The sequence below is a fragment of the Gordonia oleivorans genome (assembly GCF_040044975.1).
In the GTDB taxonomy this organism is placed as follows: Bacteria; Actinomycetota; Actinomycetes; order Mycobacteriales; family Mycobacteriaceae; genus Gordonia; species Gordonia oleivorans.
The window spans coordinates 1-57671 of the sequence record NZ_JBDZDI010000002.1; the positions used below are offsets into that span (position 1 = coordinate 1).

The window sequence follows — 57671 nt, forward strand, 5'->3', positions numbered from 1 at the left end:
GGTGGGGAAACGCCCGGTCCCATTCCGAACCCGGAAGCTAAGCCCACCAGCGCCAATGGTACTGCACTCTGATCGGTGTGGGAGAGTAGGACACCGCCGAACTATCATTCCGGGATGCCCCGCGAAACCTTCGGGTTTCGCGGGGCATCACCGCATTCCCGGCCCTTTTTCGCGCATCCACCGGTCGTGTTCACGCGGGCGCTGCTCGGTCCCGCGGCGTCCCCACGTTCACGCTCTCAGTGCACCGAGCGCGTGAGCATGCAGGCACCGCGTCGACGAACAGCACCCGCGCCACGCCGGCCTTCGCGCGGGTCCTCCACGTTCGCGCGGCGAGCCCGTCTACGCGCGCTCATTGCACTGACCGCGTGAGCATGCAGACACCGCGTCGACGAACAGCACCCGCGCCACGCCGGCCTTCACGCGGTGCCTCCACGTTCGCGCGGCGTCCCCACGTTCGCGCGCTCAGTGCACTGACCGCGCGAGCACACACGCACCGCGTCGACGAGAACCGAGCGCGTCAGGCGTCTTTCGGCACGACGACCATCGGGACGGTTTCGAGCGTGCGGAGCATCTTCGCGGCGGTCGCGCCGAGGAAGAGCTGAAGCGGTTGGGCGAGGCGACTGGATCCGACGAAGACGATGTCGCCGCCGTGCCAGCCGACCTTGCCGGCGGCGTCCTCGACGTCATCGCCGGTGACGACCGCCGAAGTGATGTCGTAGTCGGCACCCAACGCCTGTTTCGCGGTCTCGACCAGTTCGGCGAGATGCTCGGCGGCAGCCTTCTCCGCGGTCTCGAGGTCTCCGGCCTGGCCGCCGATACCGTCGGGCGTCAGCAACGAGATGAGGCGCAGCGGAAATCCGGTGCGTTCGCAACCGTCGATCACCGCGCGCAGCAGTGGGGTGGCGCCGCTACGACGACCGACGGCGGCCGTGATGCGGGTGATGGGCGAGGCGGATTCGCGTGCGCCGAGTGGTGCGACGACGACCGGGGTGGTGGAGACGTGCATCAGATCGTTGACGACCGATCCCAGGGAGTTGCGGCCCCGAATGCCGCCGCCCGAGCCGCCGACGATGATGGCCGCGGACCCGGTGCGATGGGATTCGACGACGAGGCCTTCGGCGGCGTGGTCGTGGAAGGCGATGTGAGCCTCGGCGACCACATCGTCGGGGACGCGGGCGGCCGCGTCGGACAACCATTCCGCTGCCTGCGAATCGAGGCGCGCCGCCGTCTCGACGTCGGCACCATCGGGTGTGGGCGGCAACACCATGCAGACGTCGAGGTCTGCGTGAAAGGACCGCGCCAACTGCACGCCGAGCCCGAGGGCGTCTTCACCACCCGGTGTCGGTAGATAGGCGGCAAGCAGCGTACGTGGCGTGGGCATGTCGGCTCCCTCGGCGATATGTCGGCGATCTGTCGATGTGTGTCCCCAACGATGTTCTCACTGACGAGGCCTGTCCATCCGGACATCGGCACGCTCGCCGACGGTGAGTCACGACACCGAAGAGGGCGCCGTCGACGTGGGCGTGGACCGCGGAAGCGTCTCCCCACGGAAGAAGGCCGGGTGCCGTGCCCGGAGGTAGAGCATCACGAACACCCCGACGATCAACAGGCCGAACCCGATGTAGAAGACCAGCCCGATCCCGAATATGGAAGCGCCGCTGCCGTTGTCGGGGTTCATGCTTTCGCCCACGGAGATCAGGAAGACGATGATCAACGCGAGGCCGCCGAGGAACGGGCACAGGAAGCGGTAGATCACGTTGTGTGCCGAGGTGAACAGTTCATGCCGGAAATACCACACGCACGCGAAGGCGGTGATGCCGTAGTACCAGCAGATCATGATGCCCAGGGCGGCGATCGTGTCGATCAGGGTGCGTTCGGACAGGATCGTCACCACGGTGTAGAAGATGGCCGTCACGATGCCGGCGACGAGTGCCGCGAACGACGGTGACAGGAACCGGGGATGGATCTCGGCGACCTTCTTCGGGAACGCGCCGTAGGAGCCCATCGCGAGCATCGTCCGCGCCACCGGCAGGAACGTCGTCTGCAAACTGGCCAGCGACGACACCAGGATGGCCGCGAACAACATCAGGCCGCCCCACCGCCCGAGGACAGGTGTGGCCAGCGCGCCGAAGACGTTCTCGGCGTTGGCCTCGTTGCCCAGTCCGAGCCCCTCGGCACCCACTCCGGCGTACATCATCACAGCGACGGCGACCAGGAGATAGGTCAACAGGATCGACAGCACGCACAGCACTCCCGCACGGCCCGGCGTGCGTTTGGGGTCCTTGCATTCCTCGCCGAGTGTCAGACACGTATCCCAGCCCCAGAACGCGAAGATCGATCCCGTGAGTCCGACCGCGAAGGCGGAGATCGTCAGTCCGGTGAACGGGTTGAACCAGTCGATGTCGAAGGACAGGCCCGCGGGTGCGTCGCCGGCCGCGACCTTCACCAGGGCGATGATCGCGAAGGCGAACAGGACGATGAGCTGGAAGCCGACGAGGACGTACTGGATGCGTTCACTGGTCGAGATGCCCCGCATCGAAATCCACGTGGCCGCCGCGAGCAGCACGAGTGTGGTCACGATGTTGACCAGCTTGTTGGTGCCGAGGTCGGCGATCGACGGGCGGTCGGCGATCTGGGCGATGATCAGGTAGAAGAACTGCACACCGATCGCGGCGAGGTTCGACAGCACGATGATGGTCGCGACCACCATGCCCCAACCGCACATCCACCCGACGTACGGCCCGAAGGCCTTCGTCGACCAGGTGAACGATCCCCCGCAGTCGGGAGTGTCGGAATTGAGTTCGCGGTAGGCGTAGGCGGTGAGGAACATCGGGATGAACCCGGCGATGAAGATCGCGGGCATCTTGAGCCCGACGGCCGCCACGATCAGTCCGATGCTCGCGGTCAGGGTGTAACCCGGTGCGACGGTGGATATCCCGAGGATTGCGCCGGAGAGCACGCCGACCTTGCCGGCGGCGAGGCCCTTGTCGACGGGGATCTCACCGATGGGCGTCGGCACCCCGGTGGGTGCGTTCGGCGGTGTGGGTTGTGACGTCATGTGTGCGCTCCGGGTCGAGGGCGGGGGAGTCGAGGGCGGGTGGTCCGGTCGGCCGGGGAGATGCCGTCGGCGCTCAAGTGCTCGTGGGCACGACGATCATCGGGACCGACAGCGCACGAAGCATCTTGGCCGCGGTGGTTCCGAGGAACAGACGCAGCGGCTGGGCGAGTCGGCTGGAGCCGACGAGCACGATGTCGCCGTCGTCCCAGTCGAGGGAGATGACGGCGGTCTCCGTCGTCTTCGCGGCGACCACCGCGGAGGCGATCTGATGGTCGGCGCCGAGGCGGGTGTGTGCGTCGTCGACGAGGCCGTCGAGGAGTTCGCCGGCGGCGGCCCGGACGGCGGGGTCGGTGTCGTCACGACGCCACGGCAGCGCATCGTCGTCTCCGGTCACCAGCGACACCAGGCGCAGCGGAAGTCCGGTGCGTTCGCACAGGTCGAGGCCGGCGGTGAACAGGGCGGTGCTTCCCGGTCGGCGACCGATCGCGCAGGTGATGCGGCGCAGGGTGTGCGGGGCGTTCGAGGCGGCGCCGCGCGGCGTGAGGACGACAGGTACCGGAGACGAGTGCAGCAGATCGTTGACCACCGAGCCCAGGGAGTGGCGACCGGCGATCCCGCCGCCGGAGCCGCCGACCACGATGGCCGCGCATCCGGTCTGCTGTGCCTCGGTGACCAGGCCCTCGGCAACGTTGTCGTACAGTGCGATTCGGGCTTCGGCGACGATGTCGTCGGGGATGGTGGCGGTGGCCTCGGCCAACCACGTCGCCGCCCGGTCATCGACGAACCGGGTGTAATCGGCGTTGCCGGGCGCGGCCACCTGCTCGATGGGGCCCATCGGTGGGAGGACCATGGCGATGTCGAGTTCGCCGTGCAGCGCGCGTGCGAGATCGATGCCGAGCGACAGGGCGTCGGCGCCGCCGGGGGTGGCGAGGTAGGCGACCAGCAGTCGGGTGCGGGTGGGCACGGGCGGCTCCCATCGTCGGATCGCACCCGCCGGATTCAGACGAGGTAGGACTCGCGTGATCGGGTGACTGGCATCACTGTGCGCTCCGGGTGCGAACCGTGCCCATGGCCGAAGTGTCGAGGAGGTCGTGTCCCGATGGACAACATGGCCAGCCACCGAGTGGGTGCGAATGCACCCCGACGCCGGCGGCGCCGGGATCGATACACGATCCCGGCGCCGCCGCCTCGGCCCGGCACTCAGCTGAGGTGATGGACCTCCTGCAGGCCGTACACGGGTGTGTCGATGCCCTCGAACCGCGCCTTGAGCTGCAGGGCGAGGTAGAGCGAATAGTGCCGCGACTGGTGCAGGTTGCCGCCGTGGAACCAGAGGCCGGGCTGCTGGGTCGGCTTCCACATGTTGCGCTGCTCGCCCTCCCACGGCCCGGGGTCCTTGGTGGTGTCCGATCCCAGACCCCACACCTTGCCGACGCGGTCGGCGATCTCCTGGCCCATCAGATCCGCCGCCCAGCCGTTCATCGATCCGTATCCGGTGGCGTAGACGACGACGTCGGCGGGCAACTCGGTGCCGTCGGCGAGGACGACGCTGTTCTCGGTGAGGTGATCGATGTCGCCGTGGGCGAGCTTGATGGTGCCGTCGGCGACGAGGTCGCAGGCGCCGACGTCGATGTAGTAGCCCGAGCCGCGTCGCAGGTACTTCATGAACAACCCGGAGTCGTCGTCGCCGAAGTCCAGGTCGAATCCGGCGGCCTCGAGGCGGGCGTAGAACTCCTTGTCGCGTTCGCGGATCTGGTCGTAGAGCGGGATCTGGAACTCGTGCATGATGCGGTACGGCAGTGACGCGAAGGTCAGATCGGCCTTCTTCGTCGTCATCCCGCCGGCGACGGCCTGCTCGCTGTAGAGCGCGCCGAGGCCGATCTCCATCAGCGAATCCGACTTGACGATGTGGGTCGACGAACGCTGCACCATGGTCGTGTCGATTCCGTTGTCCACCAATGCTTTACAGATGTCGTGGGCGGAGTTGTTGGCGCCGATCACCACGACCTTCTTGCCGATGAACCCGTCGGGTCCCGGATGTCGGCTGGAGTGATGCTGCTCTCCGGCGAAGACGTCCTGGCCGGCGAAGGTGGGCACGTTGGCCTTGCCGGACATCCCGGTGGCCAGCACCAACTGATCGGGATGCAGGGTCAGATGCTCACCGTCGCGATCGATCTCGACGGTCCACTTCCCGCTCTTCTCGTCGTAGGTCGCCGACTCGCAGGTCGTCCTGCTCCAGTAGGGCACCTCCATGACGCGCGTGTAGAACTCCAGCCAGTCACCGATCTTGTCCTTGGGTGCGAACACCGGCCAGTTCTCCGGGAAGGGGAGATACGGCAGATGGTCGTACCACACCGGGTCGTGCAGGCACAGCGACTTGTAGCGTCCCCGCCACTGATCGCCGGGCCGATCGTGGCGGTCGATGACGATCGACGGAACGCCCAGTTGACGCAGCCGCGCACCGAGCGCGATGCCGCCCTGTCCACCGCCGACGACGAGGACGTACGGCTGGGTGCTGCGTCCGAGCGAGGCGTCCTCGTCGGCCTTGCGCTCGGCCCACGACCGTGTGTCGGGGTCCGAACCGTGCACCGCTCCCATGACGCGGGTGGCGCCGGAGCGCTCTTCGTATCCCTTGAGTTCCTGCAGCGTGGTGAGCAGGGTCCAGGCCTGGTCCTCGCCGCTGTGTTCGTCGCGACGCAGTCGCAGATGTCCGACGCCACGACCGGTGGCCGTCTCGAACTCGATGAAGGCCGACACGACGCCGTCGTCGTCGGTGGCCGGTTCGCTGGTGCGCAAGCCGCTCGGGTCGGTGTCGTCGAGGCGTTCGGTGAGCATCTCGGCGATCTGCTCACGGCCCTCGACGGTCTTGAGGTTCCAGGTGAACGACACGAGGTCACGCCAGAAGCTGTCGGTGGCGAACAGCGACGTCACCGCGGCGATGTCGCGCGCGGCGAGCGCGGTCTCGAATCGTGCGAGCCAGGCCTGCGCCCGGTCCTGTGGTGCCTCGTCGGTGGTGTGCGCCAGATCGGGTTCGAGTGTCTGGGTCATGGGTGATGCCCCTTTCGTGTGAGTGGGAGGAAATCTCGGTGCTCATGTGATCCACAGCACACGCCCCGGCGGTGGGTGCGGGCAAGGGTTGCAGCCCGTTGCGGGCCGGGTGGCAGGTGGCTGCAACCCCCTGCAACGCCGGTGGCCCTTTGCCAGCGGGATGTGACCGGGAGCACAATCGTGGTCGTGGCCACCTCAACACCAGCCGGACTCGAACCCGCGGTCGCCGCCGGCGACGATCCGCGGCAGTTCGCCGCCGTCCTGCACGCCGTCTACGACGCGGCGATGGCCGGCGACAAGCCGCCGGCCCGGCCGCGCCAGGTGATCAGCGACTCCTGGGATCGGGTGCTCGACGCCGGCGTCGACCCCGACCACGGCTCACTGCGCAATCGCATCGGCACCGCCGAGGTCGCGTCCCGTCGCAGCGAGTCGGGCCTGCACGCGGTCCTCGACGAACTCACCCGCGGACTCGACGCGGTGATCGCCGACGGCGACAACATCCTGGTGGTCGCCGACGCACACGGCCACGTGCTGTGGCGCAGCGGCGCCAACCGCGTCCTGCATCGCGCCGACCGGCTCGGATTCGTCGAGGGGGCGTGCTGGGCCGAGGACGCCGTCGGCACCAACGCCATCGGCACCGCCTTGCAGTCCGGCCGGGCGGTGCAGGTGTTCTCCGCCGAACACTTCGTGCGCACGCATCACACCTGGACCTGCGCGGGTGCCCCGATCCGCAATCCGCGGACCGGGTCGGTCCTGGGTGTCGTCGACGTCAGCGGCCCGGCCGCGACGATCCACCCGACGACGCTGGCGCTGGTCGACACGGTGGCGCGGCTGGCCGAATCGCAGCTGCGTGATCACCACCGCCGGGTCCTCGATCAACTGCGTTCGGTGGCCGCACCCATCCTGGCGCGGACGGCGGGACCGGCCATCGCCGTCGACACCGACGGCTGGGTGGCGGCCGTCGAGTCGGTGGCGCCGCGCTCGCGGCTGACCATCCCGCGGCAGTTGCACCCTGGCCGGACCCACCTCACCGACCTCGGTGAGTGCGACGTCGAGCCCCTTCCCGGCGGATGGCTGATCCGCGTCGCCGACGCCGACCGGCCGTCGCGGCGGACCCGGGTGTCCATCGACTCCGACGACGCGGGCACCCTCATCCGCGTCTCCGGGGCCGCGGGCAGCTGGACCCATCGGCCGTCACCGCGTCACGATGAGATCCTGCGCGTCCTGGCCGCACACCCCGGCGGGCTGAGCGCCGCGGCGTTGTCGACGAGTCTGTTCGGGGTCGACGACCGAACCATCACGGTGCGCGCCGAGATCTCGCGCCTGCGAAGGCGATTCGGTGGGCTGCTGGCCGCCAACCCCTACCGGTTCAGCGACGGCGTCGACGTTCACCTCGGGTGAGGTGGTGGCATCGAGACGGTGATGCCATAGATTTCTTGACGTGCCGATCTCACACGTCGATGGCTATCTGCGCCACATCATGGCCGACTGCGCACCCGATCGTTCCGGTGCGGTCGCCGACTACATCCCCGAACTCGCCGCCGTCGACCCGGACGGCTACGCGTTGTCGATGTGTATGCACGACGGCAACACGTACTCCCTCGGTGATGTCGGCGTGGAATTCACCATCCAGTCGGTCTCCAAACCGCTGACCTATGCGATGGCGTTGTCGCGACTCGACATGGCGGCCGTCGACGCGAAGATCGGTGTGGAGCCGTCGGGGGAGGCGTTCAACGAGATCAGTGTGGATGCGCGGCGGCGGCCGCGGAACCCGATGATCAATGCCGGTGCGATCCTGGCCGCGTCGTTGCTGCTGCCGCCGGTGCGGGAACTGCCGGAGAACGCGGTCGACACGGTCTTCGGCGAGATCCTCGAGTTCTACTCGGCGTGTGCCGGGCGGCGGCTGGCCATGGACGAGCAGGTCTATGCCTCGGAATCGGCGACCGGCTCGCGCAATCGCGCGATCGTCTACATGCTCGACAGCTTCGGGATGGTCGACACCGATCCCGACGCCGCACTCGACCTGTATTTCCGGCAGTGCTCGATCCGGGTGACCGCCGACGATCTGGCGGTCATCGGGGCCACCATCGCCGGTGGCGGGGACAATCCGCGCACCGGACGCCGCGTCATCAGCAACGAGGTCGCCCAACGCCTACTGAGCGTGATGACCACCTGTGGGATGTATGACGGCGCCGGTGACTGGGTCACCTCGGTGGGGTTGCCGGCGAAGAGTGGCGTCGGCGGCGGCATCCTGGCCGTGCTGCCCGGGCAACTCGGCATCGGGGTGTACTCGCCGCGACTCGACGAGCACGGCAACAGCGTGCGTGGCGTGGACACCTGCCGTCACCTGTCCCGTGACCTGGGCCTGCACATGTTCAACGTGACGCGCGAGAGCCGGGTGTCGATCCGCTCGGTGTCCACGGCCGCCGAGTTCGAGGTCGGAACGGAGTGGCCCGAGATCGATCGCAGTTTCCTGCGCACCTGCCGGGATCGGGTGCGGATCTATGAGTTGCAGGGCGACCTGACGTTCGCCGGTGCCGAGCGGGCGCTGCGCCGGATCGAGAACGACATCGACGATTTCGACGTCGTCATCATCGAGATCTCCCGGGTGGGGGTGATCGACCCGGTGGCGCGCACCATGCTGCTCAGCATTCGCCACACCACCCAGACCCGCGGGCAACGAGCGATGCTCGTCGATCCCGACGGCGTGGTCCGGGCCAGCGTCGCCGCCCACCGCGACGACTCCATCGTTCCCGATCTCAATGCGCCGGAACAACTTCGGGGCCTCGATCCGACCCTGCCGCATGTGCATTCGACGATGGTCGCCGCCGTACGCGACGCCGAGGAGTTCCAGATCGAGCGCTACCGCGGCGACGAGGTCTGACGTCGCCCGACAACCGCACGTCGCTGACCGACGTGCCGACCGGCATGCCTTAAGCTGCCGGGTGTGCGTCTGGTGATCGCGGAATGCCAAGTGGATTATGTCGGCCGGCTGACGGCCCACCTGCCGATGGCCCGGCGGTTGTTGCTGATCAAGTCCGACGGATCGGTGAGCGTGCATGCCGACGATCGCGCCTACAAGCCGCTGAACTGGATGAGTCCACCGTGCTGGCTCACCGAGACGCAGGTTCCCGACGAGGTCGCCGACGCCCACGATCACGTCGAGGCGTACTGGGTTGTCGCCAACAAGGCGGGTGAGGAACTGCGGATCACCCTCGCGTCGATCGACCACGATTCCTCGCATGAACTCGGCGTCGACCCGGGCCTGGTGAAGGACGGGGTGGAGGCGCATCTGCAGGAGTTGCTCGCCGAGCATGTCGACACCCTCGGTCCTGGCTACACGTTGATCCGGCGCGAGTACATGACCGCGATCGGTCCGGTCGACATCCTGTGCCGCGACGCCGACGGGTCGACGGTCGCGGTGGAGATCAAACGACGCGGCGAGATCGACGGCGTCGAGCAGCTGACCCGCTACCTCGAACTGCTCAATCGGGATGCAACCCTGGCCCCGGTGAGTGGGGTGTTTGCCGCGCAACAGATCAAGCCACAGGCCAGGACCCTCGCTCAGGATCGCGGAATCCGTTGCGTCGTATTGGATTACGACGAGCTGCGCGGTGCCGAGAGCACCGAGTTCCGGTTGTTCTGAGGCGGGGGACCGCCGAATTCAGGACGCGTGTTTGCCGATGTGCACCTGCGCGGCGTCCGAGAGCCGACGGTTGAGCAACTCGACGTCGCTGTCGGCCGACGCGGTGGTCAGCTCGGCGTCGACCTCGGTGGTCAGCTGCCCGGGCAATTCGGCCAGCCTCTCGGCGATCCGGGCGAGTTCGCCGAGGATCTCGTCGCGTGCCGCGGTGGTCCGGGTGCCCAGGTCGCGTGAGCGAGCCACGCGTTCGGCGGCGATGTCGCGGGCGGTGGTCTCGATGTCGGTGGCCAGTTGGTCGGCCCGCGCTCGTTGGTCGGCGAGGTCTGCGTCGTGGCTTTCCCGCTCGCGCTGCAGTGTCTGGCGGGTGCACAGGGTGAGTTCTTCGGACTCGGCCTGTGCCTTGGCGACGATGCGTTGAGCCTCGTCGCGTGCGGCCGACATGGTGGATTCGTGTTCGGATTCCATCGCCGCGGCCCTCTCGGCCCGGTCCCGCGCGGCCTGTTCGGCGTCGGCCGTCGCGGTCGCGAGGACCTTGTCGGCCTCGTTGCGGGTGTCGGCGGAGTACGTGTCGGCGTCGCCGACGATCTTGGCCGCCTTGGCCCGCGCGTCGGCGAGGATGCGGTCGGCCTCGGTGGCCGCGTTCTGCTGGGTTTCGGCGGCCTCCTGCCGGGCCACCGACACCGTCTCGGCGGCCTCGGCACCGGCGTCGGCGCGCATCTCGGAGGCCTCGTCGGAGGCCAACTGCAGCATCCGCGACAGTCGCTCGCTCATTCCCTGGACCGTCGTCGGGGGCACGGAGAGTTTGTCGACCTCGCGTCGGAGCATCTCGATCTCGTCGCGCGCGTCGGCCAGGTGGGCGGCCAGTTCCCGCGCGTTGGCAGTGGCCGCATCTCGGTCGGCGGCCAGGACCCGCATGTCGGCGTCGATGCGCCGCAATCGATCCGCGACCTGCTCACGGTCATAGCCGCGCATCACGACCGCAAAGGGTAATTGCTGCCTGGGGGCGGGAGCTGCCATGCGGCTCAGTCTAACGGAGGACGCCGACCGGACCGATCCGGCGAAGGTCCCGCACGGCCGGCGGAAGGCAACGGTCGGATCGGCGCCCGCTCACGTGCCGGTGAGCCGTCAGTGCGACGACGAAGCGGCAGGCTCGACCAGTTCGAGGAGCACCCCGCCGGCATCCTTGGGATGGACGAAGTTGATCCGGGAGTCGGCGGTGCCGCGGCGGGCCGCGGGATACAGGACGCGCACGCCGGCGTCGGTGAGCCGGGTCATCACGGCGTCGACGTCGGTGACCCGTACGGCGAGCTGCTGCAGGCCGGGGCCGTTGCGGTCGAGGAACTTCGCGATCGTCGATTCCGGTGTCAGCGGGGCCAGCAGCTGGATCACCGCGCCCTCGGTTCCGGCGGGTCCGATCATCGCCTCCCGCACGCCCTGCTCGTCGTTGGTCTCCTCGTGCAGGGTGACGAATCCGAGGTGATCGGCGTACCACTGCTTGGCGTCGTCGAGATCGGCGACGGCGATGCCGACGTGATCGACGGCGACGACGAGGTCGGCGATCACCGCGGTCGGCGATCCGGGGGTGGGGTCAGCTGCTGATGCGGTCATGGCCTAACGGTAGCGTTGAGGATGCAAAAGTACTTCACCGACCGCTCGGTAGGCACCGCGGTCACCTGTGTTGGAGGTCCTCCATGTCCACGACGTCAGATCATGCCTCGGTCATCGTTGCCGGTGCGCGCACCCCGTTCGGTCGGATGCTCGGCTCACTGAAGGATTTCAGTGCGGTCGACCTCGGCGCGATCGCCATCAAGGCGGCGCTCGAGCGCGCGAAGGTTCCGGCCTCCGCGGTCGACTACGTCATCATGGGGCAGGTCCTCACCGCCGGCGCCGGGCAGATGCCCGCACGCCAGACCTCGATCAAGGCCGGCATCGGCTGGGACGTCCCGGCGCTGACCATCAACAAGATGTGCCTGTCGGGTATCGACTCGATCGCGCTGGCCGATCAGCTCATCCGGGCCGGTGAGTTCGACGTCGTGGTGGCCGGTGGTCAGGAGTCGATGACCCAGGCGCCGCATCTGCTGCCCGGCAGCCGCAGCGGCTTCAAGTACGGCAACACCGAACTCGTCGACCACATGGCCTACGACGGGCTCTTCGATGCGTTCACCGATCAGCCGATGGGTGCGCTGACCGAGCAGGGCAACGACGTCGGGGCGAGCGGAGCGACGGGGAACGAATTCCGCGGATTCACCCGGGCCGAGCAGGACGAGTTCGCCGCCGTCAGCCACCAGCGGGCGGCCGCGGCCTGGAAGGACGGACTCTTCGGCGACGAGGTGGTTCCCGTTTCGATCCCGCAGCGCAAGGGCGACCCGATCGAGTTCGCCGAGGACGAGGGGATTCGCGCCAACACCACCGCCGAATCGCTGGGTGGGCTGCGGCCCGCGTTCCGCAAGGACGGCACCATCACCGCCGGCAACTCCTCGCAGATCTCCGACGGTGCGGCCGCGGTGATCGTGATGAGCAAGGCCAAGGCCGCCGAACTCGGCGTCGAGTGGCTGGCCGAGATCGGCCCCCACGGTGTGGTCGCCGGCCCCGACTCGTCGCTGCAGATGCAGCCGGCCAATGCCATCAGCAAGGCCTGCGACCGGGCCGGCATCACCCCCGCCGACCTCGACCTCATCGAGATCAACGAGGCCTTCGCGGTCGTCGGGCTGGCCTCGACCAAGGCGCTCGGCGTCGATCCCGCGATCGTCAACGTCAACGGTGGCGCCATCGCCGTCGGCCACCCGATCGGCACCTCCGGCGCCCGCATCACCCTGCATCTGGCCCTGGAACTGCAGCGCCGCGGGGGTGGCGTCGGCGCGGCGGCACTATGTGGTGCGGGCGGTCAGGGAGACGCGCTGATCATCCGGGTGCCCAAGGCCTGACCGTCACGCCATGACGTCCGGCGATGGGCCGTGGCGCCGCGCACGGCCCATCGCACACTCCTACTACGAGATGTCGTAGAGCTGTCCGCTCTTCGGCACAATGGATTCCATGACGCGTATCTTCGATCTGTCCACACCCGCCAAACGCTTCCGGTTCGTCGCGATCCTCGAGGCGATCACCTGGGCGGCGCTGCTCGTCGCGATGTTCTTCAAGTGGGTGCTCGGGCATACCGAGGCGGTCGCCGTACCGGGGATGACACACGGCATCGTATTCGTCGTGTTCGTGGTGATCTCCCTGGTGACCGCGCTCTCGCTGAAGTGGAATCTCAAGGTCACCGCCCTGGCCCTGGTGTCGAGTATCCCACCGTTCGGCACCCTGGTGTTCGAGTGGTGGGCCGCCCGCAACGGCCATCTCGCCGAACTGTCCGTCGAACGAGATTCCGCCGCCGAACTCGCGGCGTGAGAGGAATCCGCCGGTGATCGTCGCGTTCAGCATCTCGCCGTCCGGAGGTGACGCCGTCGACGCCGACGGTGGGATGAGTGCGGCCGTCGCCGAGGCCGTCCGGGTGGTGCGCGCGTCGGGGTTGCCCCATCAGACCACCGCGATGTTCACCTACCTCGAAGGTGACTGGGACGAGGTGATGGCGGTGGTCAAGCAGGCCACCGATGCCGTCGCGGCACTCGCGCCCCGCGTCGGACTGGTCCTCAAGGCCGATATCCGGGCCGGTCACACCGAGGGTGAGCTCGCGGGCAAGGTCGCGCGGGTCCGGGCGCACCTGGACGATTGAGGGATGCACCGTCTGACGCGGGCGCGCGCGGCGGTCGCCACGGTCTTCGGTCTCAACGGCTTCCTCGCCGCCCTATGGGTCGCGCACATTCCGGTGATCACCGAGCACACCGGGACCTCGCACGGACAGCTCGGCGCGATGCTGCTGCTGGTCGGTGCCACCGCGTTCGTCGGTATGCAGGTGTGCGGTCGCCTCATCGACCGGATCGGATCGCGGCCGACCACACTCGTCGCCGCGATCGTGCTGTGCGGCGCGATGCTCGGACCCGTCCTCGCCGCCACCCCCGGGTGGTTGGCGCTGGCGCTGGCGGTGTTCGGCTTCACCAACGGTTCGCTCGACGTCTCGATGAATGCCCAGGCCGTACAGGTCGAACGTGCCTACCGCAGGCCGATCATGTCGGCCTTCCACGGATTCTTCTCCGTCGGCGGTCTGCTCGGTTCCGGTGTGGTCGCGGTGGGTCTGTGGATGGATTGGCCGGTGGCCGTCACCGTCACCGCGCTCGGCGCGCTCGGGTTGATCATCGTCGCATTCGCGTCGGCGGGCCTGGTGGGACGTGACGTCGGGATGGCGGAGTCGTCGGCTCCCGACGCGTCGCACGAGGAAGCGTCACGGCGGTGGTGGCGTGAACTCGACCTGCGGCGGCTGATACTCCTGGCCGCCGTGGCGTTCGCCGCGATGCTCGCCGAGGGCACCGCCTATGACTGGAGCGCACTGCACGTCGTGGAGACCTTCGGGACGCGCGAGGCGATCGGGGCGATCGCCTTCGCGGGATTCAGCGCGGCGATGATGGTGGCGCGTTTCGTCATCGACCCGATCGCGGCCCGGGTGGGCCCGGTGGCGGTGGTCCGATGGGGAGCGGTGATCGGCGCGATCGGCATGCTGATCGCGTTGATACCGAGTGGAGAGGGCGCGCCCTCGGCGATCATCGCGATCCTCGGGTGGGCGGTGTTCGGTATCGGGCTGGCCGGGCTGATCCCACAGATCTTCACCGCCGCCGGAAACCTGACGACCCGGGCCGGCGGTCGGGCGATCTCGACGGTGGTCGGCTGCGGGTACCTCGGCATGCTGGCGGGGCCCGCCATTGTGGGGGCCATCGGTGGCGTCACCTCCCTGCGCGTGGGACTGATGCCGGTACTTTTCGCGCTCGCCTTCGCGGCGTGGGCCGCGGGCGTGGTGTCGGCCCCGCAGCCGGTCGGGAGTCGACGCCGACATGACACACTGGAGACGTGAGCAGACCTTCTTCCCGAGCGCAGGCAGCCGCAGCACAGCAGGCCGCCGCCACCGTCGCCATGGCCGGCGCCGTCGACCTGTCGGCCCTCAAGGAACGAGCCGAGGCCCAACGCGCTGCGGCGCAACGGCCCACCCGGCCCGCCGAGGGCGGGCAGCCCGCCGCGCCGCACGGTGGCGCCGCCGTCGTCGACATCACCGAGGAGACGTTCGAGACCGAGGTCCTCGAACGCTCGACCCGGCAACTGGTGGTCGTCGATCTGTGGGCCGAGTGGTGTCAGCCGTGTAAGCAGCTCTCCCCGGTACTGGAACGGATGGCCGCATCGTCGGGCGGTCGCTGGGTGCTGGCCAAGGTGGATGTGGACGCCAATCCGCGGATCGCGCAGGCCTTTCGGGCACAGTCGATTCCGATGGTGGTGGCCATCGCGGCCGGACAGCCGGTATCGGCGTTCAACGGGGTGCGCAGCGAGCAGGAGATCGCTGCCTGGCTCGACGACATCCTCACCCAGGTCGGCGGCGCGCTGACCGGGGCGCCCGCGGATGCGGAGACCGAAGCGGTCGATCCCCGGATGGAGGCCGCCGAGGACAAGCTCAACGCCGGTGACTTCGACGGCGCGCTGGCCGATTACCGCGCGATCGTGGCGGCCGAGCCCCACAACGTCGAAGCGGCCTCGGCCGCACGCAATCTCGAGTTCGTGCTCCGCGCGCAGGCACACGACCCGTCGATCGTCGAGAACGCGGCACCCGGCGATGTCGACGCGCAACTGGCGGCCGCCGATGTGTTACTGCTCGCGCAGCAACCCGAGACGGCCTTCGATCGCATCATCGACGTCGTCCGGAGAACGGCCGGCGACGACCGTACCCGTGCTCGCACGCGACTGCTGGAGCTGTTCGAGCTCTTCGATCCGGCAGAGCCGTTCGTGGTCGCCGCCCGTCGCAAACTGGCCAGCGCGCTGTACTGATCGGCCTGTCCTGATCACAGATCCACTTGCCGCCACCGCCGAGGAGAGCGTCGTCGGACTCGCGCCGTCGCGACCGGCCCGGCGTGATATCCGGCGGGTGTCATCCATCCGCCGCGGTCACGAACCGGACAGGCCGAACGCGTTCAGTACGGTTGTGGCCCAGATCTTCTGGCCCTCGGCGTTGGGATACACGCCGTCGGATAGCAGCGCGTTGAGCTGTGCCTCGTCGGTGGGGAATGCGGAGTAGACATCGATTACCTCGATGCCCTGGGCGTCCATGGCCGCGGCGAATCCCTCGAGTTGACCGGCCGTTGATCCGTCGGACTGCGGATTCTGCTTGAACGCCACAAGTTTCGCGTTCGGGTACTTCGCCCGGAGTGCGTCGATGAGTGGCTGGAGCTGCGGTGCGAGCGGCGCGGACGTGTTCTCGGTGTGGCCGAAGTCGAGCATGATCAGGTTGGGAGTGACATCGGGTGCGATCAGGCCGTCGAGGTGGTCCACCGCGTAGGCGGCGGTGAGTCCGGCAGCGCTGCCGTTCCAGAATCCGACCTTGCCGTTCGGTCCGTTGCCGAGCCCGATCATCGGTCCGTACGACGAGGTCGACTCATCCCAGAACTTGGTGGCCACCCCCTTGTCGAAGGTGGTAGCGATCGCGGTGCCGAGTTGCGGGGCCCATCCGTTCGGATCGGATCCGGTCGCATCACCGAGGAGGACAAGGGTTTTCGACACGGTGGGATCGGCCCGCAGGCTTGCGGTGAAGGCGCGCGTGGCCGATTCGGTGGCCGGGGCGGGTGCCGGCGTACCGGACGTCGGTGATGCCGATGTCTCGGTGGTGGATGTCTCGGTGGTGGATGTCTCGGTGGTGGCAGTCTCGGTTGCGGATGTCTGGGAGGCGGGGGTGCCGGTGTCCGATGTGGCGACGTTGACCCCGACGATGGAGGCGACCACCACGGCGCCGGCCACCACGGTGATCGCGGGTCCGGCCCACTTCCGTGCCGTCGTCGACTTGTCACCCTGCGAATGTGTCACGAGATTCCCCCAACGGTTCCGTCCCGCTACCGAGGTGGATGCGGGGCGAGATCACCCTAGCGGCCTTCGGCTGGGCGCGCATGTCGGCGGCCGTGCACCGATGAGGCCGCCGACATGCGTCACGTATTTGGCTGTGCTGCAAGAAATTTGGTAGGGATTGCAGCGGCCTGCTTTCGATGGGGGTTACCTCTTGGAGCGCGCGTGGTACCGGTTCACTCGGCGGCCGCCGGCGCCAACCAGATCGCCGAGTTGGCGGGCAGCATGACCGGCGCCGACACCTCTCGCCCGTGCCACGGAGTGTCATCGGTGACGACCGAACCGAGGTTGCCCTGACCCGAACCCTGGTACGCCGCGGAATCGGTGTTGAGCACCTCCAGCCACTCACCGGCGACCGGCAGGCCCACCCGGTAATTGCTGCGGTCGGAGCCGGAGAAGTTGAACAGACAGGCCACCACCGACCCGTCCGAGCCGTATCGGAGAAAGCTGATGACGTTGTTGGCGGTGTCGTTCGCGTCGATCCATTCGTAGCCCGACGGTTCGGTGTCCTTGCTGTACAGGGCCGGGGACGCCTTGTAGATCCGGTTGAGATCGGTGACCAGGGCCGAGATACCCGAATGCAACTCGCCCTCCCATCCGGTCATCTGGTGCCAATCCAGGCTGCGGTCCTCCGACCACTCACCGGTCTGGCCGAACTCCTGTCCCATGAACAGCAGTTGCTTACCGGGATGTGACCACTGATAGGCCAGGAAGACTCGCACACCGGCGGCCTTGGTGAACGAGTTGCCCGGCATGCGGCTCCAGAGTGTGCCCTTGCCGTGGACGACCTCGTCATGCGACAGCGGCAGCACGAAATTCTCGCTCCACGCATACATCATCGAAAAGGTGATCTCGTGGTGATGGAAGCTGCGGTGAACCTGGTCCCGTCCCAGATAGCCCAGGGTGTCGTGCATCCACCCCATGTTCCATTTCAGGCTGAATCCCAGGCCGCCGAGATCGGTCATCCGGGTCACCCCCGGCCACGCCGTGGACTCCTCGGCGATGGTGACCACACCCGGGAAGTGTTTGGCCACAGTGGCATTGGTCTCCTGGAGGAACTGCACCGCCTCGAGGTTCTCGCGGCCACCGTAGATATTGGGGCGCCAGCCGCCCGCCGGGCGCGAATAGTCGAGGTACAGCATCGACGCGACCGCATCCACCCGCAGCCCGTCGATGTGGAACTCGGCGAACCAGAACAGGGCGTTGGCCACCAGGAAGTTGCGGACCTCGTATCGTCCGAAGTCGAAAATCAAGGTGCCCCAGTCGAGTTGCTCGCCCCGCATGGGATCGGCGTTCTCGTAGAGTGCGGTGCCGTCGAACCGCGCGAGGGCCCACTCGTCCTTCGGGAAATGGGCCGGCACCCAGTCGACGATGACCCCGATCCCCAGCGAGTGCAGATGATCCACCAGGTAGCGGAAATCGTCGGGCGTACCGAATCGGGCGGTCGGCGCATAGTACGAGGTGACCTGATAGCCCCACGAACCGCCGAAGGGATGCTCGGCGACCGGGAGGAACTCGACGTGGGTGAAGCCCTTCTCGATCAGATAGTCACCGAGCTGATCGGCGAGCTCGCGGTAACTCAGACCCTCACGCCAGGAGGCGAGATGCACCTCGTACACGCTCATCGGTTCGCTGTTCGGTGACGACGCCGCGCGCCGGGCGATCCACTCGTCGTCGGTCCACGTGTGGTACGACCGGGTCACCACCGAGGCGGTCGCGGGCGGCACGTTGGTGCCCTGTGCCATCGGGTCGGCCTTCTCCCGGATCACCCCGTCGGCGCCGTGAATCCGGAACTTGTACTGGGTGCCCTCACCGACGTCGGGCAGGAAGACCTCCCAGATACCGCTGCTGCCCAGCGATCTCATCGGCGCGGTGCGTCCGGTCCAGTCGAAGTCGCCGATCACGGCGATACCGTGCGCGTTGGGCGCCCAGACGGTGAACGCGGTTCCGGTCACCTCGCCGTCGGGCGTCGTGTACGACGCGTGCCGGGCCCCGAGGATCGTCCACAGTTCCTCGTGCCGGCCCTCACCGAACAGATAGGTGTCGGTCTCGCCGATGCTGGGCAGAAAACGGTATCCGTCGGCGACGACGAACTGGTTCGTGCCGCCCGCGCCGTCGGGGTAGTCGATGCGATACCGGTAGTCGATGAGGCCCTCGATCGGCACCGCCACCACGAACAGGTCATCGGTCTGTGCCGTCATCGGGTATTCGACACCACCGATGATCGCGGTCACCGACTCCGCGTTCGGCCGCAACGTGCGCAGGATGGTGAATCCGGTGCCCGTGTCGTGGGCGCCGAGGAACGCATGCGGATCGGGGTGCGTCAGCGTGTCGAGTCGGTTCAGATCGTGATCGGAGGCGAACGGGTCGGGCAGGCCGCAGGCGGGGGAGGCGTTGGTACCCGTCGCCGGTTCGGTGGTGGGGGTGTCCGGGTCTTCCGGGGTGTGGGTCACGGTGTCCTCATCGAATCCGGTAGGAGAGTTGTTCTGCGGCAGCATGATCGAGCGGTGGCAAGGCGAGGATGTGGGCGACCGCCCGGGACGGGACGAGTTGGACGAAGTTGGCCTGCCCCCAGGTGTACTCGTCGCCGGTGACCTCGTCGCGGACGTGGAAATGGTCCTGCCAGTCGAAGCCGAGAGCGGGCATGTCCAGCCACAGGGTGGACGACTCGGTGCCGAACGGATTGAGGTTGACCACCACCAGAACGCGATCACCCGAGACGGCATCGATCTTCGAGTAGGCGATCAGTGCCGGGTTGTCGACGTTGTGGAAGGTGATGTTGCGCAACTGCTGCAGGGCCGGATGCCGACGGCGGATCGCGTTGAGTGAGGTGATCCACGGTTCCAGCGACTCACCGCGCGACGAGGCCGCCTTGAAGTCGCGGGGGCGCAGTTGATACTTCTCCGAGTCGAGGTACTCCTCGCTGCCCTCGCGGACCGCCCGGTGCTCATAGAGTTCATACCCGGAATAGACGCCCCAGGTGGGTGCCATCGTCGCCGCGAGCGCGGCACGCAACGCGAACATGCCGGGACCACCGTGCTGCAGGCTCTCGTGCAGGATGTCGGGGGTGTTCACGAACAGGTTGGGACGCGCCTCGTCGGCACGTGCGGCCTGCTCGCGGCCGAATTCCTCGAGCTCCCACTTGGCGGTCTTCCAGGTGAAGTACGTGTAGGACTGCGTGAAGCCGAGACGGCCTAGACCGTAGAGGCGGGCCGGTCGGGTGAACGCCTCGGCCAGGAAGAGCACCTCGGGGTGGCGTTTCTTCACCTCGATGATCAGCCATTCCCAGAAGTTCGGCGGTTTGGTGTGCGGATTGTCGACGCGGAAGATCTTGACCCCCAAGGAAATCCAGTGCAGCGTCACCCGCAGGATGGCACCGTAGATCCCGGCGCGATCATTGTCGAAGTTGAGCGGATAGATGTCCTGATACTTCTTAGGCGGATTCTCCGCATAGGCGATCGTGCCGTCCGGGAGGACGGTGAACCAGTCGGGATGCTCGATCGCCCACGGATGATCGGGCGCACACTGCAACGCCAGGTCGAGTGCGATCTCCATGCCCAGTTCGTGGGCACGTCCGATGAAGTAGGTGAAGTCGTCGGTGGAGCCGAGTTGTGGGTGGATCGCATCGTGGCCGCCGTCGGCGGAGCCGATTGCCCACGGCGAACCCACGTCCTCGGGACCGGCGATCAGAGTGTTGTTGGGGCCCTTGCGATTCACGTGGCCGATCGGGTGGATCGGCGGCAGATAGACGACGTCGAAACCCATGTCCGCGATCCGCGGCAGATCCTGCGCGGCGGTCAGAAACGTGCCGTGGACCGGGTTGCCCTCGTTGTCCCAGCCGCCCGTCGACCGCGGGAACATCTCGTACCACGAACCGAACAGGGCGCGTCGACGATCGACCCAGACGCGGTGGTTGCGACTCTTGGTGACCATTTCGCGCACCGGATTCCGGTGCAGGAGCGTCGCGACCTTCTCCGACAGCGCCGGGCGCACCCGGGCCGCGATCTGCGGTTCGTCCGAGCGCAACATCCAGATCGCCTCTTCGAGGTGAACGCGATCCGACGGTGGGAGCTGATCGTGGGCGACGTCGAGAATCCTGGCGCCGATCTCCAGATCGTTGGCGAGATCGACGGTGCCCTGGCCGGCCTCGATCTTCTTGACGATGCCGGACTTCCAGGTGGTGAAGGGGTCACTCCACGCCTCGATGCGGAACGTCCAGAAGCCCTCGAGATCGGGGACGAACGCCGCGTTGAACTGATCCGGTTCGATCGACGGCGTCATCCGGACCTCGAAGATGCGTCGCCTCGGTCCCTCGATCCGCAGGGTGGCGCCGAGCGCGTCGTGCCCTTCGCGCCAGGCCGTGGCGCTCACCGGAACCATTTCGCCCACAACGGCTTTGCCTGGATTCGCACCTGCCGATACGAGTGGTTGGATGTCGTCGATGCCCATCCGGCCGATCACTCGCGGCTCCCTTCTCACGCAGGCCGCGACTCCGGCCGGATGCGTCGTTGCTGTTGAACACCGTGTTGGGCGCGCCCACCGGCGACCGCGCCTGAACTCATTGTGACGTGGTTGCGGGCCGTGCGTCCGGAGATCAGCGTACGGGCACCGCGGTCAGCCTGCCGAGTGCCGAACGCACCACCGCCGGATCGGTGGTCCGCCAGAACGGCGGCAGGGATGCGGCCAGGTATCCGCCGTAGCCCGCGGTGGCCAGACGCGAGTCGAGCACCGCGACCACACCCCGGTCGTCCACCGATCGCAGCAGCCGGCCGGCGCCCTGGGCGAGGAGCAGTGCGGCATGGTTGGCGGCGACCGAGAGGAAGCCGTTGCCACCGCGGGCGTCGACGGCGCGTTGCCGCGCGGTCGACAACGGGTCGTCGGGCCGCGGGAAGGGGATGCGGTCGATGAGCACCAGACTCAGCGACGGGCCCGGGACATCGACCCCCTGCCATAGTGACAGCGTCCCGAACAGGCAGGTCGCCGGATCCTCGGCGAAACGCCGCACCAGCGTCGAGGTGGTGTCGTCACCCTGACACAGGATCGGCACCGAGCAGCGGTCGGTCATGGCGTCGGCGGCCTCGCGGGCGGCGCGCATCGACGAGAACAGTCCGAGGGTGCGTCCACCGGCGGCGGTGATGAGCTGCTCCATCTCGTCCAGGGTCCGCGGGGCGAGCCCGTCACGCCCGGGTCGAGGCAGATGCCGGGCGACGTAGAGGATCGCCGAACGCGGATAGTCGAACGGTGAACCGGCGTCCATCCCGGTCCATCGCACCGGCCCGGAATCCGATGGCGCCGTCTTCCCGGTGGCGGTGACCTCCCGCGCCGAACCGGTCGATGCCCCGCCGTTGATGTTGCCGGCGTCGATCTTGCCTGCGTCGATCTTTCCTGCGTCGATGTCGTCGGCGGCCGGGGTGTCGGCGCCGCGCCCGGCCGCCGGCAGTCCCCAGGTGGCGGCGAGGGCGTCGAAGGAACCGCCGATCGTCAGGGTCGCCGACGTCAGGATCACGGTCGCGGTGCTGAACAGCGTGGCCCGCAGCAGACCACCCACCGACAGCGGGGCGATGTGCAGCACCGGACGTGTCGTCGCCGACGCTCCCCGTCCGACCCGTTCGGCCGCGACCCACACCACGTCGCGCCGCTTGGCCACGTCGGGTTCGCCGAAGGTGTCGAGCAGGCGGACGATGGTGTCGTGCAAGTCGTCGAGGCCGGTCAGGGCCGCCGACCGCGCGGCGGCGTCCTCACCGCTCATCCCGGTGCCGCGCACCGGCCCGATCGCCGAGCGGGCTGCCCACAGGCGGTCCCGCAACGCGGTCAGCATGGTGCCCGCCGACACCGGCAGTCGCGTCCACTCACCCGGCGGACACTCCTCGAGCAGCGCACCGACCTGGTCGCCGGCGCCGAGCAGTGCGTCGGTGGTCTCCTCGTCGATGAGTTTGCCGACGCGGCGCGACAGGTTGGCCACGGCCGCCGCCGACACCTCGGCGGTGCTGACGGCGGTGATCCGGTCGACGAGCTCGTGCGCCTCGTCGACGATCACGACGTCGTGTTCGGGCAGGATGTTGGCCGGGCTCATCGCATTGATGGCGAGCATCGCGTGATTGGTCACCACGACGTCGACCTGGCCGCTGGCGCGCCGCGCGCGTTCGGCGAAGCAGTCCTCGGCATACGAGCAGTTCGCGGCCCCCAGGCATTCGCGAGCCGACACACTCACCTGCCGCCATGAGCGGTCGGAGACCCCGGGGGTCAGGTCGTCGCGGTCACCGGTCTCGGTGTCGGAGGTCCATTCCCGCAGCCGGGTCACCTCGCGGCCGGTCCGCGACAGTTCGAACGCGTCGAACAGTTCGGTGTCCGGCTCCTCGACGGTGCCCGCGTGAATCTTGTGCAGGCACAGATAGTTGGCGCGGCCCTTGAGGATCGCGAAGGTGGGCCGCCGGCCGAGCGGACCGGCCAGCGCGTCGGCCAGTCGCGGCAGGTCGCGTTCGACGAGTTGGCGTTGCAGCGCGATCGTGGCGGTCGAGACGATGACGGTGTGCCCGCTGGCGACGGCATGACGGATCGCCGGGACCAGATAGGCCAGGGATTTGCCGGTGCCGGTGCCGGCCTGCACCGCCAGGTGTTCACCGACGTCGATGGCGTGATCGACGGCGGTGGCCATCCGCACCTGCCCGTCGCGTCGGGCACCGGACACGGCGGTGACGGCGGCGTCGAGAAGATCGGTCACCGAGGGGAGTTCAGGCATGAGTGAGTCTGTCAGGTGTGTCGCGGCGGTGGACGTCGATGACGGCGGGCTGTGGATGGATGATCAGGATCGGGCGCCACCGTAGAGCAGGTCGCCGGACACCTCGACGCCCGCCGCCCGCATCTCCGCGAGCGCGGCGGCCGCCGTGTCGGCGGCCACCGCGGCGGTGAAGTTCAGCAGCACTCGGGTGCGCAAACCGGCCTTCGCGGCGTCGAGGGCGGTCGCCCGGACACAGTGATCGGTCGCGATCCCGACCACATCGACGGACTGGATGCCCTTGTCGCGCAACCAGTGTTCCAAGGTCACGCCGTCGTCGTCGGCGCCCTCGAAGCCGGAATAGGCGGCCGAGTACTCACCCTTGGAGAACACGTCGGCGACCGTCGAGGTGTCCAGGCCGGGGGAGAAGGCGACGCCGTCGGTGCCGACGCGGCAATGCGGTGGCCACGAGTCGACGAAGTCGGGTTTCTCGGAGAAGTGCGAGCCCGGATCGATGTGGTAGTCGCGGGTGGCCACCACCGTCGGGTACTCGCCGAGGATGGTGTTGATCGCCTGGGCGACGGCGTTGCCACCGGCCACTCCCAGTGCGCCACCCTCGCAGAAATCGTTCTGGACGTCGACGATGATGAGGGCGTCGGCGGCGGTGTCGGAGGTCGGGCTGGACATGGCTCTCCTCGGGGCTGGAGGTCGGACGGCGGGGCGGACGGGGCTCACACGCGAGTGTGGCTCACCCGGGCGGCGTGGGGAGGACGAAACGGGTCGGGACGGCCGGATCGCCGTGGGACAACCCGAGACCCTCCCAGGGCAGACTCACCAGGCCCCGCGCGAGATGGTCGCGGGAATCGGTCAGCGTCGGCAGCTCGTCGACCGGCTTGCCGTCGCGGACCAAGGGGATCTGCAGATCCCGTGGTACCAGTCCGGGGGCGGCGGGAGCGGGTGTGCCGGTGCGATAGACGAGTTCCTCCACGATCGTCCCGCTGGGCCGGGCGATCCGGATCGCCGTCTTGGCACCGCCCTGCGATTCCTTGTGGCTGGACCGTTTGGCCACCGGGATGCCGTCGACCTCGACGAGTTTGTAGACCATGCCGGCCGTCGGTGCGCCGGAACCGGTGACCAGCGACGTGCCGACGCCGTAGATGTCGACGGGCTCGGCCCGCAGCGACGCGATGGCGTACTCGTCGAGGTCACCGGACACGACGATCTTGGTCTTCGTCGCGCCGAGCGAGTCCAGTTGCGCGCGGACCTGGCGGGCCAGGACACCGAGGTCGCCGGAATCGATGCGGACCGCGCCGAGTTCGGGACCGGCGACGGCGATCGCATTGGCGACGCCCTGGGTGATGTCGTAGGTGTCCACCAGCAGGGTGGTGCCGACGCCGAGCGCCTCGATCTGGGCGGCGAACGCGGCCTTCTCGTCGGGTCCGTCGGGGCCGGAGAATCCGAGGGTGAAGGCGTGCGCCGCCGTGCCGGCGCTGGGCACGCCGTAGGTCCGTGCCGCCTCGAGATTCGACGTCGCCGACAGGCCGGCGATGTAGGCGGCGCGGGCCGAGGACACCGCGGCTCGTTCATGGGTGCGCCGGGATCCCATCTCGATGATCGGCCGGCTGCCTGCCGCGCTCACCATGCGCGCCGCCGCGGAGGCGATCGCACTGTCGTGGTTGAGGATCGACAGGATCAGGGTCTCGAGGAGCACTCCCTCGACGAAGCTCGCGCGGACGGTGAGGATCGGCGAGCCCGGGAAGTACAGCTCGCCCTCGCGGTAGCCGTCGATGTCGCCGGAGAACCGGTAGTCGCGCAGCCAGGCGACGGTGTCGGCGTCGCAGAACTTCTCGATGACCGCGATCTCGTCGTCGCCGAACCGGAAGCGGGCGAGTTCGTCGAGGACGCGACCGGTGCCTGCGACGACACCGAACCGGCGGCCGTCGGGCAGACGCCTGGCGAACACCTCGAAGACACATTGTCGATGGGCGATCGGCTGGCGCAGCGCAGCCGAGACCATGGTGACCTCGTAGTGATCGGTCAGCAGGGCGGTGTTGTCCACGGTGGTGATCCCTTACCCTTGGAGGTATGGCGCCTGACGTATTGCGTGCGCACGAGGCTACTCCGGGTGGTGCGGCGGTCGCGGAACCGACCGTCGCCGAGAACGTCGCCGATCTCGACCGGCCCTGGATGACGATCGTCTGGGACGATCCGGTCAACCTGATGCGCTATGTGACCTTCGTGTTCCAGAAGATCTTCGGCTACTCAGAATCCCGGGCCAATCAACTGATGATGCAGGTGCACACCGAGGGCAAGGCCGTGGTGTCCAGCGGGGATCGCGACAAGGTCGAGTCCGACGTCCGGAAGCTGCATGCGGCCGGCCTGTGGGCCACGATGCAGCGCGACTGCTGAGCGCGGCCGGGATCACACGTGCGCACCTGGAAACGTCAGGGTCGTGGTTCGCGTATGCGGATCTGTTCCAACCTCGACCGCAACGAGGTCGAGCTGCTCACCTCGATGGTCTCGTCGATGATCGATCTCCTGCATGAGCGGGAGTCGAGCGCACCGACCGACGATCTCGCGGAGCTCACCGGAATCCGGACCGGGCATTCCGCGCCGCCGGGCGATGTGGCCCTGGGCCGGTTGCTGCCGGACTTTCATCGGCCCGATCAGGAACGCGAACTGGCCGCCGACATGGTCAACGGCGATCTCAACGCGGCGCTGCGCAGCATCAACGAACCCAAGATCATCGACGCGAAGATGGCCGCGGCCAAGACCCTGCTCGATTCGCTCCCGCCCGGCGGTGGCGACATCGCACTGACCGAGGCGCAGGCGCTGGACTGGCTGACCGCACTCAACGACGTGCGACTCGCGCTCGGCGCGATGCTGGGGATCTCCGAGGACACCCCGGATCAGTTGCCCGAGGGCCATCCGCACGCCGCGCATCTCGACGTCTACCACTGGCTCACGGTGATGCAGGAACTCCTGGTGGAGTCGTTGATGTGAGTGCCGCGGCCCGAGCCGGAGATCGCCTCACCGACGTCGCCGGGATCACCGTCGGCCATCATCATCGCCTCGACGACGACGTCGTCGTCGGCGGAGATCGGCCCGGAGATCGGCCCGGGTCGGGCTGGGCCACCGGGACCACGGTCGTCCGCATCGCCGGTCCGGACCCGCGGGCCGCGGTGGACGTGCGTGGTGGTGGGCCGGGGACGCGTGAGACCGACCTGCTCGACCCGTCCAACACGGTGACCGTCGCCCACGCGATCGTGCTGACCGGCGGCAGCGCCTACGGGCTCGCCGCCGCCGACGGCGTGATGGCCGAGCTGGAACGTGCCGGTGTCGGACTGCCGATGGACATCCACGGCCACGTCGTGCCGATCGTGCCGGCGGCGGTGATCTTCGATCTCCCGGTGGGCGGCTGGGATCGTCGTCCCGACGCGGGATTCGGCGCGGCCGCGACACGCGCGGCGGCGCAGGGCTTCGCGATCGGAAGTGTCGGAGCCGGAACCGGCGCCCGCGCCGGCGGCCTGAAGGGTGGTGTGGGTACCGCGAGCCGGGTCATCGACGCGGGCCCGGCGGCCGGCGTGACGGTCGGTGCGCTGATCGTGGCCAATCCGGTCGGGACGGTGATCGATCCGACGACGGGGTTGCCGTGGGGTGCCGGGGTCGCCGATCTCGACCGGTTCGGTCTGCGTCAACCGACTCCGGGGGATATCGGTGCGGTGGCCGACATCGCTTCCAAGGCAACGGTTCTCAATACGACGATCGGGGTGGTGGCGACGGATGCGGCGCTGTCGCCGGCGTCGCTGCGACGGGTGGCGGTAGCCGCACACGACGGTCTGGCCCGCGCGATCGTCCCGGTGCATTCGCCGCTGGACGGTGACACGATCTTCGCGGTGTCCACCGGGGCGCGCCCCGTCGAGCCGTCGCCGCTCATCCCGCCGGGGATGAATCCCGAGGCCGCCGTGCTCACCCAGGTCGCCCAGCTGGCGGCGGAGGTGACGCGTGATGCGGTCGTGTCTGCGGTCGTCGCCGCACGGCCGGTGGCCGGCATTCCCGGCTATGCAGACGTGGTGCCGTCGGCATTGCGCTGACGGCACCACGTGGTTGCTGTGTCGGTCGGGATGTCAGCTGTGCCCGGAGGTGCACACCCAGGTGTAGATCTCGCCGCCGCCCGCGGCATAGAGCGCGTTGGACTGGGCGGTGTAGAGGCTCGAGCCGCGTCCGTAGCCCCAGTAACTCGGCGATGACGCCACCGCACCGCAGCCGTTGACGAAGTCGACGGCGACCTTGCAGCCGTACCCGCACGCAGCCAGCGCCGCGGCGTCGGCCTCGGCGTAGGAACCGTAGTCCCAGGCGCGTCCGACGGTGCCGTCGGAGGTGTTCAGCGCAATGGCACCGTAGTAGTTGCCGTATGCGTGGGCGGGTGTGGTCTCGAGTGCGGCGGGAGCGACGATGGCCGCACCCACGGCGCCCACAGCGGCCGCAGCGGCGACGAAGCGCTTGCGAATGGTCATGGCTTCTTACCTTTCTTGGGTGCGGGTGTCAGGCCGGCACACGGGAGGCGTCGGACGGGTTGGGTGGCGTCGAGGCGCTCGGCGTCACGATCTGCGACGGCTTGCTCACCTCGACGGTGTCATTCCACTTCGAGAGCGTGATCGTCATCGACGAGTTGGGGACCGGGGTGATGGCCACCCGGGCCAGCTGGTTGTCGGCGGTGATCCACACCGTGATCGGGACCTGCGCATTCTGATTCGCCGTGACGTTGACCCCGGTCAGCGGCGCGAGGGTCATCGCCGCGACGGTGCCGGTGACCTGGGTGGCCTGCACCCCGTTGATGTCGGCGGCACCGGTCTTGGTGGGGTTCTGGATCTGCCGGAGAAGATTCGCCAGACCCTTGTCCGGATCCAGCACCACCGACACGTCGTAGATGGAACGACCGTCGCCGTAGTCGACGAATCCCTGACCGCCGATGTCGGCGTAGAGGTGCTCGTCGACGTAGACGAACGGGGCCTTCACCTCGGTGGTGCCCAGCAGCACGGTCGCGGTGCCCTTGGCCGCCATCTGCGGCTTGGTCGTGATGTCGGCTTCCACCGCCTTGGCGGTCAGGTTCGGGATGGTCCCGGTCACCACCAGGTTCAGGTGGGCACCGGTCAGCGCGGCGGTCGAGTCGGCGGCGGCACTGACCAGTGCGGCCGGATCGGTGATCGTCGAGGTGGCCGTCGTCGAACCCGACGAACCGCTGTCGGAACCCGACGAGCATCCGGTCAGGGCGAGGGCGGCGGCGATGCCCGCCGCGACGGCTGCAGTGGCAACACGCTGGGCACGTTGCATGAGATGGCACTCCTTTTCTGTGGTCCCCGAGGCCGGTGGTCGATGGTGAGAATCCGGCACCGCAGATCGAGGTAGGAACACGCTATAACGGCCCCTGCTGTGCAAGCCCCTTTGTGGATCGGATGGATGACATGCGTTCGGAGGACGGTCGATGAGGTCATCGGATCGGGTGATCGATTCACCGCTGGGGTTCGGGCGCCGCTGAGTTTGTGGTCGTCACGGAATACCCCGGTCACCGGAGTCGTTGATCAGCGGCGGACATTGCCTGCCGGTCGGGGCAGAACAGGAATGGCAGGGTAGGGGACTGTGGCGGAGGACGAGTCGGTGTTGAGGATAGGTCGGGACCTGGTGGACCAGATGATCGCGCATGCGCGTGCCGATCACCCCGACGAGGCGTGCGGCGTCATCGCCGGCCCCGAGGGTTGCGATGACCCGCAGCGGTTCATCCCCATGGTCAACGCGGAGCGCTCGCCCACCTTCTATCGATTCGATTCGCTCGAACAGCTCAAGGTGTGGCGCGAGATGGACCGCCGTGACGAAGAACCGGTGGTCATCTATCACTCGCACACCGCGACCGAGGCATATCCCAGCCGCACCGACATCTCCTACGCGAGTGAACCGAACGCCCACTACGTCCTGGTGTCCACCCGGGAGGCCGATACCGCGCAGGTGCGCAGTTACCGGATTCTCGACGGAGTGGTCACCGAAGAAGAGATCGAGATCAGGAGCTGAACCCACCATGACGGTCACCGTTTCCATCCCCACGATCCTGCGTACCCACACCGGTGGCGAAAAGCGGGTTGACACACGCGGATCCACCTTGTCGGAGGTGATCGACAATCTGGAGTCGGCCAACCCCGGAATCCGCGATCGTCTCGTCGCCGACGGCAAGCTGCACCGTTTCGTCAATGTCTACGTCAACGACGAGGACGTCCGTTTCTCCGGCGGACTCGACACGTCGATCGACGACGGTGACGAGGTGACCATCCTGCCCGCGGTCGCCGGCGGAGCCGGATTAGAGGTCACCGCCGGCGGAGCCGGATTCGAGGTCACCGCCGGCGGAGCCGGATTCGAGGTCACCGCCGGCGGAGCACGCTGAGGCGTGGCGCGTTACGAGTCGCTGATCGCCTCGGTCGGCAACACCCCGCTCATCGGTCTGCAACGGCTCTCGCCCCGGTGGGACGACTCCGACGACGGCCCGCACGTGCGGTTGTGGGCCAAACTCGAGGACCGTAATCCCACCGGCTCCATCAAGGATCGTCCGGCGTTGCGCATGATCGAGCAGGCCGAACGCGACGGTGTTCTCACGCCGGGTGCGACGATCCTGGAACCGACGAGCGGCAACACCGGGATCTCGCTGGCGATGGCCGCAAAGCTCAAGGGCTATCACCTGATCTGCGTGATGCCGGAGAACACCTCGGAGGAACGTCGGTCGCTGCTGCGGATGTACGGCGCGCAGGTCATCTCCTCACCCGCCGCGGGTGGTTCGAACACCGCGGTCCGGGTGGCCAAGGAACTCGCGGCCGACCACGACGACTGGGTGATGCTCTACCAGTACGGAAACGAGGCCAATTGGCTCGCGCACTACGAGGGCACCGGTCCCGAACTGTTCGCCGACCTGCCCGAGATCACCCACTTCGTCGCCGGTCTGGGAACCACCGGAACCCTCATGGGGGTGGGGCGGTACCTGCGTGAACGGGTGCCGGGAGTGCAGATCGTGGCCGCCGAACCCCGCTACGGGGACGAGGTCTACGGCCTGCGCAACATCGACGAGGGCTTCGTCCCGGAGTTGTACGACGACACGGTGCTGACGCGTCGGTTCTCGGTGCAGGGTGTCGACGCGGTGGCGCGGGTGCGCGAACTCATCGACACCGAGGGGATCTTCGCGGGCGTCTCCACCGGCGCGATCCTGCAGGCGGCACGCGGCGTCGCACGTCAGGCCATCAAGAAGGGCGAACGTGCCGACGTCGGGTTCGTCGTCCCCGACGCGGGATGGAAGTATCTGTCGACCGGGGCGTACGACGGTAGCCTGGAGGAGGCCCAACAGGCCCTCGAAGGGCAACTCTGGGCGTGAGTCCGGTGATGGCCGGCCCCCACCGGTGAATGAGGAGGACATGACCGTCACACCGCCGACCGCGACCCCACGCGCAGGCCGACCGCTGTGGCAGCGATCGGCCATCGTCATGGCGGCCATCGTGGCCCTGCTGGTGGTCATCGAGGCGATCGACGCGGCCACCCGCTATCAACTCGATGATGCGGGTATCGAGCCGCGGCAGATCGACGGTCTCGACGGCATCCTGTGGGCCCCGTTCCTGCATGCCGATTGGGCACACCTGTGGGCCAACCTCATTCCGGGCATCGTGCTCGGCTTCCTGGTGTTGATGACGCGCCGGTTCCTGATCGTGACGGCCATCGTGTGGGTGATCTCGGGACTCGGGGTGTGGCTGATCGCACCTCCGTACACGATCACCGTCGGCGCGTCGGGGATCATCTTCGGCTGGCTGACCTTCCTGCTCGTGCGCGGCCTGTTCAACCGGGACTTCTGGCAGGTGCTGCTGGGTATCGGTCTCTTCCTCGTCTACGGCTCGGTGCTGTGGGGAGTGTTCCCCGGCACGTTCGGGGTGTCCTGGCAGGGCCACCTGTTCGGGGCCATCGGCGGTGTGGTGGCCGCCTGGTACCTCGCCGACCGCGACCGCCGACGCCCGAATCGTGGTGCCGGGACCACTCCGGGGGTGAGGTCATAACCGCATCATCGACGCCCGACGCTCCGATCGGCATCTTCGATTCCGGCGTCGGCGGGCTCACCGTCGCCCGCGCGATCATCGATCTGCTGCCCGACGAAGACATCGTCTACATCGGCGACACCGCCAACGGCCCGTACGGTCCGCTGACCATTCCGCAGATCCGCAAGCACGCTCTCGCGATCGGCGACGACCTCGCCGAGCGCGGCGTCAAGGCCATCGTCATCGCGTGCAACACCGCGTCGGCGGCATGCCTGCGTGACGCCCGGGAACGGTATGCCCCGATCCCGGTGGTCGAGGTCGTGCTGCCGGCGGTGCGGCGTGCGGTGGTGGCCACCAAGACCGGGCGGATCGGGGTGATCGGCACCGAGGCCACGATCGCCTCACGTGCGTATCAGGATTCGTTCGCCGCGGCCCGCGACGCGCAGATCACCGCGGTCGCCTGCCCGAGATTCGTCGACTTCGTCGAACGCGGAATCACCAGTGGGCGACAGATCCTCGGTCTGGCCCAGGGATATCTGGAACCGCTGCAGGAGGCCGACGTCGACACCGTCGTTCTGGGGTGCACGCACTATCCGCTGTTGTCCGGCGTGATCCAGTTGGCGATGGGTGACGAGGTCACGCTGGTGTCGAGTGCGGAGGAGACGGCCAAGGACCTGTTCCGGGTTCTGACCGAGGGTGACATGCTGCACCCGCATTCCGATCGCGAGGCCGAGCGGGTCTTCCAGGCGACCGGTGACCCCGCGTCGTTCGCCAAGTTGTCCAGCCGTTTCCTCGGTCCCACCATCGGGGCGGTGGCTCGCATCTGAGGAATGTCGACACCGATTCGCCGGCCCGCAACCGACTTGTGCCCGATACCTGATCACCATGCCATGCGCGCATGGCATGGTAGGAACATGCGTCTCACGGTCCTCGGGTGCTCGGGAAGTGTGGGCGGGCCGGGGGCGGCCTGCTCGGGGTACCTGTTCGCCGCGCCGGGTGAGCAGCCGGTGCTTGTCGACTGCGGGCCCGGGGTGATCGGTGAACTCATGAGGGTGGCCGATCCCGACAACATCGCGGTGGTGCTCAGCCACATGCACGCCGACCATTGTCTCGATCTACCCGCGATGCTGGTGTGGCGTCGCTACGCCCCACCCGGTCCCGCACCGGAGAAGGCGCCGCTGTACGGCCCGTCGGGTGTTGCGACGCGCATCGGTGCGGCGTCCTCGGAATATCCGGGCGAGATCGACGACATCAGCGACACCTTCGACGTGCACGAGTGGAGCGACGGGATGGAGATCACCCTCGGTGGCCTGCGTATTCAGGCGCTCGCGGTTGATCACCCGCCGGAGACCTATGGGATGCGGATCACCGGACCGGACGGGCATGTGGTGGCCTTCAGCGGTGACACCGGCCCGTGCGACGAACTGATCGACGTCGCCACGGACGCGGACCTGTTCCTGTGCGAGGCGTCGTGGACCCATGACCCGGCCACCCGTCCCGAACACCTGCACCTGTCGGGTATCGAGGCGGGAGAGGCCGCGACGAAGGCCAATGTGAAGACGCTCGCGATCACCCACGTCGCGCCGTGGTGTGACGCCGAAACCATTCTCGCCGAGGCCCGGAGCACGTTCTCGGGACCGGTCGAGCTGGTGCGGCAGGGCCAGATCTTCCACTTCTGAGCCGGCGCGTGGGGGGCGTCGTCGGTGTCTGCGGCGATGTCTACAGTTGGTGAGGTGACCACACGCGCTGACGGCAGGGCCGACGACGAACTCCGACCGATCACCATCACCCGCGGATTCACCAGCCATCCGGCTGGATCGGTGCTCGTGGAATTCGGCGAGACCCGGGTGATGTGCACCGCGAGCGTCACCGTCGGCGTGCCGCCGTGGCGGCGTGGGTCGGGACTGGGGTGGCTCACCGCGGAGTATTCGATGCTGCCCGCGGCCACCCACGAACGGTCTCGCCGGGAATCAGTCAAGGGCAAGATCGGTGGCCGCACGCACGAGATCAGCCGGCTCATCGGACGCTCCCTGCGTGCCTGCATCGACCTGGCCGCGTTGGGTGAGAACACCATCGCCCTCGACTGCGACGTCCTGCAGGCCGACGGCGGTACCCGCACCGCGGCGATCACCGGCGCCTACGTCGCCCTCGCCGACGCGGTCACCTGGCTCGGTGCAGCAGGCAAACTCAGCGATCCGCAGCCACTGTCGTGCATGATCGCCGCGGTCAGCGTCGGGGTCGTCGACGGCCGGGTGCGTCTGGACCTTCCCTACGAGGAGGATTCCCGCGCAGAGGTCGACATGAATGTGGTCGCCACCGACGCCGGCACGCTGGTCGAGGTGCAGGGGACCGGTGAGGGTGCGACCTTCCCGCGTGCCACCCTCGAGAAGCTGCTCGACATCGCCGAGGTGGGCACGGCCAAACTGTTCGAGGCCCAGCGGATCGCGCTGGAGCAGCCGTACCCGGGCGAGCTTCCGGCCTGATGGCCAATCGGATTCTGCTGGCGAGCCGCAACGCCAAGAAGCTTGCCGAACTGCAGCGGGTCGTCGACGCGGCGGGGATCGTAGGACTCGAGGTGATCGGACTCGACTCGGTGCCCGACTACCCCGAAGAACCCGAGACGGGCGCCACGTTCGAGGAGAACGCGCTGATCAAGGCACGTGCCGGGGCGCGGGCCACCGGCCTGGTCTGTCTCGCCGACGATTCGGGGCTGTCGGTGGATGCGCTCAACGGGATGCCCGGGGTGCTGTCGGCGCGGTGGAGCGGCCGCCACGGCGACGATGCCGCCAACAACGACCTGCTGCTGAATCAGATCGGTGACGTGCCCGACGAGCGTCGCGGTGCCGCGTTCGTCTCCGCGTGTGCACTCGTCGCGCCCGACGGTTCCGAAACCGTGGTGCGAGGGGAGTGGCGTGGCACGATCCTGCGTGTCCCGAGGGGCGCCAACGGCTTCGGTTACGACCCGCTGTTCATCCCCGACGACGCCGTCGCGGCCGGCCGATCGTCGGCGGAACTCTCTGCGCAGGAGAAGGATTCACTGAGCCATCGCGGAAAGGCGTTGGCGCAGTTGGTTCCCGCGCTACGAGGCCTGGCCGCCGACTGATCTCTACAGCGTCTCGCCGCCTATCCCGTACTGCGCCTTCACTTCCTTGGTCCGGATGTGTTCGACGTAGAAGGACAGGAACGGGATGGTGCCGGCGATGGCGGTCACCAGGATCTTGCCCAGCGGCCAGCGCACCTTGATGGCCAGGTCCACCGCCAGGATGAGGTAGACGAAGTACACCCACCCGTGCACGATCGGGACGAAGTCGAGGGCGGCGACGTCGAATCCGTACTTGAGGATCAGTTCTGCGACGAGTAGCAGCAACCACAGACCGGTGATCCAGGCGAGAATGCGGTACCGCAGGAGCGCTCCCTTGACCTTCTCGATCGGTGCGGCCGCTGGTGCGACGTCGGTCGCGGATTTGTCGCTCACTGAAATGGGATCCTCACTTCTCGGATGTGTCGGTATCGGCCGGCGGCACGGTCTCGCGCAGGGCGGCGTGGGCGTGGTCGGCGGCGTTGAGTTCGGCCAGGTATTGGTTGTACTCGCGCAGCGACGGATCGTCGTCGTCGGCCCGGTCGCGCTGCAGGGTCGACGCACTGGGGATCGTCGGACGCTCGGGCAGGATGCCCTCGGGGATCTCGGTCGCGGCCTTGTTCTCGGCAATCTTCTGCGCCTCGTCCGGATCGCTCTCGAGGACCACGAAGCGGCGGTACGCCCAGACGAAGGCGAACCCGAAGGCCGGCCACTGCAGCGCGTATCCGAGATTCTGTTCAGTGCCACCGCCGGACTCGTAGGTGTCCCACTGCCACCAGGCCAAACCCAGGCAGGCGATTGCCGCGGCGACCGCGAGCACCAGGAGTGCGGGGCGGTGACGACGACGGCCGGACTGCGTAGACATACCTACGACGGTACCTGGCCTGCGCCGATGCTCTGCCGGGCGGTCGGGGTGATCTGCGTCAACGGTGACGCCGACGCTCGGGCTGATGCGGTTCGCGGGAAGTGCAGACGGTAGGCTGTGCTCGCAGCACGCGCGAGTGGCGGAATTGGCAGACGCGCTGGATTTAGGTTCCAGTGTCTACGGACGTGGGGGTTCAAGTCCCCCCTCGCGCACCAGCATTCACCTCGGTCGGTGACCCCTATGGCGAGGAACCTCGGCGTTGGTCTCAGTGCGCCGCGTCGTACGCGTCGACGACGTTGCGAGGTAGGCGACCCCGGGCGGAGACGGAGTATCCGTTCGCAGTGGCCCACTCCCGGACCTGCGCCGGGTCCGGCGTGGTGGATTGGCGTCGGGTGGGCGGATCGATGCGTGTCGCGGTGGGGTGACGTCGACCCCCGACGCGGGTGGAGACGGCGAGCAGTTTGGCGAGCGGGACCCGTCCGTCCTCGATCTTCGCGAGGTTCACCTTCGAGGTATCGAGCCGGTAGACGACGCCCGCCCAGGACCACATCACACTGCGTGCATCGTCGACACCGAGGGGTTTGCCATCGAGGTCGTCGACGAACGAGGTCACCTTCACCCTTGCCACGTGATGCACGTTAACACATGGATAATCCGATGTCGCGAATCCGGGAAAGGAATCGACGTCAGCCTCACGTGAGGCGACGCGGCTCCGTCGCCTCAGGTGAGGCTGGTGTGCCCGACGACGCGCCATTCGCCCGCCGCGTAGTAGGTCGTGTACCCGTTCGGTTCGACCACTTTGAGCACCCCGCCGTTCTCGATGGTCAGGTCCGCGGACTCGTACTCGTGATCGCGGCCTCCGGTCAGGACGAGCTTCACATTCTGCGCCATGGCAGTCGAGCCTAGAGTGACCGATGGTCGCCCGCCCTGCGAGCGAACGGTTTTGTCGGTGGCCGTCTCTACAATGATGGTCAGATCGAAGAGAGCTTCGACGGTCATCTTGTTCGAGGGGGCGAGGAGTGAGCAGCATTCCATGGAGCGCGCGGATTCGTGGGGATGTGCGCGATGCGTTGCTGAAGCAGGGGCCGTCGCCGTGGCCGGGTCTACCCAGCTCGTTTCTGTTCGGGGTGGATCCGGATCGGTTGGATCAGCATTCGATCAACGAGGTGCTGGTCGCGATGACCGAACTGGACCGCTGCCGTTCCTATATGGCGTGGCTGGACTCCTACTTCACCGCGTATGTGGTGAGGTGTCTGACCGACCGCCCGTTGGACGAGTCGGCGGAGTACGCGCAGATCACGGCCGAACACATCTCCCGGACCCGGAATCTGGCAATGGTGACCACCCGCAGGCTGGTGGATGAGGCGATCGTGATGGCCACCCGCCTGCCCAAGACGGGGCGGGCATTACTCGAAGGCCGGATCAGCCACAGTCAGTTCCGGACCCTGATCGATCGCACCAACCTGCTCGATCCGGGACCGGCCTTGCATCCGAACACCGCCCTGGTGGACGCGGCGATCGCCGAGCGGTTGTTCAGCCGCCAGGGGCAGTGGCCGGCGACGAGTTTGCGGGACATGGTCGACAAGATCGTCTTCCAACACGCCCCGGACGCTGTCCGGGAACCGCGGAAGCGGAACCTGGACAAGCGGGCTGTGTTCACTCATTTCGAGGGCGACGGGACCGGGGAGATCACCGGGACCATGTCCGCGGAGAACATCACGATCGCGGAGAAGACGATCGCCGCCCTGGCCGATTGTGCCTGCCGGAAGGATCCGCGGACGCGGCGGCAACGTCAGGCCGATGCCATGTACTCGTTGTTGTCGGGGACGCAGTTCGCGTGTGAGTGCGGGCGTGAGGACTGTTCCGCGGTGATCCCGGAGCCGGGCTGTATTCCGGATGTGCAGATCGTGTTGCACGTGATTGCCGATGAGACCACCGCTGCGGCGATCGAGGAACGCCAGCGACAACAAGAACAGCACGAGCAGGAGCAGTCTGCGGCCGCCGACAGCGAATCCGATAGCAGTGCAACCGAATCCGTGGTCCAGTCACGGCGTCCGGAACCGGAACCCGAGTCGATGCCCACACCTGAGCCGGTCGTGGAGGCCGACGCGGGTGCGGCACAGATGTCGCTACTCGACGAGAGCGGTCCCTCTGACGCGGACACTGCAGACGTGGAACAGGCACCAGAACCCGAGTCTCGCACCGAGCCCGAGCCCGAGTCGGACGCCGACGTGGGCGTGGCGCGGATGTCGTCGCGTATGGAGAGTCCTGAGGTGAACGCTTCTGACGGCGAGGGCACTCCCGATGCGGCCGTCGTCGACACCGGCGGCGACTCATGCGGTGAGTCGCCCTTGTCCGGCGCTCAGAAGTTCATTCAGCGGTTGCGCCGCGATACCGCGCGCTCCAGCGAGGACGCCATCGAGTGGTTGGTGAACGCGGAACGCCGAGCACAGGAAACGGCGGCCACCGGCGCGGACACCGCACCCACCGACACCGAATCAGGCTCTGCCGAAACAGTTTCGGCCGACGACACGCCTCTCGGCGGCAACCTCGGCTACCTCGTCGGGCAGGGCGCGGTCATCCCCGAACAGTTCCTCGATCTGATCAGCCGATACCCGACCACGATCCGACGACTGGTGCCCAGGGCGTCGATCCCGAGGACGTCGAACTCCCGTCGGCGTTGCCGTCAGATCCGTACCGACTGTCGACGGCATTGGACACATTCATCCGCATCCGCCACGGCGAATGCGTCATCCCCACCTGCCGGGATAGTGCCTCCGACGGCGACTGCGATCACGTACACGAGTACGACCACGAGCACCCCGACCGCGGTGGGCAGACCACCCCCGACGGGCTGAACGCGAAGTGCCGTGGGCATCATCTGCAGAAAACGCACTCCCGGTGGCTCGATGACCAGTACCGCGACGAGAACGGCCGACTGGTCACGATTTTCACCACCCCGGAAGGACTCAACATTCCGGGGCCGGCGGAAACCCTCGAAGACTTCTTCGGCGGGCTACGCCGCTACCGGTTCGCCGACCCACCCGCGGCGCCACCGACACCCCGGGAACCGGGCGTGATCCCGACCAGTAAGCGGGATCGGCTCGCCGCCAAATATGAACGGCGACGCCGTGAACGGGAACGCAACCGGGCCCGCATCAGCGACGGCGTGGATCCGCTGAACCCGCCACGCCCACGACGACGCAAGAAGCGATACCCCGTCGTGCCCGATGACGGCGCACCACCACCCTTCTGAGGGTGAGGCCGCAACCGCGGTCGGTTCGGGGGTGTGGTTAGCCGATTCCCGGAATCTGCATGGGCAGACCGGGTATCGGCTGCCGGGTGGTCGTGGTCGACGCCGCGCCGCGGTTCGGCGTGCCCGACGGCCGAGTACTCGACGGCGTGCTCGCACGGGAGCCCGCGCGCGGAGGGGCGGTCGGCGTCGTCGTGCTCGCCGACGGAAGGGTGGCGTTGTCGCGGTTGAGCTGCGCGCCACGCCCCGTGCCGGTGGTGTCGTCTTCGGTGAAGCACATCGAGCGAATCACGTTGTGGAAGTTGACAAGTCCATAGGTGAGGGGAAGTGCGGCGACGGCACCGATGGCACGAGTCGGGGAGAGGAAACCGACGGTCGGACTGCCGAAGATCTCACCTTCGGCGAGACCGCCGACCGTGGTGAACAGGTACAGCGACAGGTAGTACGAGTAGTACGCGGCCGTGAGCGACTTGGTGACGGTGAGGTCGGCGACGCTGACCGTCTCCAGCGGGTTGTCCCCCTGATCGAGGTTGTGCTTGAGGCCGATGACGATGTCGAGCGGCGCACCGCCGACGTACGGGATCAGGCTGCCCAACAGCGAGGCGGCGCCCTCGAGCTGCGTGAAATCCGCGGGATCGGCAGGAATCAGATTGTGCGGAATCCGAGTTGTCTTCATCCGCGCCAGGATCGCATCGGTTTCGCGTGCGACCTGCGTCCTCTGCGCGTCGGTGGTCGCGGTGCTCTGCACGTAGTCGCGGGTGCGGGTCACGATGCGGCTCAGCGGGACGTTACCCACGGCGTCACAGGTCTCGTTGTCGGCCAGCGAGAGCTGATTGGCCACGCTTCGAATAACCGCGGGAATGTCGATGTCGTAGGTGACGTCCTCGCTCGGGCGGCCCGCCTCGGCTCGCTGGTCCTCGGTCACCCGAGCCACGCACTGGTTCATCACCATGTTCGAGATGGCCTGATAGGTGTACTGCGCACCGAGCGCCCCACCCTGGACCGCGATCTGCAGGATCGTGTTGTAGGTCAAGTAGCCCTGGAAGCTCGCGAGCGACGTGCCTTCGAGGGGACTGCCCAGGAACGGCGTCAACTGCAGCGCGAACTTCGTCGGCGCGATCACCGTCGCGAACAGGTACAGCCACGCCGTCTCGACCGCCTGCGCGAGAGTGATGTTGCCGACCGGAATGGCCTCACCCTCCTGGCCGTCCTTGATCTTCAACAGCTGCATGACCATCCACTGCGAGATCGGTCCGCGGTACTTCAGCGATGGATCGTCGGTGTCGGCGCCGAGTGCCATCGGGTTGTCGGAGATGGCCAGGGTGGAGACGTTGAGCCGCTTCATATCCCGATGTGCGGCATCGCGAGCGGCGTAGGCGTTGGCCCGCAACTGCGGCGGCAACGAGGGGAGAAGTGACTCGAAGAGGGAATCGTAGACCACCGACATCGTGGTGAACTCGCCGCTCACGCACACGGTGGCCTGACCGCGGTTCTCATCCAGCGGCCGCAGCAGCGACCGCGGGCTCGCCGCGATCCGGTCGATGCGCTCCTGGAAGGTCTCGGCCGGCTTGGTGGCCGGCGTCCTCGGCGGTGCGGTCTGCTTGGCGACCGGTGTCGGGACCGGGGCGAGGGCCGGGCTCAGGACGGCGGCCGACCCGTTCGACGTGAAAGCGCTGGCCGAGAACGCCGTCAACGTGGCAACCGCGGACACCCGGACAAACCACGTCTTGCCCCGCCCCGACCGCTGACCCCGCATCGAACCCACCACTGCCACCTGCACTCCTCAGCCTCCCCGGTGCGCTGGGAGGACACGGACGAGCCGTCCACGCGCACCACGACACCGTCGCCACGCAACCTCACGACGGTCAGAATCTGAGGAAAAGTTAGCATAACCTTGCCTGAACGAAAGGATCGTGAGCAGGATCACCGTCGCATCCGGTAACGCCGTTCGTCAACGTTGGTTGACGATCATGGCCGCGACGTGCACGATGAGGGGCATGCAGACAGGAATCGGCACCGGGGATTCCGGCGACCCCGACAACCCGGTATCAGCGTTGGCAGAGGTTGCCGACCGTCGCCGACAACTCGTGCGCGACGAAGAGGTCGCCGTCCGCCGCGCTCGGACAGCAGGTCTGTCCTGGGCGGAGATCGGCGTCGTACTCGGTGTGTCCAAGCAGGCGATGCACAAGAAGTATCGGCGGGTCGGTTGATGAGTGATCTTCCGCTGCAGTCGAAATCCGTCGTCGATGCCCTGGGTGCCGACCTGCGCGACGCCGGGTATACCGCCGACGGGGTGTCGGAACTGCTGGGCGCGGAGGCGAATGACGCGCTGGGTCGCGGGGTCTGGTGGCCCGCGCTGCGCGCCACCGGCGCCGGGAGTGGACGTGCCTCGCTCGCCGCGCTGGTGCGACTATTCCTCCTGGGATCGGATGAGCCGGAAACTGCTATGGCACAGGCTTTTCCGACGACGGGCGTCGAGGATCTCGTCTCCGGGGGTGTGATCGAACGCGTTGCCGGCGGCCGCGTGCGTGCGGTGCTGGACATCCGGCCGCACGCCGACGACGTCCGGGATTATCTGGCCGTGTCCGACCAGGACGCGGCCATGCGGTCCGGGCCGGTGGCCCACGACCACGTCCTGGGGATCGGTGGTGCGTCGATCTCGTTGGCGCGCGCGGTGATCCGTGATCCGGTCGAGACTGCGCTCGACCTCGGCACCGGGTGCGGGATCCAGGCGCTGCATCTGGACGCGCACTGCGAGTCGATTGTGGCCACCGACACCAACCCGCGTGCGCTCGCCCTGGCGGCAGCAACGGCGCGGCTCAACGGAATGGATTGGGATCTGCGGGCCGGCAGCCTCTTCGAACCGGTGGCCGGTGAGCGGTTCGATCTGGTCGTGTCCAACCCGCCGTTCGTCGTCGGGGCCGGTGGGCAGGACTACATTTACCGGGATTCGGGGATGGCCGGAGATATGCTGTGCGCCAACCTGATTCGGCAGTTGTCGGATCATCTGACCGACGGTGGTACGGCACAGCTGCTGGCGAACTGGATCGTGCGCGACGGTACGGACTGGCGCGACCGGATCGTGGGCTGGCTCGACGGAACCGGACTCGACGCGTGGGTGGTGCAGCGTGAACTCGCCGACCCGATCAGCTACATCTCGCTGTGGCTCTCCGATGCCGGCGAAGACCCGGAGCACATCGCCCGCCGCGGGTCGGACTGGCTGGACTGGTTCGCCGAGGAGAAGATCACCGGCATCGGGATGGGTGTGATCACCCTGCGCCGCAACGGCCGCCGGATCCCGGACCACACCATCGAGGAGATCACCGGGGCGGGTGAGGAGGTGACCGGCGAGGAGGCGCGCGCCTTCCTGGATCGGCGCGACTACCTGCTCGGACACGACGACGCGCATCTGCTGGCGGCGCGGTTGCGGACCGCGCCGATCTTCCTCGAATCGCAGTCACTACCCGGCGACGACGGCTGGCAGGAGATCGGGTCGTCGGTGCGGCGGCCCGGCGGGCCCGGCGCCGTTCTCGGCGTCGACGAGGTGTCCCGCGCACTGTTGGCCGGGTGCCGCGGTCAGGTACCCCTCGGCACGCTGATCGATCTGCTCGCCGCCGTCCACGACGTCGACGCCGACGCGCTGGCGCAGGCGGCGCTCCCGGTGATCCGCGAGGCGATCGGCCGCGGAATCCTGTTCGAGACACGCTGATCCGCCGGCCGGCATTCTGGGCGGAATGTCGTGTTCGGAGGCAATGGTCACCCAGTGTTCACCTCGTGTGCGACCGCCTGATGCCGAGTGATCCATCGCGCTTCGTGAGGTGAGTGCGACAGCGGTACGACGGGTCGATCGGAGGAATCATGGTGCGTCCGAAGTGGACACAGATCATGGCTGCGGCGGTGGCGGCGGTGGCATTGATGGCGCCGACGGTGGCGACGCACGCCCCGGCCGCCGCCGCTCCGGCATGCACGTTCACCTCGACGGCCGTCCCGGCGTCGACGGGATTCACCGCGGCGCAGAAGTCCGACCCGTTCACCACCGCGGCACCGGCCAATCACATCGCCATCCTCGACGGGTTCTCGCGCACGTCGCCGCTGATCCGGCAACAGAACCTCGCGGAGACGGTGGCCGTCAACACCACCGCCTCGCCCGCGACCGCGCGGTATGCCGTCGACGACAACTACGCGATCGAGGGTCCGGCCATCTTCAACGCCCTCGGATCGCAGCTGGCGCCGGCGTTCTCGGCGGCGCTGCGGGCCGGACAGTTACCCAAGACCTCCGAACTTCTCCTGGGCGAGGAGTCGATCGCCGGTGAACGCATCAGCACCACCAAGGAGAAGAAGTACTTCCAGTACCCACGCCCGTTCGAGGTTGCGCCCCAACTCATCCGCCGATACGGGGACGGTCGCCCGGACCTCTACGCCGCGGTCAAGGGCAGCGGCTCGTATCCGTCCGGACACACGACCTGGGGGTACACCCAGGCATTCCTGATCGCCTCGATGCTGCCGGAGGTCGGTCCGCAGATCCTCGCGCGTGGCGCGGAATACGGCTATCACCGCATCGTCCTCGGCGTGCACTACCCGCTCGACGTGATGGGTGGCCGGATGCTCGCCCAGGCCACCGCCTCAGAACTGCTCGGCGATCCCGGATTCGCCGCCCTGTTCGCCGCCGCCCGCACCGAATTGCGTGGCGTGCTGCAGGCCCGGGTGGGCGCACCGATCGGCTCCGTCGCGGCCTGCCAACAGCCGTGGGAGCCGACGGCGACGGCGCTGGCCGACTACCGGCAGCGGGCGAGCTACTCCTTCCTGCCGACCGGTGACACCGCATCCGCGCTCACCGTGCCGGCCGGGGCGGAGAACCTCATTCGTGCCGCACACCCCGGGCTGAGCACCGCCCAGCTCCGAAACATCCTGGCCCGCACCGCACTTCCGGCAGGCTATCCGCTGGACAAGTCCGGGCCGACCGGGGGATGGCAGCGCCTGGACATCGCCCGCGCCTGGGTCACCCGCTGACCCGACACCCACGAGCTGTCACCCACTGACGCGCGCGCTCACCCGAAGGTGGCGTCGAGAGCCCCGATGAGATCGGCGATCAGATCGTCGGCGTCCTCGAGTCCGACCGAGAACCGCAGATGGCCGAACGTGCGGAACGGCTCCGGATAGGCGGCCACCCGCGGGCCATCGGTGCCGACGTGAACGATGAGCGACTCGTCGTGGCCCAGGGAGACCGCCGAGGTGATCACCCGGAGGTGGGAGACGAAGCGGTTCTGGGTGGCCGGATCGCCGTCGACCGCGAACGCCATCATCGCGCCGAATCCGCGGCCACCGAACTGGCGTGCGGCGAGCTCGTGCTGCGGGTGCGACGGGAGGCCGGGGTAGGCGACGAAGGCCACCCGGGGATCACCCGCGAGGACCGCGGCGACGCGCTCGGCGGTGCGCTGATGCTGGCCGAGCCGTAGCGGCAACGTGATCGAGCCGCGTTCGATGAGCCAGGCGTTGAACGGGGAGATGACCCCGCCGACGTCGACCATCGCCTCGCGTTTGATCTGCCCGATGCGCTCGGCATCGCCGATCACGGCTCCGCCCATGGCATCTCCGTGCCCGTTGATGTACTTGGTCAACGAATGCACCACCAGGTCGGCGCCGTCGTCGAGCGGGCGATACAGCGGCGGCGGGGTGAAGGTCGAATCAACCAGTAGGACGGCGCCGGCGTCGTGGGTGAGCGTCCCGAGGGCGCAGATGTCGGCGACCTTGGTCGTCGGATTGGCGATGGCCTCGGTGATCACCATCCGGGTCCTCGGCCGCATCGCCGCGGCCACCGCGTCGAGATCGGTGATGTCGACGAAGCTCGCCTCGATCCCGTACTTGCGGGGGAGTAGTTCGGTCCACAGCTTCCACGTCGCCTCGTAGGTGGTGTCGGACACCACGACGTGGTCGCCGGCGGCGACGAAGGTGAAGAACACCGCATGCAGCGCCGCGACACCCGAGGCGAGGGCCACGGCGTCCTCGCCGTGGTCGAGGACCGCCAGTTTCCGTTGTAGGGCAATCTGATTGGCGCCCGAATTGCGGGTGTAGAGCAGGTCATCGGTGCCCGACCAGTCGACCGCCTCCGGATTCGGGGGCAGGTGATAGGAGTTGGCCATGGTGATCGGTGTGCGGATCGCGGCGCCCCGGGTGTCGTTGCCGGCGTGGACGGCAGTTGTCATGTCACCGGCGGTGGCGATCACCTCGTCGCGCCCGCCGTTCATGACGGAGATCCGGCGGAGACCGAGCGGCGAACCGACGAATGTGTGGCGGCGGACGCGACACCGACGGGCCGCACCGCCGGTGCGGGCATCTTCCGCGCGATGGCCGTGGTGATCGGCGCGGCGAGAATCGCCGGCAGACGATGCAACTTGTCGACGTGGCAGGCGCGCCGGAACTCCGCCCACGCCCAGCACGCTCCGAACACTCCGACGGCGATCACCGTCATCGACCACGTCGACCACGGCCGATCCAGGATCATGATCGGCACGACGACCAGACCCAACGACTGGATGACATAGGAGTCCAGACTCCGGGAACCCGACAACGCCAACGGTCGCAGCCAGTCGCGATGCCACTGGGCGAGGAAGACGCGGAAGACGCCATAGACCACCGGAACGACGACCCAGGCGCCGACGACTCGCGCCACACCCAGGTCGAGCTTGTCGCCCAGCGCCGGTTCGAAGGCGGCGAGGGGGCCGTCGATCACCAGGAAGTGCATCGCCGCGGCCACTGTGGCGGCCACCAGGACCAGCAGTGGCAGGTGGCGTTCGATCCTGGTCGCGAGGTGCCACCGCCGCCAATTCCACCCGATCGCGAGGGCGGGCACGAACAAGACCTGCCAGGCCGCCCAGTTCTGGATCCGGGGCGCGGTCATGTCGGCGGTGAGATAGAACCAGTCCGGCGGATTGGTCTGGGCGAGTACGTACAGTCCGATCGACGCGGCGACGACCGCCGCCCACCACCCGCGCGCCAGCAGCGGCAGGACGGCGAAGGCGGAGGCCATCAGGACCATGTACATCAGCAGGATGTTCCCCCCGCTCGGCAGGTACGCCATGGTGACCGACGCCCAGATGCCCTCGGCCCACCCATCCACCGGCAGCAGCCAGGTGAGGCGGAAGTAGCCGGCCATCCCCGCGGCCACCGCCACCAGCGCGATGGTGAGCTGGCAGACGTAGAGGACCGCGAGGCGCGCGGCGAGTTTGCCGAAGGCGAACCGCATGCCGTGTGCGTCGATCCAGCCGTGATGGACCAGCCCGAGGATGAACCCGGACACGAGGACGAACACACTCATGCCGTCCACATAGGGGAAGGCATGGGTGGGCATGGCGATCTTGGCGCCGTCGGCGAAGTGGGCGGTGATCATGCTCCAGATCGCCAGGCCGCGCGTCACGTCGATGGCGAGGTCCCGGTTCATCGCCCAGAGATTAGGTGGGCGCACCGCCGTTTCGACGACGGCGCGCCCACCGAGTCCCAATCGTCACATTTGCCACTTCGGTAACAGGAGTCTCACGTGTCCCACGGATGCGGAACCGACCGACGATCAGGTGTACAGGTCGGCGATCGCCATCTTGTAGGTGTCGCTGATGACGTTGCGCTTGAGCTTCATCGTCGGCGTGAGCTCGCCGGATTCGATGGTGAAATCGGACGCGAGGATTTCGAACTTCTTGATGGCCTCGGCCTTGGACACCTTCGAATTCGCCTCCTCGACGGCAGCGTCGATCTCGGCGCGCAGCGCCTCGTTCTTGATGAGGTCGGCCATCGGGGTGTCGGCGGGCAGGTGGTGGCGCTCCAGCCACCCCGGCGCCGCCTCCGGGTCGATGGTGATGAGTGCGCCGATGAACGGCTTGTTGTCGCCGACCACCAGGCACTGGCTGACCAGCGGATGCGCGCGGATCGCGTCCTCGAGCTGGGCGGGGGAGACGTTCTTGCCGCCGGCGGTGACGATGATCTCCTTCTTGCGGCCGGTGATGAACAGGAACCCGTCGTCGAGATGTCCGATGTCGCCGGTGTGGAACCAGCCGTCCCGGATCGCGTCCGCGGTGGCCTGGGCGTTGTGCCAGTAGCCGGTGAACACCACCGGACCCTTGAGCAGCACCTCGCCGTCCTCGGCGATGGCGACGCTGACGCCGGGCACCGGCCGCCCGACCGAACCCACCTTCTGGTGGTCCTCGTTGTTGGCGGTCACCGCGGCGGTCGTCTCCGAGAGTCCGTAACCCTCGTACACCGGGATGCCGACGCCACGGAAGAAGTGACCGAGCCGGGCGCCGAGGGGGGCGCCGCCGGAGATGGCACCCTCGCAGTTGCCGCCCAGCGCGGCGCGCAACTTCTTGTACACCAGCACGTCGAACAGCTTGTGCTGCAACGACAACACCAGTCCGGCCGAACCGTTCTCGGTGGCCTTGCTGTAGGCGATGGCGGTGTCGGTGGCCCGATCGAAGATCGATCCCTTGCCGCCGTCGTAGGCCTTCTGCTTGGCCGAGTTGAAGACCTTCTCGAACACGCGAGGGACCGACAGGATGTAGTTGGGCTTGAAGACCGCGAGGTCGTTGATCAGATTCGGGATGTCGTTGGTGTGGCCGAGGATCACGCCGTTCTCGACACACCCGACGGCCACGACGCGTGCGAAGACGTGGGCCAGCGGCAGGAACAGCAGGGTGGACTTGCCCTCGACCAGACCGGCGCCCACCGCGTCGCGGGTGGCGGCGCACTCGGCCAGGAAGTTCGCGTGGGTGAGCACGACGCCCTTGGGCCGGCCGGTGGTGCCCGAGGTGTAGATCAGGGTCGCGGCGTCGGAGGACAACTGGTTCGCGTGTCGCTCGTCGAGAACGTCGTCCCCGAGCTTCTCGCCCCGCTTGCTCAGCTCGGCCAGTCCGTGGCGGTCGATCACCAGGGTCTCGCGCAGCGGATCGGGGGCGAGGATGACCTCCTGATGCTTGGTGAACTGCGCCTCGGATTCGATGATCAGAAGTGTGGTGCCGGAGTTCTCGACGATGTATTGGACCTGATCGGTGGCCGAGGTCTCGTAGATCGCGACGGTGACCGCGCCCGCCCGCCAGATCGCGTAGTCCAGGACCGTCCACTCGTAGCGCGTCGACGACAGGATCGCGACGCGATCACCGGCCTGCACACCCGAGGCGATGAGTCCCTTCGCGACGGCATCGACCTCGTCGGCGAAGTGCTTGGCCGTCACCGTGATCCAGGTTCCGGACGCGCGCTTCTTGAACAGCGGCATGGTGGGCCGCTGTTCGCGGTAGCGCAAGATCGCATCGACCGTCGTGGCCTTGTCGTCGATGGCGAGGTCGGACGGGGTGGTGTATTCCTGCATGACGCTCCTGGGTGAATACGTGTGGTCGAATACGGGTGATCGAATGCGGGCATTTCGGGCAGACGGTGCGAGTCACATGACCGCTGCGTAGTGGTGAGTGGCACCGAGGGTATCAGTAACCCGGTGGCGCCGATCACAGTGCGCATCGACCGTCGCGAACTCGGAGAAAACCGATGTCAGCACGGCCAAACCGCCGCAGATAAGGACTCTGGCCGTCGCGCGCATTACAGTTATCTCGATGAACGGGACACGCAGACCATGACCGATCAGCCCGACACCGATTCGCCGTCGATCAGCTTCGACGACCTCGACATCGACGACCGCGTACGCAGCGCGATCGCCGAGGTCGGCTATGAGACCCCGTCGCCGATTCAGGCGGCCACCATTCCACCGCTGATGTCCGGCCGCGACGTCGTCGGACTCGCCCAGACCGGCACCGGCAAGACGGCCGCATTCGCCATCCCGATCCTCTCGCGGATCGATCCGGCGCTGCGCCGTCCCCAGGCACTCGTCCTGGCGCCGACGCGCGAACTCGCGTTGCAGGTCGCCGAGGCATTCGGCAAGTACTCGGCGCACATGCCCGACGTCCGGGTGCTACCGATCTACGGCGGCCAGAGCTACGGCGTGCAACTCGCCGGGCTCAAGCGCGGCGCCCAGGTGATCGTCGGGACCCCCGGCCGCGTCATCGATCACCTCGACAAGGGCACCCTCGACATCTCCCAACTCGAGTACCTGGTGCTCGACGAGGCCGACGAGATGCTCACCATGGGCTTCGCCGAGGACGTCGAACGCATCCTGGCCGAGACCCCCGACGACAAGCAGGTGGCGCTCTTCTCGGCCACCATGCCCAGCGCCATCCGCCGGCTGGCCCAGCGGTACCTGCACGATCCGCAGGAGATCACCGTCAAGGCCAAGACGGCGACGGCGCAGAACATCACCCAGCGCTACCTACAGGTGTCCCATCAGCGCAAACTCGACGCGCTGACCCGTTTCCTCGAGGTCGAGTCCTTCGACGCGATGATCGTCTTCGTCCGCACCAAATCGGGCACCGAGGAACTCGCCGAGAAATTGCGCGCACGTGGCTTCTCGGCCGTGGCCATCAACGGCGACATGGTGCAGGCGCAGCGTGAGCGGACCATCAATCAGCTCAAGGACGGCACGATCGACATCCTGGTCGCCACCGACGTGGCCGCCCGCGGACTCGACGTCGAGCGCATCTCCCATGTCGTCAACTACGACATCCCGCACGACACCGAGTCCTATGTGCATCGCATCGGCCGCACCGGACGCGCCGGCCGATCGGGCAACGCGCTGCTGTTCGTCTCGCCGCGGGAACGTCACCTGCTCCGGGCGATCGAGCGGGCGACCCGGCAACCGCTCACCGAGATCGGATTGCCGTCGGTCGAGGACGTCAACGCCCAGCGGGTGGCGCGCTTCGCCGACTCGATCACCGAGAACCTCGGTTCGGACAACCTCGACATGTTCCGCAAACTCGTCGAGGACTACGCGCGTGACAAGGACGTGGCGATGGCCGACATCGCCGCGGCGCTGGCGCTCGAGACCCGCGACGGCGGCTTCCTGATGGCACCCGACCCGCCCGCGGGAGAGCGGCCCGAGCGCCGCGAACGCGCCCCGCGCAAGGGCGGCGGCGGATTCGCCACCTACCGCATCGCGGTGGGCCGCAAACACAAGGTGTCGCCCGGCGCGATCGTCGGCGCGATCGCGAACGAGGGCGGACTCACCCGGGGTGATTTCGGCAACATCAGCATCCGCGACGATTTCTCGCTGGTGGAACTGCCCGACAACCTCGATCGCGAGACGCTGGAGTTGCTGCGCAACACCCGGATCGGCAAGAACCCGATCGATCTGCGCAAGGACATGGGCCCCCCACGTGGTCGGGGCGGCAACAAACGCGCAGGTCAGGGGCAGCGTGGGCGCGACGGTCACAACTCCCGCGGGGACGGCTGGGGTAAGCGGGGTTCGCGTCACGTCGCCGGACGGCCGCGGAACTGACCCACTGACCCGGCGATCCGCCACCGGCGGCTCCGGCGTGTCCGGGTTGAGGCGATGTTGGGCGTTTCGAGATTTTTCCGTAACCTTTGTCGGGGGATCGCGGGCGACCGTGTTCGCGCCCCCCGGTCTGATACATCTCAGCCGTACACATCTCAGCAACATCAGGAGTGAGTCCCCAGTGTCAGTGGTGGATCCCATCTCGGCAGCCGAAGCCATGTCCCACACCCGCCGCGGCGATGCCGTGGTCCTCGACGCGCGCCCGCAGGTCGTGCGGCATCAGGGGAGCCTGCCCGGAGCGGTCGTCGTCGAGCCGACCGACGTCCGCGAGCGCCTCGCGCCCACGCCGTCGGGCACCTTCCCGGTGATCGGTCACCCCGACACCGAGATCAACGTGGTGTCGGTCTCGTCACAGGCGCCCCGCATCGCCGAACAGATCGCCGACCTCGGCTACACCAACGTCCACTACATCGACGGTGGCTACCGGGCGCTGCGCAGCAACCCCGGATCGTAATCGCGCGTCCTGCCGCCCCGGCGGCGGCTTGATAGCGTGATGGGTCAGACCCGACCGGAGGTGACCGACGGCCAGACTCGCCCGGTCATCGGCCGGTCGGACGATCTGCGCAGGAGGACACCACGCTCATGACCGAGGAGGAGCATCGCGCGCACCGCCGCGATCAGGTCTTCGGCCTGCTCGGTTTCTTCCGTGACCTGCTGGCCTCCCGCGGTCATGACGTGCGCGACGTCGACGAGCATCCGGCGGTCCTGCCGGTGGGGACCGGCACCCCGATAGCGGTTCGGTCCGGCGCGGCGGCCGGTCAGCTCGTCGTCGAACTCGGGCCCGATCACGTCGGATACGACAGTCTGTCGGCGATGGTCGACGACCTCACCGAGTCGCCCCAGTCCCGGGAACTCGTGCTGGCCGCCGGCCTGCTGACCGTGTCGTCGCCGGATGCGGCGGATGCGGCCACCCCCACCACCACCACGATCCGCGAGTACCTGCTGACACAGCCGGTGGTGGCCGAGCGCGACCCCGACCGGGGCACGATCCGCGTCGCGGTGGCGGCCGGATCGGTCCCGACATTGCACGACGCACGGCTGTTGTCGTCGGTCGAGGGCATCGACTTCGAGAACACCGCGAAGGTGCGAGCGAAGATCGAGTCGCTGCCCAGCCCGATCCATCCGAAGGCCGACGATCTCCTGCACGATTGGGTCTCGCGTGTACGCACCGACGCGGCGGTGTCGGTCGAGGTGGAGTTCGTCGGAGCGCTGGTGTGCCGGCGACGCAGTCCCGACGCGCTGCTCGACTTCTACGAGACGATCCTCACCGACCTGCGCGATGCGCCCGAGGCGGACATTCCCATCGGGCTGGCCCAACTGGTGGCGCCGATCGAATCCGACGAGCGGCTGGCCGCGCTGGCCGCGTCGGGTGCGATGCCCGCCGAGGATCTCGTCGGCGATGCGCTCTTCCCGCTGCCCGCCAACGTCGAACAGCGCGATGTCTTCGCCCAACTCGGTGTCGACAGCGGTGTCGTCGTCGAAGGGCCACCGGGCACCGGGAAGACCCAGACCATCGCCAACGTCGTGTCGGCGCTCTTGGCCAAGGGACAGCGCGTCCTGGTGACCAGCGAGAAGCCCGGAGCGCTGGCCGTCCTCCGCGACATCCTGCCGCCGGAGTTGCGGGCCCTGACGGTGTCCACCGCCGACATCACCCGCGACCGCTTCGAATCGATGGTCTCGGGTGTCGAGGAGATCGCCGAACGCAAGGCGACCTACGTCGACGGTGTCGGCACCGCCGAGATCGATGACCTGACCGCCCGCCGGGAGCAGGCCATGGCCCGCCGGGAACGCGCGTTGCGCGGACTCTGGGAGCTGCGCCGTGCCGAGACCGAGATCCACGAATGGGTGGCCGGCGACTACCGGGGCACCGCCGCGCAGGTGGTCCGTGACTGCAACGCGCACGCGGCGCGATACGACTGGCTGCCGGGACCCGTCGAGGGGGCACTGCCGCCGCTGGAACCCGCCGAGTTCACCCGGGTGCTGGAGTTGTTGCGCACCACCAGGAATCAGCCGTCCCGGCAGGCCCAGCGCTTCGTCGACCTCGACGACTTCCTGCCCGATCCGGCCCGGATGGATCAGATCTGCGCGCGTATCGCCCGTCGCCCCACCGAACCCATGGTCGGCACCGGCTCGCTGATGTCGATCCTGTCCGGCGTCGACAGCGCCCGGCTGATGCGGCTCAAGGGGGTCTGCGATCGCCTCGGCGTGGCCGCGACCGAGGTGGCGGCCTTTCCGCCGGCCATGGTCGACATGGCCGATCGCCTGCTCGCCGGTGAGGCCGCCCATCTGTGGTCGCGCGTCACCACCCTGTCGCCGGTCATCGCCGACGCCGCCCGCCGGGATCGTGATCTCGGCGCGCAGGCGGTCTCGGTCGACGGTGCACGCCCCGGGGATGGCGAATTGTTTGCCGCCGCAGCCGCTTTCCTGCGTGACGGGGGCCGCTGGCGTGGTCGCATGCGGCGATCGGAGGCGCAGCGGGCCGTCGAGGAGTCCGGGGTGGCGGCCACCGTCGACGGTCGGGTACCCACCGACGAACGGTCGTTGCAGGCCGTCGCCGATCACCTCGCCGTGTTCGACGCGGTGTACCACGCGCAGCGGGTGCTCGCCGATCTGCACGTTCCGGTCGACGTCTCGGGAAGTCGGTCATCGCAACTGAATCGGCTGGTCGGACTCGACGAGCGCCTCGGGTGGATCTCGACGTTGTTGTCCGAACGCGACGCGCTGGTGCGCGAACTCGAGGCGATCAGCCCCGGCGGACCCCGACCGCGCAGTGTCGCCGAGGCGGTGGCCGTGGCGCACGACGCCGGTGCCATCGCGGCGGCCAACGATGCACTGCTGGCAGAGAAGGAACTCGGTGACCACGTCTACGCGCTGGCCCCCGAACTGGAGCGTGGGCCGTCTGCGGAGGGGGATGCGCTCATCGCGGCGCTCGCGAGCGCGGACGCAGATGCCATCCAAGCCGCGCGACGGGCCGTGGTGGCGGCCCGGACGCAATGGGAGGACCAGTCGGCCCTGGACCTGCTGATCCTTCGATTACGCAGCAAGGCACCGGAATTCGCGGTCATGCTGGCCGAGACGGCCGACGATCCCGGGTGGGACGGGCGGCTGCGTGAGGTGCGTCGGGCATGGGACTGGCGTCGGGCGCGGACGTGGGCGGAACTGCGCAGCGACCCCGACGGCGAACGGCGCTGGTCGGCGGCGCTCGACGAGTCCGAGGCCGATCTGGTGCAGCTCACCACCCAGTTGGCCGCGGCCCGCGCCTGGCGGGCGTGCCTGTCGCGGGTGACGGTCGCGCAGATCCAGGCGCTGCAGTCCTACCGGGACCACATGATCAACCTGGGCAAGGGATCGGGGAAACACGCACACCGCTTCCGGGCCGCGGCGAGGGAAGCGATGACCGAGGCCGCCGCCGCCGTGCCGGCGTGGGTGATGCCACTGGCCCAGGTCGTGGAAATGTTCCCGGCACAACAGAATTCCTTCGACGTCGTCATCGTCGACGAGGCCAGCCAAACCGATGTCACGAGCGCCTACCTGCTGTGGCTCGCGCCCCGGGTGATCGTCGTCGGTGACGATCGCCAGTGTGCGCCCACCGGCCTGTCGGGCACCACCCTCGACGACGCCTTCGCCGGCCTCGACGCCCACCTGCCCGACCTGCCGCACTACCTGCGTGACGGGCTGACCCCACGGTCGAGTCTGTTCTCCTTGCTGCGCAGCCGATTCGGGCATGTCATCCGGCTGCGCGAACACTTCCGCTCGATGCCGGAGATCATCGGGTACTCCTCGGCACAGTTCTACTCCGACGCGCCGCTGATCCCGGTCCGCCAGCACGGCGCCGACCGACTCGACCCGCTGCGGACCCAACGCGTCGACGGCACCGCGTCCGGGCAGGGCAACACACTGGTGAATGAGGCCGAGGCCGCTGCGCTGGTCGAGGTACTCGTCGAGTGCCTCGCCGACAGTGCCTACGACGGACTGGATTTCGGCGTCATCGCGCTGCAGGGCACCCGGCAGACCGAGGTGATCACCCGGCTGCTGCGTGAGCGGGTGGACGATGCGCAGTGGCGTCGCCGACGGATCCGGGTGGGGACACCCCCGGATTTCCAGGGCGATGAACGACGCGTGATCTTCCTGTCGATGGTGGTCTCCGATCCCGGCGCCATCGCGGCGCTGACCCGGGCCGAATCCCAACGTCGCATCAACGTCGCGGCCTCGCGCGCGATGGACCAGATGTGGTTGTTCCACTCCATCGCGCTCGACGACCTCGGCGAGGGCGACCTGCGCAGATCGCTGCTCGGTTACCTCGAGGCCAACCAGGGCCCCGCGATCGATCCGATGCCCGTCGACATCCCGGACGACCGGCGGGTCGAACCGTTCGAGAGCCTCTTCGAGCAGAAGGTGTTAGACATCCTGTCCCGTCGTGGGTACCACGTCACGCCGAAGGTGGTGGTGAACAACCGATGTATGGATCTGGTGGTCACCGGCGCCGACGGTCGGATGGCGGTGGAATGTGACGGCGACGAGTTCGTCACCACCGGTGCGCAGGCACGCTCGGACATGGAACGCGAACGCGAACTCCGCCGGTGCGGGTGGGAGTTCTGGCGCGTGCGTGAGTCGGAGTTCGAACTCGATCCCGACACCGCCCTGGCCGGACTGTGGGATGCGCTCGACCGTCGCGGCGTGAAGCCGGGGTCGGTGCCAACCGGCCCGGTGCGATCCGAAACCTCTTGGCAGCCGATCGATCTCGCGTCAGGGGAGTAGTGTGGGGTCGGTTCTCTCACCGCTGGGACAGGGCGCTCACCAGCGCGGGCAGGGCGGTGGCGGCGGTGGCCCGCAGATGATGTGATGCCAGCGCGGACAGCGCCGAGGGCTCCGGATTGATCTCGACGACCGGCACGCCGGCCGCCGCGGCGCGCTCGGGCAGCGACGCGGCCGGATACACCACCCCGCTGGTTCCCACCACGATCACCAGATCGGCTGCGCGGAAGGCACTTTCGGCACGTTGCCAGGCGTCTTCGGGTAGGGCCTCACCGAACCACACCACGCCGGGGCGGATCCGCCCCCCGCAGACCGGGCAGGACGGCGGTGTCCTCCGGGATGTCGGCGGGGTGTCGGGATCGGAACCGGGATCGGAACCGGCATCGGACCCGTCGAGCATGGCGTCGGGGTCGTACGGCGTGGCGCACTCCGAGCACCGCGGTGCGAAGAGGCTGCCGTGCAGGTGACTGAGCACCGGGGTGCCGGCGCGCTCGTGCAGATCGTCGACGTTCTGGGTCACGATCATCACCGCACGTGCCTCGGGATCGCCGGGGTCGTCGAGTCCCGCGGTCGGCAGATCGGCGAGGGCGTGATGGCCGGCGTTCGGCTCGGACCGTCGCACGAGCCGGGCGCGCCACCGATACCAGGCCCACATCAGGTCCGGGTCGGCCTCCCACGCCTCGGGGGTGGCCAGTGAGGCCGGGTCGTAGTTCTCCCACAGCCCCACCTGCGCATCGCGGAAGGTCGGGATACCGCTCTCGGCGCTCATGCCGGCGCCGGAGAACACGGTGATCCAGCGGGCCCGCGCGGTGAGGGCGACCACCTCGTCGAAGGCGGCGGCAGAGGTCGTCACGGCAGGGTGCCCATCGCCTCGCGCAGGATGGCGGCGGTCTCGTCGGGGTTCGGATCGCGGCGCACGAGGAGTCCGCGGACGAATCGGATACGGTCGCCGTCGGCGCGCGGAAGCACGTGCAGATGGGTGTGGAACACCGTCTGGAACGCCGAAGAACCGTCGTTGAGGGCGAGGTTGATGCCGTCGACCCCGAGGTCGGAGACCTTCATCGCGGCCGCGATCCGTCGCCCCGCGGCCCACATCCGGGCGCCGTCGTCGATGCCCAGGTCGGCGAGTCCGTCGGAGTGGGTGCGCGGCACGACCAGGGTGTGTCCGCGCATGATCGGGCGGATGTCGAGGAAGGCGACGACGTGGTCGTCGGCGTAGATCTGTCGTGCCGGCGCGGCGCCGGTCACGATGTCGCAGAAGACGCAGTCGGTCATGATCACCACACCCTACGGGGCAGTCTCTTCGGACATCGGAGGTGGACGCTCGACCCACTCATACGACAACGCGCGCGGACGTGTTTCACCTCACATAACGATTAGATAACAGGGGTGCCCTGACCTGCGGAACGCTCGCTCGGTGCGGCAAAAGCGCCCGTGAACTGCCGCAACCCACGGGGGTGTGGCAGGCCACTCGGTGTACGCCTGTGTTACCCGCGAGATTACCGACCGGTATACCGCGGGGTCAGTTCCGAACATGAGGAATCCCTCACTTTTGTGTGCCATGATGGGTCCCACGAACACGTCGACGGTGCTTCACCGATGAAAAGCCGTCGCCCCAAAGGACTTGTGGTGCAGGCGTGTTCAGCACAACAGAGCGACGCGAGGCCAGCCCGAAAGCCAACGGGTGGTGGTCGCGATGACGCACGCCCTGACTCGGCGTCGCCATCGGTCGCACCCCAATCCGGACACAACCCACAGGAGTTCATGTGACCGTCGATCACCACCGCACCGGAAACGCCCGCGCCCAGACCGGGCCCTCGGAGAGCCTGATCGATCGGCTCGAGAACGGCGAGGCCTACGCGATCAGTTTCGGCGGGCAGGGCTCTGCGTGGTTGCCGACGCTGGCCGAGCTGGTGATCGACGCCGATCTCGAACATCGGGTGTCGGCCGTGGTCGAGGCGGCCGAACGACTCGTCGAACCGGTCGCCGACGCGATCACCATGGCGCGCCCCGACGGCTTCCATCCGCTGTCCTGGGTGCACGCCATCGACACCGGTGAGCAGGTCCCCGCCGACGCCGAACTCGCCGACTTCACCCTGTCGGGTCCCGGTGTGCTGCTGACCCAGCTGGCCGCCATCGAATCGTTGAAGAAACAGGGCCTCGACACCACGAGTGCCGCACCGGTCACCGTCGTCGGCCATTCCCAGGGCTCCCTGGCGACCGGTGCCATCTGCGCCGACGGACACGTCGCCGAGTCCGGGCAGGGTCTGCTCCTGGCGATCGCCCATCTCATCGGTGCGGCCGGAACCATCATCGCGCGGCGCCGCGGACTCGCCACCACCGGCGAGGGCTCGCCGATGCTGGCGATCACCGGCATCCGCCCCGAGCGGATCGACGCGCTGCTGCAGGAGTACCGCGCGAACCTGTCGGCCTCGGCCCTCGACGTCGCACCCGTCGTCGCCATCCGCAACAGCCGCACCTCGGTGGTGCTGTCCGGCGCACCGCGCCATCTGCGGGCCTTCGCCGAGCGCTGCGAGCAGGTCGCCGAGGCCGAGGCCGCCGACCGCAAGCGCAAGGTGATCGGCGGCGCGCCGTTCGATCCCACCACCGACCACCTCCAGGTGAGTGTCGCCTTCCACCACCCCGGGATGGCCGACGCGGTCGATCTCGTCGGCGAATGGGCCGCGCTGTGCGGAATCGACGTCGACCTGGCACTGCGTCACGCCCGTTCCATCCTGGTGGAGCCGGTCGACTGGGTCGCGACCGTGGATTCCGTCATCGACGCCGGCGCCCGGTGGATCCTCGACTTCGGCCCC

General features: G+C 68.0%; 51 protein-coding genes, 1 tRNA gene, 1 rRNA gene and 1 pseudogene (1 of these 54 running past the window's edge). 30 read left to right on the forward strand and 24 right to left on the reverse strand.

The annotated features are described in order from the left end of the window. Positions 1–102, forward strand: a 5S ribosomal RNA gene (gene rrf, locus ABLE92_RS03465); the annotation flags it as partial. Positions 103–517: 415 nt separating this feature from the next. Here rrf and ABLE92_RS03470 read toward each other — a convergent pair. From ABLE92_RS03470 to ABLE92_RS03485, 4 genes are all read right to left on the reverse strand, one after another. Further along, positions 518–1381, reverse strand: coding sequence for a universal stress protein (locus tag ABLE92_RS03470; protein WP_348803229.1), 864 nt, complete (start codon positions 1379–1381; stop codon positions 518–520). A gap of 108 nt (positions 1382–1489) precedes the next feature. Then, positions 1490–3058, reverse strand: coding sequence for an APC family permease (locus tag ABLE92_RS03475; RefSeq protein ID WP_348803230.1), 1569 nt, complete (start codon positions 3056–3058; stop codon positions 1490–1492). Between the two features lie 73 nt (positions 3059–3131). After that, positions 3132–4022, reverse strand: a complete 891-nt coding sequence (locus ABLE92_RS03480) for a universal stress protein (RefSeq protein ID WP_348803232.1) — start codon at positions 4020–4022, stop codon at positions 3132–3134. A gap of 236 nt (positions 4023–4258) precedes the next feature. Next, positions 4259–6103, reverse strand: coding sequence for an NAD(P)-binding domain-containing protein (locus ABLE92_RS03485; protein ID WP_348803233.1), 1845 nt, complete (start codon positions 6101–6103; stop codon positions 4259–4261). Positions 6104–6283: 180 nt separating this feature from the next. On the opposite strand from ABLE92_RS03485, the gene ABLE92_RS03490 reads away from it, so the two are divergent. From ABLE92_RS03490 to nucS, 3 genes are all read left to right on the forward strand, one after another. Beyond that, positions 6284–7504 (forward strand): helix-turn-helix domain-containing protein, encoded by a 1221-nt coding sequence (locus tag ABLE92_RS03490; RefSeq protein WP_425476150.1) that lies wholly within the window; start codon positions 6284–6286, stop codon positions 7502–7504. Between the two features lie 40 nt (positions 7505–7544). Then, positions 7545–8987 (forward strand): glutaminase A, encoded by a 1443-nt coding sequence (glsA, locus tag ABLE92_RS03495; RefSeq protein ID WP_348803236.1) that lies wholly within the window; start codon positions 7545–7547, stop codon positions 8985–8987. Between the two features lie 63 nt (positions 8988–9050). Further along, positions 9051–9749 (forward strand): endonuclease NucS, encoded by a 699-nt coding sequence (gene nucS, locus ABLE92_RS03500; RefSeq protein WP_348803237.1) that lies wholly within the window; start codon positions 9051–9053, stop codon positions 9747–9749. 18 nt (positions 9750–9767) lie between these two features. On the opposite strand, the gene ABLE92_RS03505 is transcribed toward nucS, so the two are convergent. Then, positions 9768–10763 (reverse strand): coiled-coil domain-containing protein, encoded by a 996-nt coding sequence (locus ABLE92_RS03505; protein WP_348803238.1) that lies wholly within the window; start codon positions 10761–10763, stop codon positions 9768–9770. 108 nt (positions 10764–10871) lie between these two features. Then, a complete protein-coding gene (gene mce, locus ABLE92_RS03510) occupies positions 10872–11354 on the reverse strand; it encodes a methylmalonyl-CoA epimerase (protein WP_348803239.1) in 483 nt (160 codons plus the stop codon). An 83-nt stretch (positions 11355–11437) separates the two neighbouring features. Between mce and ABLE92_RS03515 the strand changes: the two genes are divergently transcribed. The 5 genes from ABLE92_RS03515 (at position 11438) to ABLE92_RS03535 (ending at position 15647) form a co-directional block, all read left to right on the forward strand. Continuing rightward, positions 11438–12670, forward strand: a complete 1233-nt coding sequence (locus ABLE92_RS03515; RefSeq protein ID WP_348803241.1) for an acetyl-CoA C-acetyltransferase — start codon at positions 11438–11440, stop codon at positions 12668–12670. Between the two features lie 100 nt (positions 12671–12770). After that, positions 12771–13133 (forward strand): DUF3817 domain-containing protein, encoded by a 363-nt coding sequence (locus ABLE92_RS03520; protein ID WP_348803242.1) that lies wholly within the window; start codon positions 12771–12773, stop codon positions 13131–13133. A 13-nt stretch (positions 13134–13146) separates the two neighbouring features. Next, positions 13147–13458 (forward strand): thiamine-binding protein, encoded by a 312-nt coding sequence (locus tag ABLE92_RS03525; RefSeq protein WP_348803244.1) that lies wholly within the window; start codon positions 13147–13149, stop codon positions 13456–13458. A gap of 3 nt (positions 13459–13461) precedes the next feature. Beyond that, entirely contained in the window at positions 13462–14688 is a 1227-nt protein-coding gene (locus ABLE92_RS03530; protein WP_348803245.1) for an MFS transporter, read from the forward strand. 59 nt (positions 14689–14747) lie between these two features. Next, complete coding sequence (locus ABLE92_RS03535) at positions 14748–15647, forward strand: tetratricopeptide repeat protein (RefSeq protein WP_348803892.1); 900 nt, start codon at positions 14748–14750, stop codon at positions 15645–15647. 117 nt (positions 15648–15764) lie between these two features. Here ABLE92_RS03535 and ABLE92_RS03540 read toward each other — a convergent pair whose 3' ends face one another. The 6 genes from ABLE92_RS03540 to ABLE92_RS03565 form a co-directional block, all read right to left on the reverse strand. Further along, positions 15765–16676 (reverse strand): SGNH/GDSL hydrolase family protein, encoded by a 912-nt coding sequence (locus ABLE92_RS03540; RefSeq protein ID WP_348803246.1) that lies wholly within the window; start codon positions 16674–16676, stop codon positions 15765–15767. Between the two features lie 212 nt (positions 16677–16888). Then, on the reverse strand, positions 16889–19210 hold the full coding sequence (glgB, locus tag ABLE92_RS03545) for a 1,4-alpha-glucan branching protein GlgB (RefSeq protein WP_348803247.1): 2322 nt from the start codon (positions 19208–19210) through the stop codon (positions 16889–16891). Continuing rightward, complete coding sequence (locus ABLE92_RS03550; protein WP_348803248.1) at positions 19173–21173, reverse strand: alpha-1,4-glucan--maltose-1-phosphate maltosyltransferase; 2001 nt, start codon at positions 21171–21173, stop codon at positions 19173–19175. The genes glgB and ABLE92_RS03550 overlap by 38 nt, the downstream gene beginning before the upstream one ends. 133 nt (positions 21174–21306) lie before the next feature. Beyond that, positions 21307–23451: an ATP-dependent DNA helicase gene (locus tag ABLE92_RS03555; RefSeq protein ID WP_348803250.1), complete on the reverse strand. Its 2145-nt coding sequence runs from the start codon at positions 23449–23451 to the stop codon at positions 21307–21309. A 63-nt stretch (positions 23452–23514) separates the two neighbouring features. After that, on the reverse strand, positions 23515–24114 hold the full coding sequence (locus ABLE92_RS03560; RefSeq protein ID WP_348803251.1) for an isochorismatase family protein: 600 nt from the start codon (positions 24112–24114) through the stop codon (positions 23515–23517). Between the two features lie 61 nt (positions 24115–24175). Next, on the reverse strand, positions 24176–25444 hold the full coding sequence (locus ABLE92_RS03565; protein WP_348803894.1) for a nicotinate phosphoribosyltransferase: 1269 nt from the start codon (positions 25442–25444) through the stop codon (positions 24176–24178). Positions 25445–25512: 68 nt separating this feature from the next. On the opposite strand from ABLE92_RS03565, the gene clpS reads away from it, so the two are divergent. Genes clpS through ABLE92_RS03580 form a run of 3 tightly spaced genes read left to right on the forward strand, consistent with a single transcriptional unit; the run spans position 25513 to position 27521 of the window. Beyond that, entirely contained in the window at positions 25513–25836 is a 324-nt protein-coding gene (clpS, locus tag ABLE92_RS03570; RefSeq protein WP_348803252.1) for an ATP-dependent Clp protease adapter ClpS, read from the forward strand. 18 nt (positions 25837–25854) lie between these two features. Further along, positions 25855–26430 (forward strand): oxidative stress transcriptional regulator AosR, encoded by a 576-nt coding sequence (aosR, locus tag ABLE92_RS03575; protein ID WP_348803254.1) that lies wholly within the window; start codon positions 25855–25857, stop codon positions 26428–26430. After that, the gene (locus tag ABLE92_RS03580; RefSeq protein WP_348803255.1) at positions 26427–27521 is read left to right on the forward strand and encodes a P1 family peptidase; all 1095 of its coding nucleotides are present in this window, start codon (positions 26427–26429) and stop codon (positions 27519–27521) included. Before aosR ends, ABLE92_RS03580 begins: the two co-directional genes overlap by 4 nt. A gap of 33 nt (positions 27522–27554) precedes the next feature. Here the strand turns inward: ABLE92_RS03580 and ABLE92_RS03585 are convergent, their stop codons facing one another. After that, positions 27555–27944: a DUF4189 domain-containing protein gene (locus tag ABLE92_RS03585; RefSeq protein ID WP_348803256.1), complete on the reverse strand. Its 390-nt coding sequence runs from the start codon at positions 27942–27944 to the stop codon at positions 27555–27557. Positions 27945–27972: 28 nt separating this feature from the next. Beyond that, positions 27973–28761: an LppX_LprAFG lipoprotein gene (locus ABLE92_RS03590; protein ID WP_348803258.1), complete on the reverse strand. Its 789-nt coding sequence runs from the start codon at positions 28759–28761 to the stop codon at positions 27973–27975. A gap of 324 nt (positions 28762–29085) precedes the next feature. On the opposite strand from ABLE92_RS03590, the gene ABLE92_RS03595 reads away from it, so the two are divergent. The 8 genes and pseudogenes from ABLE92_RS03595 to rdgB all read left to right on the forward strand — a co-directional run bounded on the left by ABLE92_RS03595 (position 29086) and on the right by rdgB (position 34587). Beyond that, positions 29086–29493, forward strand: a complete 408-nt coding sequence (locus ABLE92_RS03595) for a M67 family metallopeptidase (protein ID WP_348803259.1) — start codon at positions 29086–29088, stop codon at positions 29491–29493. A gap of 7 nt (positions 29494–29500) precedes the next feature. After that, a pseudogene (locus ABLE92_RS03600) lies at positions 29501–29770 on the forward strand (MoaD/ThiS family protein); the annotation flags it as partial. 93 nt (positions 29771–29863) lie between these two features. After that, complete coding sequence (locus tag ABLE92_RS03605) at positions 29864–30835, forward strand: PLP-dependent cysteine synthase family protein (RefSeq protein ID WP_348803260.1); 972 nt, start codon at positions 29864–29866, stop codon at positions 30833–30835. Positions 30836–30875: 40 nt separating this feature from the next. Further along, on the forward strand, positions 30876–31505 hold the full coding sequence (locus ABLE92_RS03610; RefSeq protein WP_348803261.1) for a rhomboid family intramembrane serine protease: 630 nt from the start codon (positions 30876–30878) through the stop codon (positions 31503–31505). Beyond that, positions 31502–32311, forward strand: coding sequence for a glutamate racemase (gene murI, locus ABLE92_RS03615; protein ID WP_348803895.1), 810 nt, complete (start codon positions 31502–31504; stop codon positions 32309–32311). Before ABLE92_RS03610 ends, murI begins: the two co-directional genes overlap by 4 nt. Before the next feature lie 87 nt (positions 32312–32398). After that, a complete protein-coding gene (locus ABLE92_RS03620) occupies positions 32399–33163 on the forward strand; it encodes a cyclic nucleotide-degrading phosphodiesterase (RefSeq protein WP_348803262.1) in 765 nt (254 codons plus the stop codon). 54 nt (positions 33164–33217) lie between these two features. Further along, positions 33218–33967 carry a ribonuclease PH gene (gene rph / locus ABLE92_RS03625; RefSeq protein WP_348803263.1) on the forward strand — a complete coding sequence of 250 codons (750 nt, stop codon included), beginning with the start codon at positions 33218–33220 and terminating at the stop codon, positions 33965–33967. Beyond that, positions 33967–34587 (forward strand): RdgB/HAM1 family non-canonical purine NTP pyrophosphatase, encoded by a 621-nt coding sequence (gene rdgB, locus ABLE92_RS03630; RefSeq protein ID WP_348803264.1) that lies wholly within the window; start codon positions 33967–33969, stop codon positions 34585–34587. The genes rph and rdgB overlap by 1 nt, the downstream gene beginning before the upstream one ends. 3 nt (positions 34588–34590) lie before the next feature. On the opposite strand, the gene ABLE92_RS03635 is transcribed toward rdgB, so the two are convergent. Together ABLE92_RS03635 and ABLE92_RS03640 are read right to left on the reverse strand one after the other, a co-directional pair. Beyond that, positions 34591–34959 carry a DUF3817 domain-containing protein gene (locus ABLE92_RS03635; protein WP_348803265.1) on the reverse strand — a complete coding sequence of 123 codons (369 nt, stop codon included), beginning with the start codon at positions 34957–34959 and terminating at the stop codon, positions 34591–34593. A 13-nt stretch (positions 34960–34972) separates the two neighbouring features. Beyond that, entirely contained in the window at positions 34973–35428 is a 456-nt protein-coding gene (locus ABLE92_RS03640) for a transcriptional regulator (protein WP_348803267.1), read from the reverse strand. Between the two features lie 130 nt (positions 35429–35558). On the opposite strand from ABLE92_RS03640, the gene ABLE92_RS03645 reads away from it, so the two are divergent. Continuing rightward, a tRNA-Leu gene (locus ABLE92_RS03645) sits at positions 35559–35643 on the forward strand. A gap of 50 nt (positions 35644–35693) precedes the next feature. Here ABLE92_RS03645 and ABLE92_RS03650 read toward each other — a convergent pair. Both ABLE92_RS03650 and ABLE92_RS03655 read right to left on the reverse strand, forming a co-directional pair. Beyond that, positions 35694–36056 carry a histone-like nucleoid-structuring protein Lsr2 gene (locus ABLE92_RS03650; protein ID WP_348803268.1) on the reverse strand — a complete coding sequence of 121 codons (363 nt, stop codon included), beginning with the start codon at positions 36054–36056 and terminating at the stop codon, positions 35694–35696. 92 nt (positions 36057–36148) lie between these two features. Then, the gene (locus ABLE92_RS03655) at positions 36149–36427 is read right to left on the reverse strand and encodes a hypothetical protein (RefSeq protein WP_348803269.1); all 279 of its coding nucleotides are present in this window, start codon (positions 36425–36427) and stop codon (positions 36149–36151) included. Positions 36428–36447: 20 nt separating this feature from the next. Here ABLE92_RS03655 and ABLE92_RS03660 point away from each other — a divergent pair, with 20 nt between their 5' ends. Both ABLE92_RS03660 and ABLE92_RS03665 read left to right on the forward strand, forming a co-directional pair. Then, positions 36448–38286, forward strand: coding sequence for a DUF222 domain-containing protein (locus tag ABLE92_RS03660; RefSeq protein WP_348803270.1), 1839 nt, complete (start codon positions 36448–36450; stop codon positions 38284–38286). Between the two features lie 218 nt (positions 38287–38504). Beyond that, a complete protein-coding gene (locus ABLE92_RS03665; protein WP_348803271.1) occupies positions 38505–38684 on the forward strand; it encodes a hypothetical protein in 180 nt (59 codons plus the stop codon). 37 nt (positions 38685–38721) lie between these two features. Here the strand turns inward: ABLE92_RS03665 and ABLE92_RS03670 are convergent, their stop codons facing one another. Beyond that, positions 38722–40455, reverse strand: coding sequence for a hypothetical protein (locus ABLE92_RS03670; protein ID WP_348803273.1), 1734 nt, complete (start codon positions 40453–40455; stop codon positions 38722–38724). A gap of 223 nt (positions 40456–40678) precedes the next feature. Between ABLE92_RS03670 and ABLE92_RS03675 the strand changes: the two genes are divergently transcribed. From ABLE92_RS03675 to ABLE92_RS03685, 3 genes are all read left to right on the forward strand, one after another. Next, entirely contained in the window at positions 40679–40891 is a 213-nt protein-coding gene (locus ABLE92_RS03675; RefSeq protein ID WP_348803275.1) for a hypothetical protein, read from the forward strand. Next, positions 40891–42390 carry a DUF7782 domain-containing protein gene (locus ABLE92_RS03680; protein WP_348803276.1) on the forward strand — a complete coding sequence of 500 codons (1500 nt, stop codon included), beginning with the start codon at positions 40891–40893 and terminating at the stop codon, positions 42388–42390. Before ABLE92_RS03675 ends, ABLE92_RS03680 begins: the two co-directional genes overlap by 1 nt. Before the next feature lie 149 nt (positions 42391–42539). Next, positions 42540–43691 carry an acid phosphatase gene (locus ABLE92_RS03685; RefSeq protein WP_348803277.1) on the forward strand — a complete coding sequence of 384 codons (1152 nt, stop codon included), beginning with the start codon at positions 42540–42542 and terminating at the stop codon, positions 43689–43691. 38 nt (positions 43692–43729) lie between these two features. Here the strand turns inward: ABLE92_RS03685 and ABLE92_RS03690 are convergent, their stop codons facing one another. From ABLE92_RS03690 to ABLE92_RS03700, 3 genes are all read right to left on the reverse strand, one after another. Next, a complete protein-coding gene (locus ABLE92_RS03690; protein WP_348803278.1) occupies positions 43730–44926 on the reverse strand; it encodes a trans-sulfuration enzyme family protein in 1197 nt (398 codons plus the stop codon). Further along, positions 44923–46119 (reverse strand): OpgC domain-containing protein, encoded by a 1197-nt coding sequence (gene opgC, locus ABLE92_RS03695; RefSeq protein WP_348803279.1) that lies wholly within the window; start codon positions 46117–46119, stop codon positions 44923–44925. Before opgC ends, ABLE92_RS03690 begins: the two co-directional genes overlap by 4 nt. 126 nt (positions 46120–46245) lie before the next feature. Then, complete coding sequence (locus ABLE92_RS03700) at positions 46246–48030, reverse strand: AMP-dependent synthetase/ligase (protein ID WP_348803280.1); 1785 nt, start codon at positions 48028–48030, stop codon at positions 46246–46248. Between the two features lie 258 nt (positions 48031–48288). Here ABLE92_RS03700 and ABLE92_RS03705 point away from each other — a divergent pair, with 258 nt between their 5' ends. From ABLE92_RS03705 to ABLE92_RS03715, 3 genes are all read left to right on the forward strand, one after another. Beyond that, the gene (locus tag ABLE92_RS03705) at positions 48289–50043 is read left to right on the forward strand and encodes a DEAD/DEAH box helicase (protein WP_348803281.1); all 1755 of its coding nucleotides are present in this window, start codon (positions 48289–48291) and stop codon (positions 50041–50043) included. Positions 50044–50221: 178 nt separating this feature from the next. After that, on the forward strand, positions 50222–50554 hold the full coding sequence (locus ABLE92_RS03710) for a rhodanese-like domain-containing protein (protein ID WP_348803282.1): 333 nt from the start codon (positions 50222–50224) through the stop codon (positions 50552–50554). Between the two features lie 128 nt (positions 50555–50682). Continuing rightward, the gene (locus ABLE92_RS03715) at positions 50683–54858 is read left to right on the forward strand and encodes a PDDEXK-like endonuclease domain-containing protein (RefSeq protein ID WP_348803283.1); all 4176 of its coding nucleotides are present in this window, start codon (positions 50683–50685) and stop codon (positions 54856–54858) included. Between the two features lie 16 nt (positions 54859–54874). Here the strand turns inward: ABLE92_RS03715 and ABLE92_RS03720 are convergent, their stop codons facing one another. Both ABLE92_RS03720 and ABLE92_RS03725 read right to left on the reverse strand, forming a co-directional pair. Next, complete coding sequence (locus tag ABLE92_RS03720) at positions 54875–55708, reverse strand: SIR2 family NAD-dependent protein deacylase (RefSeq protein ID WP_348803285.1); 834 nt, start codon at positions 55706–55708, stop codon at positions 54875–54877. Beyond that, the gene (locus ABLE92_RS03725; RefSeq protein ID WP_348803287.1) at positions 55705–56130 is read right to left on the reverse strand and encodes an HIT family protein; all 426 of its coding nucleotides are present in this window, start codon (positions 56128–56130) and stop codon (positions 55705–55707) included. Before ABLE92_RS03725 ends, ABLE92_RS03720 begins: the two co-directional genes overlap by 4 nt. Before the next feature lie 491 nt (positions 56131–56621). Here ABLE92_RS03725 and ABLE92_RS03730 point away from each other — a divergent pair, with 491 nt between their 5' ends. Next, positions 56622–57671 carry the 5' portion of a fatty acid synthase subunit beta domain-containing protein gene (locus ABLE92_RS03730; RefSeq protein WP_348803288.1) on the forward strand. The gene runs 8190 nt beyond the window's last position, so the window shows 1050 of its 9240 coding nt (coding positions 1–1050); its start codon is at positions 56622–56624; its stop codon lies beyond the right edge, outside the window.

Excerpts from the sequence above, each read along its gene's own strand:
- mce (WP_348803239.1), bottom strand. The coding sequence starts at position 11,354 with ATGACCGCATCAGCAGCTGACCCCACCCCCGGATCGCCGACCGCGGTG.
- ABLE92_RS03535 (WP_348803892.1), top strand. The coding sequence starts at position 14,748 with ATGGCCGGCGCCGTCGACCTGTCGGCCCTCAAGGAACGAGCCGAGGCC.
- ABLE92_RS03640 (WP_348803267.1), bottom strand. The coding sequence starts at position 35,428 with ATGTCTACGCAGTCCGGCCGTCGTCGTCACCGCCCCGCACTCCTGGTG.
- ABLE92_RS03475 (WP_348803230.1), bottom strand. The coding sequence starts at position 3,058 with ATGACGTCACAACCCACACCGCCGAACGCACCCACCGGGGTGCCGACG.
- ABLE92_RS03685 (WP_348803277.1), top strand. The coding sequence starts at position 42,540 with ATGGTGCGTCCGAAGTGGACACAGATCATGGCTGCGGCGGTGGCGGCG.
- ABLE92_RS03560 (WP_348803251.1), bottom strand. The coding sequence starts at position 24,114 with ATGTCCAGCCCGACCTCCGACACCGCCGCCGACGCCCTCATCATCGTC.
- ABLE92_RS03520 (WP_348803242.1), top strand. The coding sequence starts at position 12,771 with ATGGATTCCATGACGCGTATCTTCGATCTGTCCACACCCGCCAAACGC.
- rdgB (WP_348803264.1), top strand. The coding sequence starts at position 33,967 with ATGGCCAATCGGATTCTGCTGGCGAGCCGCAACGCCAAGAAGCTTGCC.
- ABLE92_RS03675 (WP_348803275.1), top strand. The coding sequence starts at position 40,679 with ATGCAGACAGGAATCGGCACCGGGGATTCCGGCGACCCCGACAACCCG.
- ABLE92_RS03470 (WP_348803229.1), bottom strand. The coding sequence starts at position 1,381 with ATGCCCACGCCACGTACGCTGCTTGCCGCCTATCTACCGACACCGGGT.
- ABLE92_RS03565 (WP_348803894.1), bottom strand. The coding sequence starts at position 25,444 with ATGGTCTCGGCTGCGCTGCGCCAGCCGATCGCCCATCGACAATGTGTC.
- opgC (WP_348803279.1), bottom strand. The coding sequence starts at position 46,119 with ATGAACCGGGACCTCGCCATCGACGTGACGCGCGGCCTGGCGATCTGG.
- ABLE92_RS03620 (WP_348803262.1), top strand. The coding sequence starts at position 32,399 with ATGCGTCTCACGGTCCTCGGGTGCTCGGGAAGTGTGGGCGGGCCGGGG.
- ABLE92_RS03700 (WP_348803280.1), bottom strand. The coding sequence starts at position 48,030 with ATGCAGGAATACACCACCCCGTCCGACCTCGCCATCGACGACAAGGCC.
- ABLE92_RS03690 (WP_348803278.1), bottom strand. The coding sequence starts at position 44,926 with ATGAACGGCGGGCGCGACGAGGTGATCGCCACCGCCGGTGACATGACA.
- ABLE92_RS03515 (WP_348803241.1), top strand. The coding sequence starts at position 11,438 with ATGTCCACGACGTCAGATCATGCCTCGGTCATCGTTGCCGGTGCGCGC.
- ABLE92_RS03610 (WP_348803261.1), top strand. The coding sequence starts at position 30,876 with ATGACCGTCACACCGCCGACCGCGACCCCACGCGCAGGCCGACCGCTG.
- ABLE92_RS03715 (WP_348803283.1), top strand. The coding sequence starts at position 50,683 with ATGACCGAGGAGGAGCATCGCGCGCACCGCCGCGATCAGGTCTTCGGC.
- ABLE92_RS03655 (WP_348803269.1), bottom strand. The coding sequence starts at position 36,427 with ATGACCGTCGAAGCTCTCTTCGATCTGACCATCATTGTAGAGACGGCC.
- ABLE92_RS03485 (WP_348803233.1), bottom strand. The coding sequence starts at position 6,103 with ATGACCCAGACACTCGAACCCGATCTGGCGCACACCACCGACGAGGCA.
- ABLE92_RS03680 (WP_348803276.1), top strand. The coding sequence starts at position 40,891 with ATGAGTGATCTTCCGCTGCAGTCGAAATCCGTCGTCGATGCCCTGGGT.
- ABLE92_RS03585 (WP_348803256.1), bottom strand. The coding sequence starts at position 27,944 with ATGACCATTCGCAAGCGCTTCGTCGCCGCTGCGGCCGCTGTGGGCGCC.
- ABLE92_RS03590 (WP_348803258.1), bottom strand. The coding sequence starts at position 28,761 with ATGCAACGTGCCCAGCGTGTTGCCACTGCAGCCGTCGCGGCGGGCATC.
- ABLE92_RS03705 (WP_348803281.1), top strand. The coding sequence starts at position 48,289 with ATGACCGATCAGCCCGACACCGATTCGCCGTCGATCAGCTTCGACGAC.
- glgB (WP_348803247.1), bottom strand. The coding sequence starts at position 19,210 with ATGCTGCCGCAGAACAACTCTCCTACCGGATTCGATGAGGACACCGTG.
- ABLE92_RS03530 (WP_348803245.1), top strand. The coding sequence starts at position 13,462 with ATGCACCGTCTGACGCGGGCGCGCGCGGCGGTCGCCACGGTCTTCGGT.
- clpS (WP_348803252.1), top strand. The coding sequence starts at position 25,513 with ATGGCGCCTGACGTATTGCGTGCGCACGAGGCTACTCCGGGTGGTGCG.
- ABLE92_RS03725 (WP_348803287.1), bottom strand. The coding sequence starts at position 56,130 with ATGACCGACTGCGTCTTCTGCGACATCGTGACCGGCGCCGCGCCGGCA.
- ABLE92_RS03555 (WP_348803250.1), bottom strand. The coding sequence starts at position 23,451 with ATGCCTGAACTCCCCTCGGTGACCGATCTTCTCGACGCCGCCGTCACC.
- ABLE92_RS03505 (WP_348803238.1), bottom strand. The coding sequence starts at position 10,763 with ATGGCAGCTCCCGCCCCCAGGCAGCAATTACCCTTTGCGGTCGTGATG.